The organism is Arthrobacter sp. 05T444 (assembly GCF_056395905.1).
Map to the genome: position 1 here is coordinate 55,194 of NZ_JBFTKK010000005.1, position 55,978 is coordinate 111,171.

Below are 55,978 nucleotides of genomic sequence, written 5' to 3' on the forward strand. Positions count from 1 at the left end.
CCCGGTGCAGGGGGTCGCCGGACCCGGCATTGACGAGGGGGGAGTGCATTGCCGGGTCCGGCGGACTGATCGGTTGGAGGACACCTAACGACCAGATACCCAGATCGTGGCGGCCCGACCTTCAGGAAAGCCTGCGGGACCCTATGAAATCTCAGACCCCCTCCCCATATGCCACCCCCTCCACGGTCGGTTACAGGAACAAGGCCCCCTATCGGGGGCCTCTCCGCGCGTGACAACCCCTGCAGGCACCGGGTGTTCACCATGGTGCCGGGGCAGGATGCTGGCATGAGACAAGGAGCGTGGTCACTATGGTGAAGCGGGAAATGCCGGCAACGTCGCCGGGGATCTGCACGGGCCCTCAGAGGCATTCGGCACCGGGTCGAGGCATCCGGTGACTGCCGTGGAGCCGTATCCGGCGGCCGAGGACTACCGAAAAGAATCGGGGCCGCTCACTCCGCCGGTACCCAGCGGGCGTCGTCCTCCCGCTTGGCCAGCCCCAGTGCTGCGGCGGCAGGTTCTGGGCATCATCTGTGACGTCATCGACGACCCGGATACCGACCTGCAAGTGCGGCAGGGTCTGCAACAGCATCTGGACGATAACCCTGGCCGCCCCGAACGGGCGTTGCTGGCCCACCTCAATGACTGGCAGGCGCGGGAGGGCCGGTCATAGGAAGGGAGGCCGGTCATAGGAACGACGCCGGGCGGCAGCACCCGCCGCCTCGCAGGGGCGTACGCTGAGACACAGGCCGGCGGCGGTCGGTCCACTGGATTCCCCCAATGCCGGATGGACACCCAGCCCGTCGCCGGTCCCAATACCCACCGGCCCGGCGGCCGTAACCGCGCCGGGCACGCCGGGACCCCGCACCGCGGGTACCGGCGCGCCCCCGTGTCAGCTCGCAGACCGGACGCTTACGTTCCCAATCACCAACGTGCCCAACCGCGCTGCTGCGACGATGTCCACAGAGGAATCGCTGATGAGAAGGTTGTCCCCGCCGATGACCAGGACGCTGCCGTTCCCTGCCGCCTGAAGCCACCCGGCATCATCCGGGCTCTCTGGGTCAAGCTGCTCGCGGTACATTGTTTCACCGCCGACATCCAGGGCGATCAGCCCCCCGCGCGACACACTGAAGCTGCAGGCCTGCCCGGTTTGGCGGGCCTGGTCCAGAATGTCTGAGTAGTCACCGCTCATCGCCAGCTGGAAGCCGTGGGAAAGCAGAATCGCGACCAACGCGGAGGTCAGCTCGCCGCCGTTTTCCCGGAAGCTCACCACGGGGACCACGGTGTATGCCAGCACCGGAACGATTCGTGAAGCTCCCGAATCCGTCCCGTGCGTGAGCATCACCCGAGCTGCCAGAGGCGCCAGCCCTTCCGGCCTGTAGGGGGACTCATGGACAGTCACTGCCGGTTCTCCGCAGTGACGGTGGCAGACCCAGTCGCTGAATGTCCGGTATTCGGTCCCGTCTGGGGCCTTGCTTTCGGTGATATCCACTATCAGCGAGAGAGGCTCACCGGCCCGCAGCGGCCGTCGGCACTCGGCACACCTCGTAGCGACGGCGGCCGCGGTAGCCACGTAGCGCGTCGTGTCCCTGCCCTTATAGGGCTCCAAACGTCCATCCCAGGCAACATTGAGTGTGACCGGCATAACATCAATTCTACCCGCCGGTAACCGTGGGGGGCGGGCTTTGCGCACCGGTTCTGCTAGAGGACGACGGCGAGGGGTTGCGGACGCCGGTCCCGAGATTTGACCGCGGGGCCGGCGCCGCCGTCGGCTTAGCCCGGCTGTTTGGGCCGCCACACGCCAAAGCGGTTGCCCTGCGGGTCAAGGAGGTGCGCGAACTCGATGGCGCCGTTGTCAACGAACGGGACGGCGACGCTCGCACCGAGCGACTCGGCTTGGGCGATCGCGGCTTTCACATCGTCCACCTGCACGTAGAAGATCGCCCAAGCGTTTCCGCCCAGCGAGGTGGTGTCCCACAGACCGCCCTTGTCGCCGTCGACCGTCCGGTATCCGGCCGGCGAGAGCTCACCGAAGGTCCAGTCGAACAGTGAGCCGTAAAAGCTCCGTGCGGCATCCGGGTCGCCCGAGCCGATCTCGAAGTAGTTCACTATGGCGGACATCGCCTTCTCCTTTCCGTATCAACACAAGCGCTTGGGCGGCCGCCCTCCGGCACCCTCGGCAGCGTCCCCCGAATCGCTAGGGCAGGACCTTGTAGAGATCGACGACGGTCTCTTCCGGCGGCGACGTGAATCCGCCCTCGATGCCCTGCTGCATCCGGGGAAGGAGGATGCCGTCGCGGAATTTCTCCCAACTCTCCTTCGACTCATGGACGGCCATGATCGTCCAACCACCCGCAGAACGGCCTGCAGCATGATAGATCTGACCGTCGGGCAGGCGCCCTTCGCCTGGGTGGACAGCGGCAATCGAGGCCTCGTACTGGTCCTTGGTGCCTCCTGCAAAGAAGTGCACGATTCCGTAAGGCGCGGCGTCCATTTCTGCTCCTTGAATAGTCTGGTTTGTGTTGGACATGCCAAGCAATAGACCCCGCCATGCGGGTTGTCAATGGTGCCCGGTCCGGTGGTGCCCATTCACCGCCAGGGGACCGACCGAACAGGCGGGCGGGACGAGTGCGGCATCAATCTTGGCTAACTCTTGGATTTGTCCTGCACCTATCCTTTCCATCGGATTCCTACTGTTGAAACATGAAAACAAAAGCAGCCCTCGCACTGACCCTCACCGGCATCCTCCTCTCCGGATCCGCCGCTCTCGCCGCCAACGCCCAGACGCTCAACAGCTCCCACACGGGTACCAGCGACGACGCCAAGAACGTCCTCATCACGGACGATTCGGCCACCAGAACCGCCACTCCTGCCACAGCCAAAGTCGTGGCCAAGGCAGCGCCAAAGGCGGCAACCAAGGCCAGCGACGACAAGAAAGCCGACGACAAGAAAGCATCAGCAGCCAAGAAAGCCGCCCGTCCCGCCGAAGCAGGCGATGACAACGGCGGGACCCGGACCACGCCTGAACCCGGAGACGATAACGGTGGGCTGGCCACCGCTCAAACATCCACCGGCAGCGGCTCCGCCGTCACGGCAGAACCGGGCGATGACAAGGGCGGACTGAGGACAACGCCGGAGCCGGGTGATGACAACGGCGGACTGCGGTCAGCCCAGACGTCCCGGGCGGCCCAGGCTGGCGATGACAAGGGCGGAGCCAGCAAGGCGACAGAACCCGGAGATGACAGCGGCGGCCATGGCGGCCACGGCAGCGACGACTGAACCCTGACCCGACTCATCCAGCAACTTCCTGGAACGCAAAGGGTGGCCCTCCCAATAAAGGAGGACCGCCTTTTGGTTCGCCAAAGTCCTGCGCAGCATCGAAGCGGAACCAGTCTTGGACAAGTCTTGGATTTCCCCTGCACCTATCTTTTCCAAAGCCGTCCTACAGTTGGATCATGAAGAGCAGGGCAGCACTCGCACTTTCAATTACCGGCATCCTCGTCACTGGCTCCGCCGCCCTGGCCGCGAACACCTACACGCTCAACAGCTCGCAGACGTCGACCCTCGGCAACGCCGGCAACGTCCTGCTGCCGGACACTTCGGTCACGGCGAGCCCCGCTCCGGGCCGGGCGCCGACCAGCACGGTGGCCAGCCCCAAGGCAACACCGCAGGCGACGAGCAAACCGGGCAGCGGCAAGAAGGTGGACGACAGCAAAACGGCGCCGTCCAAGAAGCCTTCCCCCGCTCCTGCTCCGGGGAGCAACCAGGGCGGTCCCGTCACGGCGCAACCGGGTGCGGGCAGTGGCGGAACCATCGCCACCCAACCGCCGTCGGGCGGTGGCCAGATCGTCATCCCGCCAGGTGACGACAAGGGCGGTCTCCGCGGCGGAGGCAGCGGCGGCCACGGCAGCGACGACTGAGCCGCTTCACCCGGTTCGCTGCGGTGTTCTTCCGGGCCTGCGCTTACGGTCCAGCATGAGGGCCACGGCGATGCCGAACATCCAGACATCCTTTGCCAGCGGTGTTCCCTTCTGGGTGGGGCGGATGCCGTCCGGCTCGGTCATGCCGGGGGTCTTCCGATACATGGCCAGCATGGACCCGGAGAAGATCCCGAGACCCACTCCCACCAGGCGGCTGGGAAGGAAAGGTGCCAGCAGTGCCGCGCCCAGCGTCATTTCCGAATAGCTGAGCAGCTTGCCGAACGTTTCGGGCTTGATCCGGCTGACCGGCGGAATGACCCTGGCCGCCATGGCCTGGAGCCCGGCTGCGCTGTCCTTATCCAGGTTCCGCTTGCCGTAGCCGGCATTCAGGATGAACGCCCCGGTGGTCACGCGTAGAGGGATATGACTCATTGTTCTCATGTTCGTTCCCTTCATAAGGCCCCTGCACCGAGCGTAGTTTCACAGCCCCCACCCCGCCAGCCCACCGCTGGCAGGCAGTCGGCCACGCCAATGAGGAGCCTTACCCGCCCCAAACCGAGGACGAGCCGGAGTGCCCGGTGATAATGCTCTGGTAGATGAGGAACAGCCCGGCCAGCACGCCCACTGCAAGCAGGGCAATCCGGACGGGACGGGACTCCTGAAGGCCTGCCAGCGCGGGCACCCGCCGGGCCAGCGGCGCGTACGTGGCTGCGAGCATCAGCGCCACCACCACAAGGAAAACCACCGAGGTGTATTTGAAGATGTCACCCTGCCGGGCGTGCGCTTGGATGGCGTCGGTGGCGCCCCGGATTGCCTGCAGCTGTTCCCCGGCCTGGGCGGTGATCAGGGCCAGGGGAGCGAGCATCAGGGTCAGGACTCCGAGCGGCCACGCCAGATAGTTGCGGGTCCGGGCGGCAAGGCCGTAGACCACGGCGCCGAGCCCGGCGAGCGGCCCGAAGACCACCACGGCGTGGACAAGAAGAATGTGGGCCGGAAGGCCGGCAATCATGAACACAGGTTGCTCCTTGCAGGACGGTTACCGCATGTCAGGACGGGTACTGCGTGCTGTCACGCTAGCACTACCCACAGGCCAAGGACGCCAAGAGCCACGCGTTCTCAGTCGAGGGGTGTTACGAAGGTGCGGAAGTCCGTGCGGTCGGTGTGGGTGTGCCAGAGGGCATCGGCGAGGGCTGCGGGTTCGTGTGAGGGGTCGCCGCAGCCGATGCCGAGCGGGATGATCAGCTGGCCGACGTGGATTCCCTCCGGGGCGAGTGCGTCGTGAAGCATCTGTGCGTAGGCGCTCTCGCCGGCGAAGGCGATGGAGGTGCCGGTGACACTCCCGTTGGGCCTGACCGCGCTGGAGCCGTTGACGAAGAGGATCGTGCCACGGCCGAGTGTTCGCATGCCGGGAATGACCTGATTCGCGGCGGTCACGGGGCCGTAGATGGAGAATTCGACCGGGCCTGCGAGGTCTGCAGCTGTGGTCTCGAGGACCGGGCGCATGAATTCCCTCGCGGGGACGGGGCTGTACTGCAGCACTTCGATCGGCCCGAGGTTCTTGGCCGCTTGTTCGAGGGCAGTCTCCAGGGACACAGTGTCCCGGACGTCCGCGGTGAAACCTTGGGCAGTGATTCCCTCCTTGCGCAGCGCCGCGGTGAGCTCGTCCAGGCTGGTGCGGTTCCGGGCGATGAGGGCGACGGCGTGGCCTTCGCGTCCGAAGCGACGGGCGGCTGCGAGGCCCAGGCCAGTGCCGGCGCCGATGACTGCGATGGTCGTCATGAGAGGGTGGCTCCTTCAGATTGTGGGTGCCGGGGAGATGTCCCCGGTCGTGAGTCGCTCGGACGGGCCAGGATGAGGAGTCCGAACAGGGAGAGCAGTGCACCGGCGATCATGAGCACCGCCATGGGGACGGCGGTGCTGGAACCGCCGAGGCCGGCGATCGGTGCGACGATGCCGGCAGTGGTCCATTGCACGAGGCCGAGAACCGCTGAACTGGTACCCGGGTGCCCGGGTACTTCCGCGGAAGCGAGGGCGCCCCCGTTGGTGTTGATGAGACCCTGCGCGACCATGAGGGCGAAGAAGCCGCCCATGGCCACCAAGAGGGGAGTGGCCCACCACAGGGCACCGGCCAGCATGGCAACACCGGCGGCCAGGGCGATGACCTGTCCGGTGAGGATGACCCGGCGGGTGGGCACGCGGCCGGCCAGTCGCGCCGAGACGAGGGCGGCGATGGTCATGCCGCCTGCGTTGGCGGCGAAGACGATTGAGTACGCCACCGGTGACAGACCGTTCATGTTTTGCAGGATGAACGCGGACGTGGCGACGTAAGCGAAGAGTGCGATGAACGCAGAGGACGCCACCACGACGTACCCAACGAACCGGCGGTTTGACAGCACGGTGCGTGCGGCGTGCCCGAATTCACGCAGCCCGCCCGCTTGCCGTTTCGCAGGCGGCAGCGACTCGGGAACCACGAACAGGGCGCACAGCGTCATGAGGATGCCCAGAGCGGCGAGTACCCAGAACGTCATCCGCCAGCCGGTCAGCTGCAGGATGACCGCCCCGAGCAGGGGGCTGATGATCGGGGCCACGCCGCCAATACCCATGACGAGGTTGAGCACCCGGACCAGCTGCGAACCGTGGGCGAGGTCGACGATGACGGCACGGCCGATCACCATCGCCCACCCACCCCCGAAACCCTGCAACAACCGGGCGACCATCAGGATGCCGACGTCCGGGGCCAGGGCGCAGGCGACCGACGCGACTGCCATCACAATCGTGCCCGCGACCAGGGGCATGCGCCGGCCGCGCTGGTCGCTGAACGGGCCGCCGACGAGTTGCCCCAGCCCCATCCCGGCGAAGAACGTCGTCAGGGTCAACTGCACCGCGGACGCCGTCGTGCCAAATTCCTGCGACACGCGCGGGAACGCCGGGACGTACATATCGGTGGCCAGGGGCGCGACGGCGGTGAGGAAGATGACCGTGGCGACGAGTGCCGCCGGGACGGCTCCTGACGGCCGCGATCGTGTTGTGGTCGACGACGTGCTCATGGCCGCAGGAGTACCTTGATGGCTCGGCGTTCGTCCATGGCCTTATAGCCTTCGGCTGCCTCATCGAGGGGCAGTTCCAGGTCAAAGACCTTCCCCGGGTTGATCTCCCCGCGGAGGATGAGGTCGATCAATTCGGGCAGATAGTCCCGGACAGGCGCGGGTCCGCCGTGCAGGTGGACGTGGGAGAAGAACATCTCCAGGCCCGGGAGTTCAACGTCGTGCGCGACGCCGACGTAGCCAACGTGGCCGCCGCGGCGAGTCGCGCGGATGGCCTGCATCATCGATTCCTGGGTGCCGACGGCCTCGATGACCGAGTGCGCGCCCAAGCCATTGGTGAGCTCCTTGATTTTTGCCACCCCCTCGTCGCCGCGTTCCTCGACGATGTCGGTCGCGCCGAACTCGCGGGCGAGAGCCTGCCGGTCGGCGTGGCGGGACATGGCGATGATCCGTTCGGCGCCCATCTGCTTCGCCGCGAGGATCGCGAGAAGTCCCACCGCGCCGTCGCCGACGACGGCGACCGTCTTGCCCGGTCCTGCCTCGGCAGCTTTGGCACCGAACCATCCGGTCCCCAGGACGTCTGAGGCGGCCAGCAACGAGGGGACCTTGTCGGCGTCGGGCATTACCGGGGTGGCCACCAGGGTGCCGTCGGCGAGTGGAACCCGCATGTACTCCGCCTGGGCGCCGCCGACACCTTCGCGGTGAACACATCCTGACTGATAGCCGGACATGCAAATCTCGCAGGTGTTGTCCGAGGCGAAGAAGGACCCGACGACGAACTGGCCGACCCGGACATTCTTCACGTCGGCGCCGACCTCCTCGACGATGCCTACATACTCGTGTCCCATGGCCGCAGGTTCATTGATGCTGTCGGCGCCACGGTAGGGCCAGAGGTCCGACCCGCACACGCATGCCGCGACCAGCTTGATGATCGCGTCGGTCGGCTTTTGGATGGCGGGGTTTTCCCGGTCCTCGACGCGGACGTCTCCGGGGGCGTGCAGGATGGTTGCGCGCATGGCTGGTGCTCCAATTCGTTGAATGCTGAGGGGCTGATTTCCATCAAACCCGCAACGGGCGCGTGTAGCGAGGGCCCTGCTGAAACGGGTTATGGCAGACCCTCCCAACCGTTCCCGGTTACGTCGTAACGTTGCGGTATGGATAACCGAGCCGAGACACGAGAGTTTCTGGCCTCCCGGCGCGGACGCATCACCCCCGAGCAGGCAGGCATCGAACCGATCGGAGGGCGGCGCCGCGTGACAGGTCTCCGGCGGGAAGAAGTCGCCCGCCTCGCCGGCGTCAGCGTCGACTACTACACCCGCCTCGAACGCGGAAACCTCACCGGCGTATCGGACAGCGTCCTCGACTCCATCGCGCGGGCACTGGAACTCGACCGCGCCGAACACGACCACCTCTACGACCTCGCACGCGCAGCAAACAGCTCAACCCGGAAGCGTCCCACCACCGCGGCGCCGTCAAGCGTGCGCCCCGTGATGCAAAACCTTCTCGACGCGATCACCGGAGCGCCCGCCTTCATCGGGAACAACCGGATGGACATCGTCGCGGCCAATCTCCTCGGCTACGCCCTCTACTCCGAGATGTACCGCGGAACTGCCCGCCCCGCGAACCACTCAAGGTTCATCTTCCTCGACCCGGGCGCCCACGACTTCTACCCCGACTGGGACCGGGCAGCCAACGTCAACGTCGCGATCCTGCGCCGCGACGCCGGCCGCAACCCGCACGACAAGGGAATCGCCGCACTCGTCGGCGAACTTTCGATGCGCAGCGATGAATTCCGCACGCGGTGGGCAGCGCACAACGTCCGCCGCCACTACTCAGGTACGAAATCCTTCCAGCACCCGGTGGTTGGGCTCCTCGAACTGAACTATCAGGCCATGGAACTCGAAGACGACCCGGGACACACCCTTACGGTGTATCCCGCCGTCCCCGGCAGCCCCTCCGACGAATCCCTCCGGCTCCTCGCATCCTGGGCCGCGACCGAAAACGTCGTCGAATCCGCCCGAGCCAACGCCGTCGGCTAAACAGGTACTGCGTGCTGTCACGCCAGCACCACCCAGAGGCCAAGGCCGCCAAGCACCACGCATGAACTGGCCGTCCACAGAACCGCGGCGATGTCCGGTGCCAGGTGCCCCGCCGTGATGCCTTGGACGCCGCGGCGGTAGCGCACCCGCTGGGTGAAGTAGATGGCCGCTGCGGCTGCTGCCGAAACGGCAAAAAGCGGCAGGACCAGCGGCCCGTGTTCAGGGATCCAGCGGAGGAAGAGGGCGCTGGCGGTCACCAACGTCAGCATCGTCCGGCCCCACGCCAGCACCGTCCGCTCGGGCTGCAGCCCCGGATCGCCGTGGCCCGGAACACCGTGGCCCGGATCACCGTGCAGTGGACCGTCCGGCGGGTTTCGGGTCATGTTTTCAGGCCAGGACGACGACGGCGATCACCACCGCCGCTGCGACGGCGCAGCCGGCGGCGAGCAGCGGGGCAATGAGCGGCAGAGGCAACGGCCGGTTGGTGCGCAGGCTGCCTTCGACCCGGAGCCAGCGTACGGCGGCTCCGGCGCTGAGGATCATGCCGAGCAGGAGCAGCAGGACGGAAAGTCCCCGGCGGACCGGTTCCAGGAAGACGTCCGAGGTGAAGGCTTCCACGGCGATGCCGCCGGCCAGGAGTGCGAGCGAAGTGCGGATCCAGGCCAGGAACGTCCGTTCATTGGCCAAGGTGAAGCGCGGGTCGGGCTCGGTCCCGCCGGGGAGGAGCCGTTGGGCGATCCTGCTTCTGCGGGCCGGGTCTGGACCGGAGGTTGGTCCGGGGCTTGGGTCGAGCGGGTTCGCGGGCACGGTCACAGTCTAGACAGTCGAATCGGCCGGCCGTTGAATTGGTCGCCACGGCGCCGCTCAGGGTGTGATTTCCCAGGCGAACATCATGGAGTGGTCCTCGTGTGCCAGGTTGTGGCAGTGCCCCACGTAGGGTCCGGTGAAGTCCCGGAATCCCCGGTAGACGATGACTGACTCGCCAGGGTCGAGCGCTACCGTATCGTCTTTCGCGACGTCATCGGGGTGCCCGGGGGCGGGTGTGCGGGTCACGTCCTTGCCGTTGCGCATGACCACCCGGTGTTCTTCCTGATGCAGGTGCATCGGGTGCACCCAGCCGCCGCCACCGTTGCGCAGCTCCCAGAGGTTGAAGCTTCCCTTTTTTTGCTGGGCCAGGGGCGTGCGGCCTGCAGGGTTTTTCAGGCTTGCCAGTGCATGGTTCGGGTCGAAGGGTTTGCCGTTGACGAGCCACTCGGTCTCCCCGCCGGCGCTGCCGCGCTCCACCTCGAAGATCAGGCGGTTGTCCAGCAGGCTCTGCCAGTTGCTGGGCAGCGGCGGAAGTGGACGGAGGGGGAAGGTGGCGGCGGGGATTTGGCTGTCGTCCGGCGCGGTGTCGCCGATCACGATCTTCAGCACCGGCACCTTGTAATTAGGGTCGGGCGAGAATCGGGAGGACTTGGACCACATCCGGCCGTCGGGCATCTTCATGACGTTGGTGAGGTACATGACGTCGCCCTTGGTGGTGGGTGTGCCGTCCTGGTACTTGGTGAAATCAACGATCACCTCGCGGCGCTTCGCGGGCCACAGTTCAAACGAGTCCCGTGTGAGCGGGAACGGCAGGAGGCCGCCGTCGGCAGTGATCTGCGTGAACTGCATGCACTGCTGTCCGTCCTCGATCCGGTACTGGCCCTGGAGTTCGTCCCCGTTGTACCCGAGCGACGCCGATGACCTGGGTCCCTTGGTGGAGCTCATCAGCTTGAACTCGTAGATGCGGGCCACGGAGCAATCCAGGAACCGGAAGCGGTATTTGCGCCGCTTCACTTCAAGCACCGGAAAGGCCGTCCCGTTGACGGTGAAGAGGTCGCCGACGAACCCGTGGTTGGGGAAGTGCTTGTAGAACGTCTTGCCCCACCATTCGGGATGGGTTGCCGGGTTCCTGGCGGCCGGGTACTCGCCCAGCCCGTCGTGGAAGTCCTGATGCGTGGTTACGCCGTCGTCGAGACGGCAGTCGAAGAACGCCAGCGGAATGTCGTATTTGACGTCGAAAGATCCGTCCGGGTTGTTGGTGCGGACCCCTGGCAGCCGCAGTCCCTGCCGCTCGTCGCCGATGTCAATGCCGTTCTTTGGGTCATAGAGCGGGTACACGCCCACCATGCCCTTGTACACGTTCGCGCCGGTGTGGTCCATCGCGTGGTCGTGGAACCAGTAGAAGCTTTGCTTCTCGCGGTCGTCCCCGCCTGAGGGCAGGTTCAGGTACAGGTTGTCCACGAACATACCCGGCCTGTAGCCCCGGTGCCTGGGCCCGGCGATCATCGAGTAGTGCGGGTTGCCGTCACTTTCGGGCGCGGTGTGGCCGTTGTGCAGGTGGGTCAGGAAGGACAGGTCCGGGGCGCCGAAGTCCTGGCGGTCCAGGTTCAGCGGGTTCTCATCGAGGTGGTTCTCGAACCGGACCAGGACAGGCTTGCCGTACTCCGCGTTGATCCTCGCCCCCGGAAAGCCGCCGTTGAAGCCGTAGATCGCGCTGGGAGGCAAGGTCCGTTTCGTGCCGGCGGGGTACGTCTTGCGCTTCGCGTCAAAAGAGATCGCCGGCCGGCCGTGCACATCGATCGGAAGCACCTGGGACGTGGTGAACGCGTGGGTCCGGAGCAGCAGGTCGATCTTGTAGACGATCGGGTCCGGATAACCGACCTGGCTCGGCCAGACCTGGTGCCGCGCGTTGCGCAGCGAGTTCTGCTGGCCCGGTCCCGGCCCAGGCGGGTTCGGCCAGGCGCTGTACACCGATTTCGGCACCGGGGCCAGTGCCTTCAGGATGGGCAGGGGGTCGTTGAACGGTGAGATGATCAGCGGGCTCGTGGGGAACTTTTCAATGTAGAACAACCCGTCACTAAGTGCTGTGGATGTGGCGGCGAAGGCGCCGTCGGGGGAGAGCAGTCCTCGCTGGGCCAATAGCGGAGCGGCCCAGGTCTGTGCGGCCGCGAGCGCGGCGGCGGCTCCTCCTGCCGCCCCCAGGCGCAGCAGCGCACGGCGCGGCAGCGCCCTCGTGTTTGCAGATTCCTCAGACATGCTCTGGCCTCCTTGGCGTGGGGCGCAAGCCAACTAGACCGCCCCGGTCGTCACCCTTATGTGTGATTCCGAGACCGAACATGACCACGAGGTACTCCTTCGCCTCGTGGGGTGAGCATTTTTGCAACGGTTGCCCCTGGCAACAACTGTGGGTTTCGGACCTTGGGAAAAAGCTGTGGTGCCGGCGCGCTCGCTCGGGCTGCGGGCCCGGATCACCGTGGCCCGGAACACCGTGCGGTGGACCGTCCGGCGGGTTGGGGTCATGTTTTCAGGCCAGGACGACGACGGCGATCACCACGGCCGCTGCGACGGCGCAGCCGGCGGCGAGCAGCGGGGCGATGAGCGGCAACGGCCGGTTGGTGCGCAGGCTGCCTTCGACGCGGAGCCAGAGTACCGCAGCTCCGGCGCTGAGGATCATGCCGAGCAGGAGCAGCAGGACCGAGAGTCCCCGGCGGACCAGTTCGAGGAAGACGTCCGAGGTGCAGGCTTCCACGGCGATGCCGCCGGCCAGGAGAACCAGCGAGGTGCGGATCCAGGCCAGGAACGTCCGCTCGTTGGCCAGTGTGAAGCGCGGGTAGGGCTCGGTCCCACCGGGGAGGAGTCTCTCGGCGATCCTGCTTCGACGGGCCGGGCCCGGACCGGGGGTTGGCCCAGGGCTTGAGTCCTGCGGGTTCGCGGGCACGGTCACAGTCTAGACAGTTAGGGCTGGCCCTCGTCCCAAGTGGGTGTCGCGCAGAACCGGCATCCGGTTAGCTGAGGGACAGTTCCAGGCGCTCTGGATTCTCAGCTGCATCCTCCGCGAGAAGATCCAGCAGGTAACGGCCGTAGCCGCTCTTGGCCAAGGGCGCGGCCCGCTCCTGCAGATCATCGTCGCTGAGGAAGCCGAGTCGCCAGGCGATCTCCTCGGGGCAGCCAATGGAGAGGCCTTGTCGCTTCTGGACCGTCCGGACGAATTCGGACGCCTCGTTGAGGGAGTCGAATGTTCCGGTGTCCAGCCAAGCGGTACCGCGGGGGAGGATCTCCACCTGCAGTTTGCCGCGGTCGAGGTATTTGCGGTTCACATCCGTAATTTCGAGCTCGCCGCGGGGTGACGGCTTGAGGTTCCGGGCGATTTCCACAACGTCGTTGTCATAGAAATAGAGTCCCGGTACCGCGTAATGACTCTTGGGGTGTTCTGGCTTTTCCTCGAGTGATACGGCCCTGCCAGAGGCGTCGAACTCCACCACTCCGTAGGCAGTAGGGTCTGCTACCCGGTAACCGAAAATCGCTCCGCCATCGATGTTGGCGAACCGGCGGAGTTGGCTGCCCATGCCTTGGCCATAAAAAATGTTGTCCCCGAGCACCAGCGCAACCGGTCCGTCGCCAATGTGCTCCGCACCGAGGACAAAGGCCTGGGCCAACCCGTCAGGGGAGGGCTGCTGGGTGTATGTGATGTTGACGCCGAACTGACTGCCATCACCGAGAAGCCGCTGGAACTGGTCGGCGTCGTGGGGCGTCGTGATGATCAGGATGTCCTGTATGCCTGCGAGCATCAGCGTGGACAGGGGGTAGTAGATCATTGGCTTGTCGTACACCGGAACCAGCTGTTTGCTGATCCCCAATGTAATCGGATGAAGTCTTGAACCGGTCCCCCCGGCGAGGATAATTCCGCGCATATATGCAAGTTTCCGGGCAATCCGAAGTTCAACCAAATCAGTGGCGTTATGGAACTATGGAAATCATGCAGAAACTCCTCGTGACCGGTGGTGCAGGCTTCATTGGTTCCAACTTCGTCCATTATGTTCTGGGCCACACTGATAACCACGTCACTGTCCTGGATAAGCTTACTTACGCGGGAAATCGGGCTTCCTTGGCCGGGCTGCCGTCGGAGCGATTCCGGCTTGTCGAGGGGGACATCGCCGATGCAGCTCTCGTGGACGGCCTGGTTGCCGACTGCGACGTGGTGGTTCATTACGCCGCCGAGTCACATAACGACAACTCACTGCATGACCCTCGCCCGTTCCTGGACACGAACATCATCGGCACCTACACGCTCATCGAGGCCGCCCGGAAGCACAACAGGCGGTTCCATCACATCTCTACCGACGAGGTCTACGGTGACCTAGAACTGGATGATCCGCAACGCTTCACGGAAGAGACGCCGTACAACCCGTCCAGCCCGTACTCATCCACCAAGGCGGGCTCGGACCTGCTGGTGCGCGCCTGGGTGCGGTCCTTCGGCCTGCAGGCGACAATCAGCAACTGCTCGAACAACTACGGTCCATTCCAGCACGTGGAAAAGTTCATCCCGCGGCAGATCACCAACGTCATCGATGGCATCCGTCCGAAGCTTTACGGCAAGGGCGAAAACGTCAGGGATTGGATCCACGCCAACGATCACTCTTCCGCCGTCCTGGCGATCATCGCCAGGGGCCGGATCGGCGAAACCTACCTGATCGGTGCCGATGGTGAGAAGAACAACAAAGCCGTTGTAGAGCTAATCCTGAAGCACATGGGGGAGGCGCCGGATGCCTACGACCACGTTGTGGACCGCGCTGGTCATGATCTGCGCTATGCCATCGATTCCTCGAAGCTCCGCGACGAGTTGGGCTGGCAGGCGGAGTTCTCCGATTTCGATTCCGGGATCGAAGACACAATTGTCTGGTACCGGAACAACCAGGACTGGTGGCGCCCCCAGAAGGCCGCCACGGAAGCGAAGTACAAGGAACAGGGCCAGTAGCGCATGACAATTGAATTTTCGAAGCAGCTGATTGCCCGCGAAACGCCGATCCCAGGAGTGGTGCTCTATGACCTCGCTGTGCACGGCGACAACCGCGGCTGGTTCAAAGAGAACTGGCAGCGCGAAAAAATGGTCGCTCTGGGGCTGCCGGACTTCCGGCCGGTGCAGAACAATATCTCCTTCAACGAAACGGCCGGAACCACCCGCGGGATTCACGCCGAACCGTGGGACAAATTCATTTCCGTTGCCACAGGCAGGATCTTCGGCGCCTGGGTGGACCTGCGCGAAGGCCCCACTTTTGGCGCAGTGTTTACTGCCGAACTGGACGCCAGCCAGGCCATCTTCATTCCGCGGGGAGTGGGCAATGCGTTCCAGACCCTTGAAGACGACACGGCTTACACCTACCTTGTCAACGACCACTGGTCGGCCGACGCGCAGCGTCAGTACACATTCCTTAACCTCGCCGACGAAACCGCCGGGATCAGGTGGCCGATTCCCTTGGATCAGGCAGAGCTGTCGGACAAAGACAAAGCTCACCCCCGGCTCGGCGAAGTGGTACCGATGGCGGCCAAAAAGACCCTCGTGCTGGGTGCGAACGGCCAGCTTGGTAAGGCCCTGCGTGTAGCCTACGACGGCGACGAGTCGGTCGAATTTGCAGGTCGGGCGGAGTTTGACTTGTCTAGCGAGGTAGCGTTCAGCAGCCGAAACTGGAAAAACTACAGCACCGTTATTAACGCAGCGGCCTATACGGCTGTAGATGCAGCTGAGACCGCTGAGGGCCGGGCTGCCGCGTGGGAAGTCAACGTCGGAGCGGTAGCGCGTCTAGCCCGCACCGCGGTTGAGCATGGTCTCACTCTGGTGCATGTCTCTTCCGACTACGTATTTGACGGCACCCGCGACGCGCACGACGAAAGCGAACCGTTCACTCCTCTCGGTGTCTACGGACAGACCAAGGCGGCTGGAGACGCAGTCGTCAGTGTCGTTCCCAAGCACTACATCGTGCGGACCAGCTGGGTCATCGGTGAAGGCAGTAACTTTGTCCGCACCATGGCGTCATTGGCCCAGCGTGGGATCAAGCCTTCAGTGGTCAATGACCAGATCGGGAGGCTGAGCTTCACTGAGGACATCGCGGCGGGCATCCGGCATCTGCTCGATTCTCAGGCCGAATTTGGCACCTACAACCTCAGCAGTGACGGCGATTTGCAGTCATGGGCGGACGTCGCGGCTGACGTTTATGAATTATGCGGGGCCTCGCGTGACGACGTGACTGGAGTTGGAACCGCCGAATACTTCAAAGACAAAGCAGCAGCGTCGAGGCCGCTGAAGAGCGGCCTTGACCTGTCAAAAATTAAAGAAACAGGATTCGAAGTTCGCCAATCGCGGGCTGTTCTGAGGAATCGGTTCACCTGGCCGGAGTAGACCTCGGTAATGCTTACCGCTAATACTTAGCTGAAGTTTGTGGAGAGAGTGCCGAGCGCAGTCTGCCCGATCTGGGTGTTGGTGGCATCCCTAAGGACCAAAGCGGCCGTGTATGTATGAGGATCGGTGTAGGACTTCAAGCCCCCCGCGATTTCTATGCCGAAGGTAATGGGGACCGCCAAGTAGGAGGAACTGCCGATGCCCGCAGTTAGCGAGAAGGTGGTAACAATCGTATTGGCCATACCGGCATTAGCTGATGCCGTGTGAACGATGTTTAGACCATTCGTAATCGCTTTGACCCCCAGACCCTTAGCAATGGGGGCGGAAGGATTGTTGGGTGAAATGGTAATTGTTCCGGAGACGGGACCGGTGATGGCTCCTGCACCGTTTTGAATCGCGAAGTTTACGGGTCCTGCGCCTGCAACCGCCTTGCCGCCGCCGTTAAGCTGCGTCCAGGGGAGCCCGGTTGCGTTTGCGGAGAACGCCACAACTGCACTGGGCGCTGATGCTGATGCGGCGGGAGCAGCGATGGCAGCGGCGATGACCGGGAGCGACCATGCGGCGCCCTTGACAATGGACCGACGGCCCAGTCCAGCGGTGGGTTCGGTGATGTCCCTAGAATCTGCCATTTTGCTACCCCATACTCTGCGATGCCGACCCAGCAGGTCTGCGTCGGTTTTGTCCGCACTCTGCGACGGACTCCACTGACTCTGCCGAAGGAGACATAAGGTATTGGCAAGACTGCGGCAAGGTGCCGTCAAGACTTGCTCAAGGTTGGATCAAGGCCAGTCTTCTATTGGGTTCGCTGCTTCTCGCTGAGGACTTCCAACGCAGTCCCTTCAGCGCGCTGGTCATTCTAAGCGTGCTGGAAGGTAGGGAATGTGCCGATGCACGGCATGCCTGAGTATTCTCGAATCTGCGATTCTGCAAGAATGACCAGTTCCGATGAAGCGGACTGCCGTGCCGCTCGCGCGCGTGCTTGCCGTTCTGGTTGCCAGGGGAGTCGCGGCCTGGCAACCAGAAGGGCGGACGTCTCTCGGCGTGAGGTGCGAGTCAGCAAGCGAGGACAACAAGACACGTGTCGGGCCCTCGAATCTGCCCCAATTCTCAATGGTGGGATGCCGGCGTCCCGATGGATCTCACTTCGGCATTACCTTCCGTAGGAGACTGTTGACGCTGGAATGGCGGAGATGGTTCCAGGAGACGGTGCACCGCCGAGAGTCGCGGGCGTATAAATGAAACCGCCGCTAGCGCACTGCGGTTGTGCGCAGATTGTCTCGGGCGGGATGATGCCGTCTGTTCCCGCCCGAGCGAAATTCTCGCCGGAAAGGCTTGGCTCGGGGTGATGGATACTAGCAGGGCGACGTGTGGCAGTTCCTCATAGTTGCCCACGAATGAAGACGCGCTAGCAAAATTCGCATTCGCGCCGAAGATAGTATCGTCCGCTGTGGCGGTTCCAGCGAATACATGGAGACGCTGTGGTTCGGGGTCCACTGACCGTCCTGAACGCGCCGGTGCCCTGTCAGTTTCGTAGTGAGTCTGCGGCGCTAAGTCAGCTGGCGCTGGCCGTGAGGAGGGACGAAACAGTCGCCACGGCAATCTGGCCGATCTGCACGCCGTTGCCGTCTCGGAGCACCAACGTCACGTTGTATGTCTGCAGCAACGCTACTGAAAGGATCGATCCGCTGGCCGTGTAGCCAAAGGTGATCGGAAAGACGAGCATGCCCGAATCAGGAACGCCGCCGTTGTACGTAATAGTCGTTGTCGTCGTATCCGCTAGGGCGCCAACCCCAAGGACACCATTCGAACCACCGCTCGCAGTCCGCGCGTCGACCGTTGCCCCGGTGATCGACTGAACGCCAATACCCTTCGGCCGTCCACCAAGATTGACTAGGGTGGGGCTGCTGGGTGCGATGGTAATGCTGCCAGTCACCTTACCACTGACGGCACCGGCCGTGTTCTGCAGGCTGAAGTCCGTGGGCCCGGTTGCAGAGACCGAAGTCGTGCCGCTTCCGCCCGGAAGCGGCGTCAAGAGCAGGTTCCCAGAGTTCGCCGAGAAAGCCACGACAGCGCTTCTGGCGGAAGCTGCAGCCGCAGGTGCCGCGATAGCTGCCGCGATGGCCGGAGCAGACCAAGCTGCACCCTTTACAATCGAGCGTCGGCTATAACCGCGCTTTGTTGCCAGCTCATTTTTCACATTTGACATACCAAGGCCCCCCAATAGGCTCTCGAGATCTACACCAGACCCATCACGGGCCTACGGTGCCATTTAAGCCTCCAAAGTGCCTGCTGCAGGCGTGAATCAGAAGATGTGTCGCATTCACTAAAGTATGCTGTCGCGAATTGTGAGGACGAAAGCCTGTAGGTGGATTATGCTTTGCTCCCGTTCGAAGAAGTTGCAGCCCGCAAGTAGCTGGGCGCGCTATGTCCGGCAGCTTTTAGTGTTCTCCGAAGATGACCTAGGGAAGCAAAACCCGAGCGAACGGCAATCTCCTCCAACGAGAGCGCAGCCCCATTCCCTTCGCTCAACAACAACCGAAGCGCGAGGTCCACCCTAGCTTGGCGCAGTTCTTTCGCTACCGACGTCCCACGTTTCTCGAAGTCGCGCTGAAGATGCCTCAACGAAACGTTGAGCTCCCGGGCCACGACGTCTGGAGAGAGCGCCGCGTCGCTGACTCTCGAGGCGATAGTAGACATGGCTTGGTCATAAATCGAAGGTCGATTGGGTCCTTCGGTCAGCACCACTCCACTGTCCTCCAAGAGCATTCCGCCCACCATCTCGTGAATAAGATTTTTCATGTAGTGGGCTGCAATAGACGGAATCGGTGTCTCGCCGGTGGCAATGCCGGAGATGAACTGTTGCGTGGGTCCAATGAGGGAAGATCTTTCGCTCAGGTCTGTCAACGACGTACCTATCGCGAGCCCTAACTCGTTGAGCACTCGTCCTGGCAGCACTGCCCCCACTAGTACCCCCTCGCCAGGCCAACGAATCTCGACGCTGGAGGATCGCTTGTGAACCCATGCCGTTCCCGGCTTTGCCGAGTGGACGGTCTCAGCGCAGGTCGCCACGGGATGACCGCTGACAATGAACGTACATATGATGCTGTCCTGGGCATCCGGCTGGCCCGGAAGGCTCGCCACTCCTGCCGACGCCGCCGTCCGGAATACGGCAGTTTGACCAAAATCGACGCCCACGACGTGCAAGTGCTGCGTGGGGCCAGGCTCAAGAGGGATGTCAGCCAACGTCGCTGGGCGCCCCTTCACGGGGTTTCCACCAAGCCTATGACGTTGCGTAGATATGCTGAATCTGGTTGCACCCACAAATCCGTCCAATCAATAATCAGACCGTAACAGGCCCTCTGCAGAACTTCACGTACTCCGGCCTTTGGACGCAAGCAGCTCCGGATTCGGATAATCTAACGGTACGGCGCCCGCTTGAGCGGCTTTGACCGTCAAGTGCCGAAATATGATTGCCTTGAGTGTCGAAATACCATTATTGGAACAGAAATGGCGCCGTCAGATTTAGCGTCAGTCCTCTACAAGTATCCCAAGGGGCAGTCATCTCAAACCAAACAGTCTGGAATCGTGGGTCACTAGTCGCCGAGGTGAGGTCAGAATCAGAGGACACCGTCGCTCTGCTGCACCTGGATAAAGACGAGCCGCGAGTGCTGAACGGCACCGCAGCATCCATTTGGAGGCTGGTGGACGGGAGCCGAAGCCAGGATGAAATCGTAGCTGTGCTTCGGGAGGAATTCGACGACCCAGACGGTCTATTGACTAACCATGTGGAGACCTTCTTTGGAAGGCTCCGGCTCGAAGAGCTGATCGAGCCGGCGTCGGATGGTCAGGCCTCTCTGGAGCCGGAATTCTTTGACGGATCCGAATGAGGGCCAATGCTGACCTGACAGTTCGAGTCCTGGAAACGGAATTTACTGTGCAGTGGGGTCCCAGAATTAGTGCGTCCCAAAGCGAAGCTATGCGGACTGCCTGGAGTCGCTGCGCCGTTCAGTCAGCGTCGCGCGTCGGAATGGAACAACACTGTCCGCCGCACGGGGAGGCTTACACAGCTTCTCTCTACTTCAATTCAAAAATGCCTGACGGCGGCACCAAGCACCTCCGTTCAGTCACCTTTGAAGGACTAGCGGAAACGATCACTTCCGAGATTACGCTCGCCGCCATTCTGGAACGGGCAGGTGAAATGATAATGATGCATGCCTGCGCAGTGGCTGACCCCGAAACTGGGGCTGTTGTCGCGCTGGTGGCGAAGTCAGGCACAGGGAAGACCACCGCCTCCTCGGTGCTGGGGCGTGAGCTTGCCTACATAACTGATGAAACTGTTGCTATCCGCCTGGATGGGACGATACTCCCGTATCCAAAACCGCTCTCGCTCAAGCAGCCGGAAGGGGGAGCGAAACTTCAGGTTGGTCCGGATGAGCTGCAATTGTTGCCAGCGCCCCGCCAGTCGTTTATCTCTGCAATCGTGCTTCTCAACCGAGTCACTGGAGGGGGGCGCCTGGAACCTCTCCTTGAACCGGTTGGCCTGGCCGACGCGGTCTTGGCCCTTGTTCCCGACACATCTTCACAGTCCGCCATGGACGAGCCGTTGCAGTCCCTGTGCCGAGTCATTGACCGTGCGGGCGGTGTCTGGAAGGTGACATACTCGGAAGCAAAGGACTTGGCCGCGGCGCTGTGGCCGTTGCTGAGGAGCGGCAGCGGCCATCCTGCAGCTACGCCAGCCGAATGGTCGGTGCCAGCGAGCCAGGGCAGCGCCGGTCCCGTACCGAGCGGTTGGCTGCGTCGGGTCAGTCCGGTCGACGCCATCGAAGTGGACGGAGACCTGCTGGTGCTCATGGCCTCTGAAATCACACGACTGAGCGGGATCGCGCCGGTCATGTGGCATGCTTCCGCGTGCCCTGTTTCCAAGGAAGACCTCATTCTGCGAATTGGGGAACACCACGGCCTGCCGGACGGCTATGAGGCGGTTGTGGACGCCGCTGTGGCGGAACTCATCGGCAGGGGAATCCTCGAGGAGGGCACAGTTTTGAAATAGGACTACATGCGTACCTCGATGGCGTAAAATGGGTTCTCGTGTGCACCGCTGGGGTCGCACGGGGGAAGGGACCAAGGCGTGAATAGTGTGGACGCGGCCGAAACTGCGCCGATTCCGGCAGGGCTTACGCTCGGAGATTACCTCCGCATCGCCCGTGTGCACTGGAAAGGCATTCTGGCTTTCACCCTGGCCCTGACAATTGCGGCTTTTGCTTGGGCTATGCTGCAGCCGAAAATGTATGCGTCCCAGTCGAGCGGCATCGTGGTCGCCGGCGGTTCGGACAACCTGAGTCTGTCCCTTATGAGTGATAGCTTGGCCAAATCGAAGGCCGCGAACTATCAATCCGTGGCCACGTCGAGGCTGGTGGCGGAACGGGTCGTTCAGACTTTGGGCATCAACTCATCGCCGGAAGCGCTTCTTGGTTCGATCACGGCGAAAGTGAATCCGGGCACGGCCGAACTCATAGTGACTGCCCAGGCGGTTGATCCAGCCACTGCTCAGCATGTGGCTGATACCTGGGTTCGGGCGCTTGCTGACCAGGTTAAAGAGATCGAAAGCATCACAGCGGCTGAAAATGCAACCAAGGATGTCACTCCTGTGGTCCGCGTCGTTCCACTGGGACAAGCCGTCCTACCCACGGCGCCCGTGTCACCCAACGTGAAGCTCATTCTTGGGATCGGCGCCTTGGGCGGCCTGATTATGGGACTTGCGTATGCGCTCCTCCGTAATCATCTGGACCGTCGTCTGCGTGATCCGGACGCAATTGAGCGTCGGTTCGGCGTGCCGGTGATCGGCACGCTTCCAGTGGACTCTCGTCTGGAGGGCAAAAGTACCGTCCTCGAGGATGGCATCACGGGTTCAAGCCGAGCAGGCAAGGGTTCGCACGCAATAACTGAGGCGCTCCGCGAACTGCGGACCAATCTTCAATTCATCGACGTCGACAACCCGCCCCGAATTATCGTCGTCACCAGTTCAGTGCCCTCTGAGGGAAAATCGACGGTCACGGCCAACCTGGCCGTCGCCATGGCTGCCGCCGGAGACAACATCGTTGTGGTCGACGGAGACTTGCGCCGGCCGACGGTCGTCGATGTTTTCGGGCTCATTCCCGGTGTTGGCGTTACGGACGTGTTGACCGGGAATGCAGACCTGGGCGATGTCCTGCAGCAGTGGGGGCCCATGGAAAACCTTCATGTCCTAGGCTCCGGCCGGATTCCTCCGAACCCCAGCGAACTTCTGGGATCACGTGCGATGAAGAGCCTATTGACTACGCTTTCGCAGGATGCCATCGTACTGATCGATGCGCCCCCGCTGTTGCCGGTGACCGACGCCGCGGTGCTCACTCGCGTATCCGACGGAGCCATTGTGGTTATCCGAGCAGGGAAAACCACCGAAGACGAACTGGGCAAATCGCTCGGCAACCTTGAACGTGCAAAGGGTCATGTCCTGGGAACGATCCTGAACTGTGTTCCGACGTCCGGTTCAGGCTTGTACGGCTACTACTCCTCGTATGCGTCCTCGGAGAATGCACCGACACAAGTTAGCGCATATGCAGACTACGACTTTGGCAAGTTGGACATTCCGTCAGCGAATGACGACGACCTTCAGTCCAACGCACGCGCCCGCAGTCGCCGTTCTCGGTAGCTCAGAACTATCCCCCGGAGCCAGCGGCCCCGGGGGATTTTTTGTTCCGCAGCGGTCTCATTGGATGTATTCAGCCGAGCCCACCCAATCGGTCTAGAGGCCACAGCCTCCCGATGACAGTACCAATCACTGCCTCGGTGCTAACTGTTTTGACGCACTCAGCGTCAACCCTCCGAGCCTGGCTCCGACACGCGGCGACCGAATCGGACGATTGCGACCGGTGGTCGCCCAACACGAACAACTCATCCTCGGGAACAGTGAATTCGGGGAAGCATCGGGCGGAGCGCGGCGAGGAATCGCAATTGACTCGACCTGCTACGAACGGGACGTCTTCGAACACATAAGGCTCGTCGATGGGCTTGCCGTCAACGAGGAGTCTGCCGTCAGCGCCGCAGCAGCTTATTTTCTGTCCTCCGACGGCTATAATCCGCTTCACCAGGTACTCCTCATTGGAGGGGCCGATTCCCGTCAGATCGCCAAATACTCGGGCGGCGGCAGCCACCCCGGCGCTGCGGGACGCAGCTTCCTCCGCCCGCCACGACTCAGGTCGCGCAAACACGACCACGTCTCCTGGGGTTGGCCGACCGCTGAGCTGGGACAGCCGATTTACTAAGATCCTGTCGCCGCCAGCTTGTGAGCCTTGAAGGGTACGTTCCATGGAGCCGGAAGGCACACGGTAAACCTTGACGAGAAACGATTGTGTCAGTGAGACCACCAGGAGCCCAGCGGTCATGTTGATAAGTACGGAGGCCCAAAGGGGGGGGCTTTTTCCTCTGCGCTCGGTCACAATCTCAAGCTACCATCGGCATCCGCAGCCGCAGCGGTTGTCGCACCATGCTTGACGCCCTCCAAACCTTCCGCATATCCTGAACGAACGGTCGGTAATTATTTCCGAGGACGCACGTGAATGCATAGGAGCAACCATGGCAGCGCAGAATCTGCAGTCAGTGCCTGAGGCACTGTCCCCAGAGGACCAGGAGCGGGCACAGCAGCTCGAGGCGGAAGGGCAGGCGTACTTCGACCACGTCATGGCCCAGGACTCCCGGATCGAGCCGAAGGACTGGATGCCTGCCGCCTACCGCAAGACCCTCCTGCGCCAGATCTCGCAGCACGCGCACTCGGAGATCATCGGCATGCAGCCGGAGGCCAACTGGATCTCCCGCGCGCCGAGCCTGAAGCGCAAGGCCATCCTCATGGCCAAGGTCCAGGACGAGGCCGGCCACGGGCTGTACCTTTACTCCGCCGCCGAGACCCTCGGCCAGCCGCGCGACAAGATGATGGACGACCTCATCGCTGGCAAGGCCCGCTACTCCTCAATCTTCAACTACCCGGCCCTGACCTGGGCAGACATGGGCGCGATCGGCTGGCTGGTTGATGGCGCCGCCATTTGCAACCAGGTGCCGCTCTGCCGCGCCTCCTACGGGCCCTACGGCCGGGCCATGGTCCGCATCTGCAAGGAAGAGTCCTTCCACCAGCGCCAGGGCTTCGAGATCCTGCTGGAACTCTCCAACGGCACCCCCGCGCAGAAGCAGATGGCCCAGGACGCCGTGAACCGCTGGTACGCCCCGGCCCTGATGATGTTCGGCCCGCCGGATGACGATTCGCCCAACTCCAAGCAGTCCATGGCCTGGAACATCAAGCGCTTCAGCAACGACGAGCTGCGCAGCCGCTTCGTCGGCATGATGGTGGAGCAGGTGCGGGTCCTGGGCCTCACCCTCCCGGACAGCGAAGTCCGCTTCAACGAGGAAACCAGGAAGTGGGAGCACGGCCCGCTGGACTGGGAAGAGTTCAAGGAAGTTCTGGCCGGCCGCGGCCCCTGCAACGCGCAGCGGCTTGAGCGCCGCCGCGAAGCGCACGACGACGGCGCTTGGGTCCGCGAAGCAGCCGCAGCTTACGCGGCGAAACAGGCCCGCAAGCACGCAGAAAAGGAATACGCAGCATGAGCCCCCACGGCAACCCGGAAGTACCGGCAAGCTCCGCCGGAGCAGTAGAAAGCTCGGCTGCCAAGGTCCCGGCAGGTCCGGCTGCCCCGGTGATTGAGCCTTCAGCTTCCCCGGTGATTGAGCCTGTCGAAATCCCGGCTTCGACAAGCTCGGTTTCGACATGCTCAACCAGCGGTGCACCGACACGCTCAACCAGCGCGGTTTCGACAACCTCGGTTTCGACAAGCTCAACCGGCAACGTCTGGCCGCTCTGGGAGGTCTTTGTCCGGTCCAGCCGCGGGCTCAGCCACGTCCATGCCGGCAGCCTGCACGCGCCCGATGCCGCCATGGCCCTGCGCAACGCCCGCGACCTCTACACCCGCCGCAACGAGGGCGTGTCCATCTGGGTGGTCCCGGCCGACGCCATCGCCGCCAGCGACCCGGACGCGAAGGGTTCGTTCTTCGAGTCCCCGCAGGGCAAGGACTATCGGCACGCCACGTATTACACCAAGAGTGAAGGAGTGAAGCACCTGTGAATTCTGAAAGCGTGACCACTCCCGAAACGCACAGCGAAACGCACACCGAAACGCACACCGCAGAGTCCACCGGCCACGGCGACATCTCGGTCGGCGTCGCAGGCAGCGGCGACTCGTCCGCCAGCGCCACCCGCATCACGCCGGGCAACGCGCTCCGCCCGGAGGACATCGCGCTCGAGGTCCGCACCGGCCTGGTGAAGCCCTCCGAGGACGCGGCCGAATATGCACTCCGCCTCGGCGACGACGCCCTCATCGTCGCCCAGCGCCTGGGCCACTGGATCTCCCGCGCCCCCGAACTGGAGGAGGACGTGGCCCTCGGCAACATCGCCCTGGACCAGCTGGGCCACGCCCGCTCCTTCCTCAGCTACGCCGGCGGCCTGAACGAGAAGAGCGAGGACGATCTCGCCTACTTCCGCCGCGAACACGAGTACCGTTCCGCCCACCTGTTTGAGCAGCCCAACGGCGACTTCGCGGTCACCATCGCCCGCCAGTTCGTGGTGAGCTACTACCAGTTCGAGCTGTACAGCCGGCTGACGCAGTCCACGGACGCCACGCTCGCCGCCATCGCCGCCAAGGCCGTGAAGGAAGTGGACTACCACCGCGACCACAGCGCCCAGTGGATCCTCCGCCTGGCCCTCGGCACCGAGGAGTCCCGGGCCAGGATCATCCACGGTCTGAAGCTGGTCTGGCCGTACGTGGGCGAGCTCTTCGTGGATGACGAGCTGACCCACCGCCTGGCTGAAGCCGGCACCGCCGTCGAGCCTTCCAGCCTGAAGGCGGACTTTGACCGTCTCACCGACGAGATCCTCGCCGAGGCGGAGCTGGAGGTCCCGCAGGTGCCGTTCGCGCCGGGCGGCGGCCGCCGCGGCAAGCACTCCGAACACCTCGGCTACATCCTCGCGGAGATGCAGGTGCTGGCCCGGGAGCATCCCGGAGCGAGCTGGTGACTGCCGTGTACATTCAGGAACCGGGCACCCGCATCGCGGAGGTCAGCGCCGAGGAGAAGGCGTGGGCCGTCGCCGCCACGGTGTGCGACCCGGAAATCCCTGTCCTCAGCATCGAGGACCTCGGCATCCTGCGCAGCGTCCGGCTGTTCGACGACGGCGGGCTGGTGCCCGCTGTCCAGGTCACCATCACGCCCACCTACTCGGGCTGCCCCGCGATGGACGCCATCCGCGACGACCTCAAGGCCGCCTTCCGCAAGGAGGGCTACCCCAGCGTCCACGTGGAACTGGTGCTCGCCCCGGCGTGGACCACGGACTGGATGACGGACGCCGGCAAGGCCAAGCTGCAGGAGTACGGCATCGCCCCGCCCAGCGGCAGCGCCGCCGCCGGGGGACACTCCGGCCCCGTAAGGCTGAGCCTGGCCGTGAAATGCCCGCAGTGCTCGTCGCTGAACACCAAGGAACTCACCCGCTTCGGTTCCACCTCCTGCAAGGCGCTGTACGTCTGTCAGGACTGCAAGGAACCGTTCGACTACTTCAAAGTCCTGTAAGGAATCTCCCATGCCTGTTGTCCGCCAGACCGCCGCCGAATCGGCGCAGGCCACCGGCCGCCGTCGTCCGTCCTTCCACACCCTCACCGTCGCGGAGGTGCGCCGGCTCACCGAGGACGCCATCGAGGTGACCTTCGCGGTGCCGGCCGGACTGGCCGGCCAGTTCGACTACCTGCCGGGCCAGTACGTGGCCCTGCGCACCACGCTGCCGGATGAGAACGGCGAGCCGAAGGAAATCCGGCGCAGCTACTCCATCTGCGCCGAGCCGCGGAGCTTCGCGGACGGCACCAGCGAGATCCGGGTGGCCGTCAAGAAGGACCTGGGCGGGCTGTTCTCCACGTGGGCCAACGCCGAGCTGAAGGCCGGGGACACCCTGGACGTGATGAGCCCCATGGGCGCGTTTGTCTCCAAGCACGGCCGGGACGGCCAGGCCGTGGACCAGAACGTCATGAACTCCATGAACCGCCCCCAGCAGATGGCAAGCGAGCTGGCGGGGGAACCGGGCAGCTTCGTGGCGATTGCCGCGGGCTCGGGCATCACCCCGGTGATCGCGATCGCCCGCACGCTGCTGGCCGCGAACCCGGAGACCCGCTTCGACCTGATCTACGCCAACAAGGCGGCCATGGACGTGATGTTCCTGGAGGAGCTCGCGGACCTGAAGGACAGGTACCCGTCGCGCCTGGCGCTGCACCACGTGCTGTCCCGCGAGCAGCGGATCGCGCCGCTGCTGAGCGGCAGGATCGACGCCGAGAAGCTCCGGGCGCTGCTGGGCACCGCCATCCACGCGGACGATGTGGACGAATGGTTCCTGTGCGGGCCGTTCGAGCTGGTGCAGCTGTGCCGGGACACCCTGGCCGAGCGCGGCGTGAAGCCCGAGCATGTCCGCTTCGAGCTGTTCACCTCCGGCAAGCCGGACCGGCCCGAGGGCAACGCCGGCCGTCCCGTCATCGAGGACGAGTCCAAGGAGACGTACAAGATCACGTTCAAGCTGGACGGCCTGCAGGGCGACGTGGCCAGCCCCACCCATGCCCGCGAGTCCATCCTCAACGCGGCGCTGCGCGTCCGCCCGGACGTGCCGTTCGCGTGCGCCGGGGGAGTGTGCGGCACGTGCCGCGCCAAGGTGGTCACCGGCACCGTGACCATGGACGAGAACTACGCCCTGGAGCAGGATGAACTGGACAAGGGCTACGTGCTGACCTGCCAGTCCCACCCGACGAGCAAGGAAGTCACCGTCGACTTCGACGTGTAGTCACCGCCGGTCGAGTCTGTCGAGACCAAAGGACCCGCCGGTCGAGCTTGTCGAGACCATGACCCGCTGGTTGAGCTTGTCGAAACCGAGCCCGCCGAGACCAAGACCCGCTGGTTGAGCTTGTCGAAACCAATCAGAATCGAGAAATGATGATCTCCCTCTCCATCGCCGACGGCATCGCCGAAGTGGTCCTCAACGCACCGTACAAGCTGAATTCCCTTGACGAGCAGGCCCTCCGGGATTTAACACGGGCGTACGATGACGCCGCTGCCGCCGCCTCGCGCGGTGAGGTGCGGGCGCTGCTGCTCAGGGGTGAGGGGCGCGCCTTCTGCGCGGGCCGTGACATTGCCGGCGTAACGCCGGAGAGCGACGACGCCGAGGCGTACCTGGGCGGACTGGTGCAGCCGCTGCTGCAGAAGATGAGCTCGTTCCCGGCTCCGACGTTCGCGGCCGCCCAGGGGGCGTGCCTGGGCGTGGGGCTGGGGCTGCTGCTGGCGACGGACGTGGTGTACGTGGCGGAGAACGCGAAGTTCGGCTCGCCGTTTGCCAAGCTGGGGGCCACGCTGGATTCGGGCGGGCACTGGTACTTCACCGAGCGGCTGGGCATGCACCGCACGCTGGACCTGATTTACACGGCGGAGCTCATGACCGGCGCCGAGGCGGTGGCCAAGGGAATGTTCAGCCGGGCAATGCCGGCTGATGAGTTGTTGGAATCCACGCGCGCGATCGTGGCCAAGGTGGCTACCGGGGCGACGGGCGCGTTCAAGGCGAGCAAGGAGCTGGTGGCGCACATCCGCGACCAGCGTCTGGGGCTGTGGGCCTCGATGCAGGAGGAGAATTCGGAGCAGGCGAGGCTATGCAAGAGCGTCGACTATGCCGAGGGCTTTAGGGCCTTTCAGGAGAAGCGCGAGCCTAAGTTCGCTGGTTGAGCTTGTCGAAACCAGCCCGTCGAAACCAACCTGTCGAAACCAACCTGTCGAAACCTACCGCTGATTGAGCCTGTCGAAATCAAGAACCCTACCGCTGGTTGAACTTGTCGAAACCGGTCTGCCGCAGCCACTCCTCTAGCACACCCAAAACCCAAAGTCCCAACATCGCGCCCGCCGTATTGGCAACGATATCCATCGCGCTCGGGAACCTGTCGTGCAGGAATAGCTGCTGCCCCAACTCGATGCAACAGGACGCCGCGAATCCGGCCAGGACAATGCGGCCGCGGTGGATAGTCGGAAATGCCAATGCGGCGAGGACTCCGATCGGCGCGAACATGAGGATGTTGGACGAGAATTCCACGAAGTTGTAGTTGATCAACTCCGGTAGCCCGGCCGTGTGAAGGGCAAACAGTACCATCTGCAGGCTGCCCGCGACCGGCCGGTCAACAGGGGTTGGCCAGAACGCCACGACAGCGAGTCCGGCCAGGTACAGGGCCAGCAGCGCTCGTGCCGGAAGCACCGCTCCCGCCTGACTCCATTTGCCCATGCATACGAACTTACGCGAGCCTCGAATCGGGCCGAAATCTGCGCCCCAAAATTTCGCATTGTCCAAGTCAATTTGTAGGGTTCAGTCATGACAACGTTGGGGAAATCAGTCCGTAAAGCCGTTATTCCGGCAGCAGGTTTGGGCACGCGCTTCCTGCCGGCTACCAAGGCGATGCCGAAGGAAATGCTGCCGGTCGTAGATGCGCCGGCCATTCAGTACGTCGTTGAGGAAGCTGTCGCAGCTGGCCTGACGGACGTCCTGATGATCACCGGCCGCAGCAAGCGTGCGCTGGAGGATCATTTCGACAGCGCGCCGGACCTGGAGCGCACACTCGAGCTCAAGGGCGATCAGCCCCGTTTGGACGCCGTCCGGCACGCCTCGGGCCTAGGTCCCATCCACTATGTGCGGCAGGGCGAGCCCAAGGGCTTGGGGCACGCCGTTCTGTGCGGCCGTCAGCACGTCGGAGACGAGCCGTTCGCAGTCCTGCTGGGTGATGACCTGATCGACGAGCGGGATGAGCTTCTCACGACGATGATGGAGGTCCAGGCGAAGACGGGCGGTTCGGTGATCGCGTTGATCGAGGTGGAGCCCTCCCAGATCAGTGCTTACGGCTGCGCTGACATCTCGGCAATTGATGGCGAAGACTACGTCCGCGTCAACAGCCTGGTGGAAAAGCCATCCGTAGAAGAGGCGCCGTCCAACTTAGCCGTGATCGGCCGCTACGTCCTGCACCCGGCTGTGTTTGACGTTCTGGAAGAGACGGAACCCGGCCGTGGCGGGGAGGTCCAGCTGACTGATGCACTTCAGACGCTTGCGGCTGGGGCTGGGGACGGCAGTGGTGTTTACGGCGTTGTCTTCCGCGGCCGGCGGTACGACACTGGCGATAAGTTGAGCTACCTGAAAGCCGTGATTACTTTGGCCTCTGAACGAGCGGAGTTCGGCGAGGATCTGAAGTCCTGGATGAAGGAATTCAACGGCTAATAGGACGTAAACCGATCTGAAAATGCCCGACGCGAGGCTCGCGTCGGGCATTTTTGCATGTTGGTCCATACGCCAATGGAATGAAAAGCGAGAGGCGGTTGGGTCTCCGGAATTCCGGAGACCCAACCGCCTTTTGCGGAGCCTTGTGGCTTAGTGCTTAGGCAGAAGCCTCAGCGTTTGCGCGGCGGCGAACTACAACTACCGAAGCGGCGCCAGCTACGAGTGCGCCGCCACCGACCAGCGACCACAGGATGAGGCTGGAGTCAGCGCCGGTATTGGCCAGACCGGCACCAGTGTTTGCGAGACCAGAGCCGTTGCCCGCAGTGTTGACGACGCCCCTGTCCGCTCCTGCGACCACGGTCACGCTCTGCGTCACCTTGTGGCCGGAAGTATTGCCAACTGCGGTCAGGGTGTACGTCCCCGGCTTGCCCAAGCGGAGCTGGAACGCGAAGGACCCATCCGCTGCTGCAGTGGTGGTGAACGTCTGCGGAGCTGCCAGGACATTGATCTTGGACGGAACGGACATGCTGGCACCGCCCGAGAAACCGCCACCCAGTGCCTGCGGAGTGCTGGTCAAAGTTACGGTGATGGTGATGGTTTCGCCGGCCAGAAACCCGGTTCCGGAGAACGTGAATACTTCACCCGGGGCGACGGTGCCGTCGGACACCGTTCCGGTTCCGGTTCCGGGTGCCGGGTAGGTTGCCAATGCCGGTGCGGCACCGGTAAGTGCGATGGTTCCTGCAAGCGCAAGCGCAGCAACAGACTTCTTCATTTGTCCCCCTGAGACCTTTTACACGGATGTCACATAATTGTGGAGATTCCCCATCCCCATGTGACCGTGGGGTGAATCTCGTTGTCCTGCCCAAAGTAGATTAGCACCCAGTTGGCCCTGCTTCCAAAGTCAATCAAGACACTTTACATACTGTTAATCTGGCCGCTTTGCGGTGACGCTGCAGCCGCTTGCACTGGTGGGAAGGATCGTGCTGGCGGTGGGCTGCACACCCGGAGTGACAAAAACTCTGGGCTCCTCGGCAACCTGTCTAACTTTGCTGAATGCAACTTCCAGTGTCGTACTCTGTCCCGGCGCCACTCTTATGGTGACCCCGCCGACAGGCCGGTCCTGGTGGTGTTGGGAATTGAAGGAGACCTTTTTGCCATCCCGAACTACTGCTTCGACATCTGACTGTGCAGGGCCATATACGTTGACGTTCGTTTGAACCGTGCCAGCCGGGACGCCGAACACTCCTCCACCTGTTACGTATGCCGGGAGGGATGTCCCGGCATCTGGGGGCGCGGTGTTCGAGCTCGTGACTCGTACCTTAGTCTGCGGCTGTCCCGCGGCCGTGCACTCCTCCACAAGCTGCACCGTTCGCTTTATGTAATAGTCCATTTTGGCGCCGGTTCCGTCGTTGAAGTACACCCCAAATTCGGGACCCAAGGTGCGGGACCCCGAGATCGCCCCCCCCAACGGATACCTGCTGATTGCCTCTTGTTCCTTCGCATCCGCCGACCAGACCTGCATCCGGCCTTCGTCCGAGCCGCGGCTGATCCCCGCTACGAGCTTCTTCGTGTCGGCGGACCCAGTCGACAGTGCCCGGAAGATCTCGCTCGCCACCCCGCCAAAATACAGATCCTGTACCGCCGGCAGTGGGATCTGGGCATAGACGTCCGAAAGAAGAGTCGTCACAACGTTCTTGCTGTTGAGCTGGGCTGGCAATCTTCCGGTGGGCAAGTTCTCAAGCGTGGGATCGGCCAACGCTATAGGACCGGTGGCGTCCAGAATGTAGGACAGAGCCACAGGATCTACTGAGACCACGCCGTCCAGCCGTTCGCCCGTTTTCTTCTCCCACATCATTTGGGCTGTCTTGGCTGCAGTAGGGAAATCAGGCGTCAGATTGACGTCCTGCATGAATGTCCCCATGCGGTTGGAGTAGATCAGCTCCTGATTCGGGTCAACTGCGACCGGAGGCGAGAATTTGCCGAGGGCTCCGGCACTTGTCTGGGAGCCGAGCGTCAGCCTGCCTTTGTCAACGGTAAGTTTGGCCAGTGCGCCGGGGATACCGCCTGTCGAACGTGCTTCGGCGTTGTTCTGAATCATCAAAAGGTAGTCTCGGCTGCCATTGCCTCCCAGCATGTCAGGGGCGAGACCTACGAAATCTGCCGCTGCGCTTAGGCCACGGCTCACGGTGGAAAGTTCATCCCTGGCACGAATCAGGGGATCCGACACCTGAGGGAGGAGGCCGGCGGCGTCGATTCGGTCCAGCCGCTCTGCTGCGTCTCGGACAGAGGCAGCGGCCCGTGCCACGGCGGGCTGTACTTTGGTCAGCGGAGCCAGATCCACGCCTTTGCGGTTCGGCAACAGCGACTCCCAATCGAGCGACTGATAAATGCCAACCAGCGGACGGGCACCAAGCTGCGCCATCTCGTCTGCTGAAACAGCAACGTCGTTGACGGCTCGGAAATTACCGCCGATCCACGGCAGCGCGCCGGCCGTCGCCCACAGTGGATCTGCGGTCGCTTCCTTGGCGCCGGAAGTATGGACTGCAAGTTTGTCAATTATTTGCGCGGCTGCTTTTGGATCATCGTTCTGGATTGCCGTCTTTAGCTGAGGAATTAATTTTGTGGCGCCGTTGAGCTCGTCGCGAACTGAAACCGCCCTCATGCCGATCCAAGCTGTGGCTGCCACAGCTATCGCTGCCAAGACGGCCACGGTAAGGCTGGCCAGGAGAAACGGGCGACGCCGAATGCTCCGTCGACGCTTGCCCTGCGCCGGGCTGTGATTTTCCTCGTGTTCGCCGGAGCCTCCGGTGTTGGTGCCGTGAGTCATTGTCTGCTGTTGTCCTTCCGCGACGCAACAAAGTTTGTCGTTGGGGTGAGGTTTCAGTAGGCGCCAGTGCTGTGGAAGACCGCGCGAACGGTGCGGAGCATGATTACCAAGTCTCCCGCCAAGGACCAGTTCTCCACGTAGTACAAGTCAAGGCGCACGGAATCTTGCCACGAAAGGTTAGAACGACCGCTGACCTGCCAAAGGCCGGTTACGCCCGGCTTGACGAGGAGTCTGCGGCGCACGTGCTGCTCGTACGCGTCCACTTCTTGGGGCAAGGGAGGCCTAGGACCAACCAAGCTCATGGCACCCGAGAAAACGTTGAACAGCTGGGGCAGTTCGTCCAGGCTGTATTTCCTCAGGAACTTCCCAATTCGTGTGACCCGGGGGTCGTTCTTGATCTTGAAGAGAACGCCGTTGCCCTCATTGCGGCCCGCGAGTTCAGTGAGGCGCTCCTCCGCGTCCGTCACCATTGACCGAAACTTAAGCATCGAGAACGGGATTCCTTGGATGCCGACGCGTTCCTGCCGGAACAGGACCGGTCCCCGGCTGTCGGCCTTGATCATGATGCAAATGAGCGCCATTATGGGCGACGCCGTCACAATTAGTAACGCCGACATCAACACATCGAAAAGGCGCTTGGCGACCCGTTGTCCGCCTTCAAGTGTCGGCGTCGTTACGTGGATAAGGGGTAAGCCTGCGATCTGCTGCGTATGTATACGCGGGCCAGCAATATCGGTGAGGGCGGGCGCCATGATCAGCCCCACGTTGCGGGCCGCCAGTTCCCATCCCAAGTGTCGGAGAATCTGCGGGTGCAGCTGAACGCCAGCCGACACCGCCACGACGTCAGCGCCGCACCGTTCAATGGCCTCCAGTATTGACAGAGTGTCCGGGGAGTTCCCAAGGATGGGAAGCCCGGACTCGGGTTCGATGTCGGTCCCGCCCGAAGCGCTGGGAGTGTAGGCAGCGACGGGCAGGTACCCAGCTTCCCGGGACCTTGTTAGGGACGAGGCGAGGTGCGCCACGGCGCTGGGGCCGCCCAAAATCAGTAGGCGGGACATGCTCTTGCCCGTCTGGCGATTAATGCTGAGGTGCTGTCGTAGAAGCCAACGCGACAGTATCAACCCGGCCAAGCCGACGGGAAGGGCTACACCCACGTAACCTCTCGCAGTCTCGATCCTCAGCACGTAAGAGACGATTGCGACTAATCCAAAAAGCCATAGAGACGCTGCTGCGACCCGTTTGTATTCATCGGCCCCGGACCCTAGGATCCGGCTTTGACGGCTGTTCCAGGCCTCAAGCATCAGCCACCAGGCAATAATGAGTCCGAGGGAGAAAATCGCGTACGCGGCCTCGTTGTTCATCGACTCCAGGTCCGGTGCGAAGCCGAACCGGACAATGTACGCGCCGGTGACGGCCCAAGCCACAACGAACGCATCCACGGCGCGCAGGACGCGGGACGTGCGCACGCGCCAGTCGTAGCTGGATTCCATCTCTGTTCCCCCCTTTTCCCGATTTAGGAGAATCTCTTCAGTCAGGCACTCCCGGATGATCTTAACGCAAGTTGACTAACACTCCGGCGCAATGGGCCCAGCGCAAGCAGAAGCAAGTACCGCCTGTAGGTTCGAGTGAGCGCCGGCACTCCCAGAACCGCGTAAGCGGAATGGGCCAAGTCGAGGCGAATGTGGAGACCGGACGTAGCGGAATTTCTCATATTACGGCCTTGCGAGATACGATTCAGCCGCAGTAGCAAACGATATTGGGGGATAAAGCTGTGACTCGTTCTCCTGTGCCTTTAAGCGAAACGCGCAGCCTTGGGCGTTCGGCCGCGAGAAACGCGGCGCTCACACTAGGTGGGCAGGGCGGACGATTCCTTCTTCAGTTAGCCTCCGTCGTCCTCCTCTCCCGGCTGTTGACCGAATCTGATTACGGTCTTGTTGGCATGGTGTGGGCCATCATCGGCTTTGGGCACATCCTGAAAGACTTCGGGCTCGGCAGTGCCGCAATCCAGGCCCGCACTCTCTCGGCCGGTCAGCGGGACAATCTTTTTTGGCTGAACGCCGGCGCCGGTCTACTCTTGGGCGGTCTCACGGTGGCATGCGCTCCTGCCATTGCGGCCTTCTATGGCCGAAACGAACTTGTACAACTTGTGTGGGGGCTGGCGCCCACGCTCTTGTTATCGGGAATGACAACACAGTACCGCTCCGATCTCACCAGACGTTTAAGGCTGGGACGTGTCGCTTTGGCCGAGATCTTGTCTACCGTCCTGGGTCTGGGCGCCGGTGTGGCGGGCGCTGCCATCGGTCTTGGCCCAAACGCCTTGGTGGCCCAGCAGTTGGTGGGCGGCGTTGCAGCGCTGCTGTTTTTCGTGATCTTTGCCGGCTGGTTGCCAGGCCTGTACGCACGATCGGAACGAATGCGGGCACTTTTCGGCTTCGGACTTCCCATGTTTGGGTCGCAGATGCTCACTTATGCCGTCAACAATGCCGATTCGGTCCTAATTGGACGGCTGTTTGGGCCGGTTCCAGTTGGTCTCTACAGCCGTGGCCTTCAGATTGTCAGAGTTCCCATGAACCAGCTGCGCGGACCGTTAGACACGCTGTCTTTGTCTGTGCTTTCACGCCTACACGACGACGACGCCAGATTCATGCAGTTCGTCCAGCGTGGACAGTTGGTCATGATTTACCCTCTATTGGCAGCCGCCGGCGGGCTGATTGCCGCAGCCCCGGCGGTCGTCGATCTAGCTTTGGGAGCGCGTTGGTCGGACACTGCCGTTTTTATTCAGTTCCTGGCTTTGGGCGAGGGCATGACGTCTGTAGCTGCAGTGGGTGGATGGATCTACGCCAGCCGAGGATTGGCTACCCAGCTAATGAAATTTACCGCCTTCACCGCCGCGGTGCGCGTAACCCTGATGCTGGCTGGTTCGGCGTTTGGTCCTGTCGGGGTCGCCGGCGGCTTTGCTCTCGGGCACATGCTGCTATGGCCCGTTTCGCTGTGGTGGATCGGACGGTTGTCACATCTCAACACACTCCCTCTGATCGTTTCTGCGCTCCGCGTCATGGCCGTATGTGCCGTCCCGTCCCTGACGACGTGGGCCGCTGTCACGGTTTTCGCTGGTCTTCCCTCCATTTTTCTAGTGCCATTGGCCGTGGCCGTTCACTGTGCTGGGTTCTTCGCTCTGATGGTGGTGAAGCCGGTGCGGAATGATTACCGGGAAATCCTCACAACAGTCCGGATGGCCAGGAGTAAGCGATGACTACTCAAAGGTTTGTCCGATCCTTTTCTTCCGAAATGTTCAAGCCCGTAACGAAGGACGTGCACGCCGCGATGACTTGCTCCACTGTTTCGGTCGTCATTCCTCACTATGGCGACCCCGCGCCCACCATTGCCCTAGTCGATTCGCTGAAACGCCAGAAAGATGCCTCAGGCGCGTCTTCGAGCGCCGTCTCACAGATCACGGTCGCCGACGACTGCTCACCTGAAGCGTTTCCACAGCTTGACGGCATCACCCTGGTCCGGCGGGATGTTAATGGTGGATTCGGTTCAGCCGTTAACTCGGGCGTAGCAGCTTCACGTGGCGACCTTGCACTTGTTCTCAACAGTGATTTGGAGATCGGTGACACCTTCGTGGAGGAATTGCTGGCAGCAGCGAGGCCCTGGCAGCCGGCCGTATTTAGTCCTCAGGTAGTGGGTCACACGGGAGCACCGCAGTGGGTGGGCCGTCACTTCCCCACTGTGAAGCACCAAGTAACTGAGTGGTTAACTCCCTTGGCCAGGTTCAGGCACCTGCCGTGGCTTCACGAGAATGTAGGCCATGACACGCGTTGCGTTAGCGGAACTATCGTCCCGGTGGACTGGGTGGTCGGCGCAGCGATGCTGATACCAGTGGCTCAATTTAGGCAGGTGGGGGGATTTGACGAGCGTTTCTTCATGAACAGCGAGGAAGTGGACTTGCAGCGACGACTCAGAGGCGTAGGTGTCATTTCTGTCTTCTTGGGCACCGTCTGTGTCACGCATGAGGGAGGAGGCTCATCCGATCCGGAACGCCGTCGCCACTGGCTTGTTTCATCCCGGTTTGAGTACGCTCGAAAGTGGGGCAGCAGTAGAAGCCTCGTTTTTGCACTCAGGGCTGCTTCATGGGTGAACTTCGGAGTGAATTCGCTGCGCCAGTGCCTTAAGGGCAACGTAAATGCTCGAGATGTACTCAGGACAGAGCTTGGGTATCTGGAGAAACAAAAGTGAACGCGGCGAAATTTCTGTGTGAACTCGCTCCCTCGTTGAGATGGAAGCTGGGGCAAGTTGCCACCGCGTTGGTCTACAGGCGGGCGTTCAAGTCAATGGGATCCGGATCCACAATCATCAAACCAAAAATTCTTCGAGGTGTTGAGCGCATTTCCCTAGGCAGAGACTGCGCTGTGCATGACGGAGCATGGCTGGCTGCAGAACCTGGAGGAAGCCTCACTATCGGTGACGGGGTTTATGTAGGCCACAACGTGCACCTCCATGCCGTAGACGATGTTGTCATCGGCACTGGCACAATGATTGCCGATGGAGTCCTAATCAACTCTGGGACGCATATTCCGGAAGATGACATGGCCGTGCGTGGAACCGGTCGAATCTACGTTGGTGAACGATGCTTTATTGGCCAGCACGTCGTCATCCTAGGTGGGGTGTCCATTGGGAGGGGCGCCACGATTGGTGCGGGTGCTGTGGTGACGCGAGATGTCCCCGCCGGTGCCACAGCGGCAGGTGTCCCGGCTCGGGTCATCTCCAGTGTCAGCTCAGCGATGCAATGAATGATTTCGCAGCGGAAGAACAAGGAAACAGCATGAAGTTACTTATCACCGGCGGAGCCGGCTTCATCGGTCAGCACGTTGCCAAAAAACTGGTTCTGCGGGGACACGCCGTCACGGCCCTCGACAGCTTGGAGGCTCAGGTGCACCAAGACCCTCGCGCGTCGTCGGAGCGTTTCCCGGGGGTTGTTTTCAAGGGGGATGTCGCGGACGCTGCTTCATGGCAGGCTTTCGGTCCTTTCGACGCAATCGTTCATCTCGCTGCCGAAACCGGCACGGCCCAGTCCATGTACGAAGGTGATCACTACAGGCGAGTCAATGTCGAGGGAACGCGGCTCGCGGCAGAGGCTGCGGTTGAATGGAATTGCCCCATTGTGTCTTTGAGCTCCCGAGCCGTTTATGGGGAAGGCTTGGTGGCTGACAGTCCCGCCGAACTAACTGAGGCACAGGATGGCGGAGCGGAAGGCATCCTGCTCCCCTCTCACGAGGACGACCCGCATAATCCGGTTTCCGTCTACGGTGAAACTAAATCTGAAGCAGAAGCTGTGCTTAAGTCCGTGACCCATGCGAACGTTGGCGCCACTATTATCCGTCCACAGAACGTGATTGGACGCGGACAAGCACTTCACAACCCGTACACCGGTGTTTTGGCTGCATTCCTGGCCCGGTTGAAGGAAGGCCGTGAGCTGTCAATCTATGGTGACGGCACGCAGACTCGCGATTTCGTCCATGTTGAAGACTTGGCTGACCTCATCGAATGGTGTCTAATCAACCCTCCAGCTACGGATGCCGGCGCCCGGGTCCTGAACTGCGGAAGCGGTGTCCGCACGACGTTGGACCAGCTTGCGCAGTACTCGATGGACGCGGCCCCAGGGGTTGATGTGCGTCTGGTTCACGTTGACGTCAAGCGGGCCGGCGATATCGACCATGCCTGCGCCGACCTGCGTCGTCTGGTTTCCTTGGGTGCACCACTACCTAGGTGGACGACGCGGGCCGCCATCGCCGACTTCATAGTGGCCTCATGGGATGCGCCCGGTGCGGCGTCGGACACTTGGGACAAGGCCCTGGACGAATTGTCGGCACAGGGGCTTATTGAATGAAGCCACGCCGAATTCTGCTGGTCAGCCCGTGTTTTCACGGCTACTGGCAGTCAATAAGCTCTGCATTGGAGGCCGCTGGTCACCAAGTAGTGGTCCACTGCTACGACCAGCCGCAAGGCCTAAAGGGTCGCTTTGAGAACAAATTGCTGCATGAACTACCTGAGCGGCTCCGATGGTCAACCGCCGCTTCAGCGATTACTCAAAACGCCGTCGCCGCCCTCAAGACGACGAAGCCTGACATCGTCGTCGTCGTCAAAGGGGATCAGCTTGAGCAAGACTGGTGGGACTCTCTGCATCGTTCCGGTGCGGCCAAGGTTACTTGGCTATATGACGAACTTCGTCGGATGCGCTACTCAATAGACACCTTGGCGGCGATTGGACCAATAGCCAGCTACAGTCCGCTGGATACTGCAGTCTTACAAGCAGCGGGTATCCACGCAGCGCACGTTCCCTTGGCTTACGATCACCGGGTTCAGTTCGACGTAACCCCACAAGAGGCTGTCAGCTTTGTTGGTGCACGGTACCCGTCGCGGGAGCAGACTCTGCGAAAGTTGAGCGCAAGTGGAGTTCCTGTCAAGGCGTTCGGCAGATCCTGGTCGCGGCAACTGTGGGACATTGCGCGCACCAAACAATGGAAAAGCGCGGGAATAGAGTCCGGTCCTGACCTTGCTCGAAGTGATGCCTATGGGGTTATGGCAGGTTCACCCGCGACGCTGAATCTGCACGGCGATCAAGACGGCTTTACCATGCGCACATTTGAGGCGCCTGGAGTCGGCGCACTGCAAATCACTGATCGTTTGGACGTAGCGCAACTTTTCGAGGTCGGCACCGAGTGCTTGGCTTTCGTCGATGAAGCGGAGCTGGTCGATCTAGCCAATCGGGCCATTTCAGACGTCGCCTGGGCGCGCAACATCAGAGAAGCCGGCAGGAAACGAGCCCTAGCCGAGCACACCTTTGACCATCGAGTTCAAGCATTGGAGTCACTGTGGGCCTGAATCACCCTACGGATTTGGAAGCTTGGCACAGGTGGCAGCAGTCGCGATCACAGGTGCGTCGCGCCAGGCTGCTGCTACGCCGGCAAACACCTCCGAAAGCATACTTGTTAGTTCGCGGCGAAAATCCACGAATCCTGGTCGTTCTGGATTCAACAAAGCCGACATCCGTGGCGTCGTATATGGCACCTCTCAAGTTCCTTGCCGAGACAGATGTCGCTGTTCTGGCTCCGGGCGATATTGCGTCCCTGCTTCCGGGTGAGGGCTGGCGAGCGCAGGAAGTTAGTGGTATTGACGAAGTTCCGTTGATTTTGAAGGACCTCAAGGTGGCGCTCGCGGCTGGTAATTATCTGCCTCTCAGCTCAGCCGCCCACAAGTGGTCACAAAAGCTCGGGGTAAGATTCGTGGTCGTGCAGCACGGTCTCATCACGCCGCACGCACCGCCTCTGCCGCAGAACGCCCATCTGTTGGCGTTCTCAGAAGCCGACTCCGCGTACTGGTCCGCAGGGCGTTCTGATGTCACCCATGAGGTAGTTGGATCGCAATTGCTATGGGACTCAGCCAACAAGCCATTTTCTCCTGTTTCCCCGGACGGCATCGGTGCACCGGTGTTTCTGGGACAGCTGCATGGTGCGGAGCTTCCACGGGCTGGGTTTGCTGGTGCGGCGAAGAGCTTCTGTTTGGAGACGGGGGCTGTCTATCGGCCACATCCCTCCGAAACAGACAAGTTGTCCCGCCTGCAGCACTCCCTGTGGACCCGCCGTGGGATCAGCATCGATCGGTCCGGTACGCCTCTTTCGCAAAGTAAGGCGCCAGTGGTCTCCGTATTCTCTACCGGCGTCTTGGAAGCTGCCGCCCGCGGTTTGCCTTCTTGGGTGACCTACCGGCGGCCACCGCTCTGGCTGGAGGAGTTCTGGGAACGCTACGGAATGTCCCGCTGGGGAAACAGTCCCACGTCAGCACCACAACGTCCAGACGTGGAACCGGCGAAGGTCATTGCCGGACTACTTAAAGCCGAGATTGGATATACGTCATGAACATCCTCTGCATTATTCCCGTCAGGGGCGGCTCCAAGGGCGTCCCCCGCAAGAACCTGCGGGACGTTGATGGCAAGCCCCTGGTGGTCTGGACTATCGAACAGGCACTTGCGGCCTCCAGCGGCCTGGACGTCATGGTGTCCACCGACGATCAGGAGATCGCCGACGTGGCCCGGGCGGCAGGGGCGGATGTACCTTTCTTGCGGCCCGCTGAGCTTGCCCAGGACCAGACGGCGACAGAGCCTGTGGTGGAGCACGCCATAGACTTCAGAACGACCCAAGGGCGCAGACCGGATGCGGTCATGTTGTTGCAGGCAACGTCCCCCATCCGGTTTAAAGGCACCCTGGACCGCGCCGTGAAGCAATTCAGCGAGTCAAAGGTGGATTCTTTGGTCGGCGTGGTGCCGCAGACTCCTTTCCTATGGACGATGGGGAAGCAGCCCTCGGCCGATTACGCCGTGGAGAGCCGGCCGCGCCGCCAGGATCTCGCAGAAAAGGACTTCCGCTATCGCGAAACCGGGTCGCTCTATGTAACCCGAACTGACATCTACGAGCAATACCATAACCGCCTGGGCGGACGCATTGGCTTGTTCGTCATGGCCGAGGGGGAGGGCGTCGACGTTGATACCGAACTGGACCTTTCAATTGCACAACAGCAAATGGTCCGCTTCCGACAGGAAATGGGCACCGAAGAGGAAGCATCACAATGATCGTTGAACGCAACATCAAGCCCTACATCGTCTTCTCAGAGGATCCCATCCTCACCGGGCTGCAAAAAATCTCTGACAACCAGGAACGGATCGTATTCTGCGTTGACGAACACGGCGTCCTGCAGGGATCGCTGTCTGATGGCGATTTCCGCAGGTGGATTGTGGAAAACTCTTCTGCGGACCTGACAACCTCCTGCTTGACCGTGGCCAACAGAAATGTCCGCACTGCTCGCCACACCACACTCCCCGCTGAGCTCAGCACGTACATGCACCGGGGAGTGAGCCACCTCCCGCTGGTCGACCAGCGCGGGCACTTAATGGCAATTGCCATTGACCGGGCCGACGTCCTCCGGATTGGCAAGCACGAAATCGGAGCCGGCAACCCGGCGTTCATCATTGCTGAGATCGGCAATAACCACAACGGATCGATCGATCTCGCCAAGAAGCTGGTCGATCTAGCTGCTGAGGCAGGTGCCGATGCCGTCAAGTTCCAGCTCCGCGACATGGAAGCTCTCTACCGTCAGTCCGGTGGCTCGAGTGCGGGTGAGGACCTTGGCGCCCAGTACACTCTGGACCTGCTTTCCCGGGTGTCTCTGGGCGCCGACGGCCTTGTTGAAGTATTCGACCACTGCAAGCAGCATGACATCGATGTGATGTGCACCCCCTGGGATTCACCCAGTGTCGAGGTGCTCGTGGACTACGGAATTCCTGGCCTGAAAATCGCATCCGCTGACCTCACCAACCATGAGCTCCTGAGCGACGCCGGCAGCCGCGGACTGCCACTGATCCTCAGCACGGGCATGTCTCGCGAGGACGAGATCCGACAGACTGCCGCATTGATGCAGGGTCTCGGCTCTAGCTACGCCATGCTGCACTGCCAGTCCACCTACCCGGCGCCATTCAAGGACGTAAACCTTGCCTACATGGACCGCTTAGCCGAAATTGGCCAGTGCATCGTGGGCTACTCCGGACACGAACGTGGTTTTCACGTTCCCGTGTCGGCCGTGGCACGCGGAGCCCGGATCATAGAAAAGCACTTCACCATCGACACCTCCATGGAAGGCAACGACCACAAGGTTTCGCTCCTCCCGGATGAGTTCGCCCAGATGGTGCAGCAGATCCGCGAGGTGGAGGAGTCCATAGGCGAAAGCACTCCTCGCCAGGTATCCACCGGGGAAATGATGAATCGCGTGACCTTGGCAAAATCCCTCGTCGCCGCCCGGCCAGTCAAATCGGGACAAGTTCTGATGGCCGCAGATGTTGCGGTCAAGAGCCCAGGGCGTGGGCTCCAGCCGAACGCCCTGCCGCTGCTTCTGGGGCGCACCATGCGCCGCTCCTTTGCGGAGGGGGACTTTTTCTTCGCCGGTGACTTGACGGACGAAGTACCAACCGGCCGCGACTTCGAATTCTCCCGACCTTGGGGCCTCCCGGTCAGATACCACGATCACGCAGCGCTGATCGAGGACTGCACTCCGGATTTCCTCGAGTTCCACTTTTCCTACAAAGACCTGGAAATCGACGTCGATTCGGTCTTCGAGCGCCCCCTCGACATGGGCTTCACCACTCACCTGCCGGACCTATTCGCCGGTGACTTCCTTGTGGACCTCGCCTCGCAGGACGAAGAGACCTGGGAGCGTTCCATCTCCGAGGTTCAGCGCACCATTGACATCACCCGATCGTTGACGAAGTGGTTCACCAAAGAAGACGAACCCATCATGGTCGTCACTATGGGTGGCTTCACAGCGGACAAGCACGTCGCCCCCTCCGAACGCCCCGCCATGTACGCGAGGATCCACGACGCCCTCAAACGTCTGGATACCGCGGGGGTGCGCATTGCGGCGCAGACCTTGCCTCCCTACCCGTGGCTGATGGGCGGGCAGCAGTTCCACAACCTCTTCCTAGATCCCAAGGACACGGCAGAGTTTGCGGCCGCCACCGGCACCAAATTATGCCTCGACGTCTCGCACTCCAAGCTGGCGGCGAACTTCTTGGGAATGTCGTTCACTGAAGCAGTTGAGCTGATGGCACCGCACACCATCCACCTGCACCTCGTGGACGCTACTGGCGTCGACGGCGAGGGAGTGCAGGTCGCAGAGGGTGAAGTCGACTGGGCAGCACTCGCGGAGCAACTGGGCCGAATGACTCCGGATGCGCCGTTCATTCCCGAAATCTGGCAGGGGCACGTCAACAGCGGCGAGGGCTTCTGGACGGCCCTGGACCGGTTGGAAAAATGGTTCTGAGGCGAGATTGCGCAGAATCTTGGCGCAGCACCGCCCTCTGGGTGGTGCCAGTGTCAGATCTTGGCGGTGTGGCGAGGCACGTCATGGACGCCGCCCAGGCAGGCGTGCCCGGATGGCGGATTGTAGTTCTCTGCCCCGAGGGCATGCTGGCTCAGCGGCTACGGGACATGGATATCGCCATCATCACCGGGGAGTTCGGCCCAAGTGCCGGATTCCGGAAGTCGTACATGACGTTGAGAAGGCATCTACGGCACCTGCAGCCTGAGGTTGTTCATTCCCACCTTGCCTACGCGGACGTCGTGGCCGCGGCGGCGGCGCTGGGAACTAAGGTACGGTTGGTCACCACGGAACACGGTATTGCCGGTGATGATTCGGTGTACCACGGCGCAGCGTGGAAGTCCCGAGCCAAGGCCACTATGCACCGAGTTCGGCTTCTTCGTGCCGACGCCGTGATAGCAGTCTCCGGGGCGACCAAAAACGCCATGCTGGCCAAATGGAAGCCGCGACAGTCGATCGCAGTCATCCCCAATTGCGTGAATCGTCAGGAAATTCGCCGGCGAGTGGAAGCTTTCAAAGGGGATACCGAGAGGACATCCAATCTGCATGTTCTTTCACTGTCCAGGCTGGCGCCAGAAAAGGGCTTGGACACCCTTCTCAACGCCTTCGCTCTTGTGTTGAACGAGAACCCAGAAGCCCGCTTAACCGTTGCAGGGGAGGGGCCGGAGCGAGCGACATTGGAGTGTCTTGCTGATTCGCTGGGCATTGGCGGGGCAGTAGACTTCCCAGGCTTTGTTGACCCTTTGGCGGCTATGGCCAAGGCCGATGTGTTGGTGCAGCTTTCGGTGTGGGAAAACTGCTCGTACACTCTTTTGGACGCGGTCGGCGCCGGGATCGGCATAGTTGCAACAGCAGTCGGCGGCAACCCCGAGATCGTCGGTCCGCAGTCCTTGGTGGCAGGGACCGATCCCGGTGAAGTTGCCTCACACATCTTCGCCCAACTTGTCCGGTCAACAACAGAGCCCAAAGATTTGCCGCTCGGTAACAGCGTCCGCACTATGACCGATCAGATAGCGCTCATCTACGCAGGGCTGCAACTGTGACACGGTCCAGCATGCGGCTTCCAAAACCGGTCGAATCCCGTGACAAACCGTCCTTCGTTATCTTGGTGCTATTTGCCGCCATGTTTCTCGATGCTGTGGCGGTTCCGGGGTTCGGGGTCCCGGTTAGCTCCGCTGCGGCAGGGCTCGCGGTCATCTATGCGTTCATAGCGCCTCAGCGCGTTATGGCCGCCGAGCTGGCTGGGCGGCCGAGGTGGCTATTTCTAACCGTCATGGCCATACCCATATGGCTTGCAGCCACTAGCGTTCTCAACGGGGATCCTGACTTCAGAAGACTGCTGAACATCGGTGTCTTTGCCGCCGTCATTCTGGTGTTGGGTGGCCTTCGCCTTGACGCGCGAACCGTGTGCGTTGGTCTCGGAGTTGCAGTTGTATTTGGTGTAGCTGCTGGGATACTCCTGCTTCCCCGGTCCTCCTATGCCGGCCGCATGACTGGCCCGATGGGGGACCCCAATTCCGCGGGACTGCTGATTGTGGTTTTGTCTGCCCTCGCGTTGCCCGGCTTCCGTCGCCGAAAATCTAAAGTGGGCCTTCTTCTCGTGGCCGCTCTTGGTATATTTTCGACGCAATCACGAACATCGATGCTGGCGGTTCTCATCATGGTTTTATGGGTGCTGCTCAACCGGTTCTTTAGCGCCTGGTTTAGCATTCCCTTCGTGGCGGGCGCGCTCATCTGGGTTAGTTCGATCGCCGACGCTCTTGCGGGAGATGCCTTCCAAGAGCGGGCGGGCAGCGACGCATTGAGGGACCGTATTTTTCAGGTGGAGCTACAGCAAGTGGAGATAAGACCGTGGGTGGGACAGGGGGCAGGAACAGCTGCCGTCAGTTTGGATGGCCAACATTTCTTCTTCCACAATTCTTATCTAGCCCTTCGAGCGGAGGCCGGTTGGATCGGCTTGGGCCTCGTAATCCTGCTCTTCGTTGCGGTCTTCATATCGCTGCTGCGTATTCCGCGAGATCAGAGAAATTTATACTTCGAAGCATCCCTGATCGGGGTAACTGTTTGCGCGCTTAACCTTGGAGAGGTCCTGCTGGCCCTGCCAGCTGCGTTCGCGCTCGGGCTGTCCGCCCATCACGTGCTCAAAGCACAGGCTGCGGCCAAGCGGCCAACGCGAAAGCCCAAATTGGTGGTAGCTCGCCGCGCAGAGCGGCCCTGAAGATGACCACCGCAGACTTGCCCGAGATTGCGATCGCCGCCAATAATGGAGACATCGGCGGCGGAGAGGTCATGCTCCTCGCTATAGCCGAAGCCCTAACCGTATTGGGCGCGACGGTGTCCGTCGTGGGCCCGGCTCACCCATCCGGGTTAGTTGAGGAGGCCAGGCGGCGGGGATTTACTGTCATCGCGCTCGAGTCCCAATCGCGGGCCGCATACATGATGGCACTGCGGAGGTGGGACCGTAAGAGCCGACGCGGAATCCTGTGGTGCAACGGTCTTCTTCCAGCCGTCGCCACTTCCTTGCACCGGCAAAGAATCGTTCACCTGCATCAGCGACCCCATGGTGCCCAGCGTGCACTGGCTGTCTTGGCCCGGTTTTTGACCTTGGTGACCTTAGTACCTTCCGAGGACATGGCAACGGTAGTCCGAGGAGCGCGAGTCCTGTCGAACTGGGTAGATAAAGTTGCTGTCGCTCCACGAGCGGCAGAGGGACCCTTCACGAACTCGCCTGTCCGGCTGGGGTTCTTGGGACGTCCCTCCACTGACAAGGGCATCGAACTTTTGGTGAACGCGGTTCGTGCGCTGAATGAACGATCGCCGGGACAATATCGATTGGTCGTAGGCGGGGAATCGCGTTTCGTCAGTGGAGAATCGCGCGATTCTGTCGAACGTTCTCTGGAAGGTCTGGGTGGTCTGGTTGAACGGACCGGTTGGATTGCTCCCGAGGACTTTTTTGAAAAAGTGGATGTCTTGGTATGCCCCTCGATTTGGCCTGAGCCATTCGGCCTTGTCGTCGCGGAAGCAATGTCTGCCCGAGTCCCCGTCGTGGTCAGTGATGCCGGGGCGCTGCCCGAAGTTGTTGGTCCCGAGCACCCGTGGATATCTAGAGCACGAGACGCCGCAGATTTGGCAAGAGTCATCGAACTGGCGGCCGCGGGAGATATAGGAGTTGTCGATGAGTCGTTCAGCAGATGGCAACAGAAATGGTCGCCGCAAGCTGGCCATTCGAATGTTGCGGCTCTAATTTCCGTGCTCGTGCGTAATATTGGATCCGAATCTTGAGTGTCACAGGCGAGCGGCCCAAGTCCGGACCCCCTGCCGCGAAGCGACAAGGTTTCCTCGATGCTGCACGCGGACTAGCAATCGTAGCAATTGTGCTCGGCCACGTAATGGTTGGTGTGTCCGCCAGCGCCGGAGGCCTGAATCTTGGCGGCGTGACAGTAGGGCTCTACCTCGTTCACGTGCCGCTGTTTGCATTCGTCTCGGGTCTGCTGCTTGCCGGTTCCGCTGAGTCACGGGCAAGATGGCCGTACTTCTTCGATCGTGTCGGCACTTTCTTGTGGCTCTACGTCGTGTGGACGGCGATCCAAGGAGGCTTCGAACTCGGCGCCAACTCCATACGCAACAACAACACGTCCCTTGTGTCCGTTTTGGATCTTTGGACACCCATAAGTCACTTGTGGTTCCTGACTTGGCTTGCAGTCAGCACTGCCGTGGCACTATTGCTCCGCCCTTGGCGAGGTGGGATCTGGCGGTTAGCCGCAGTAGCCGTCATCACGATCGCCGGGCTCAGCGTTTGGGGGTATGAAGGGACCACCGTCCCCGAGCGTGGAATGGCCCTCGTGGGCATCTTCCTTTGTGGTGCGGCTATCTCTCACGCCAGGTTCTTAGAGGTATGCTCCCGAATCTCTACATGGTGGATGGTGGCGGTAGGCCTCGGCAGCGCTCTACTCTTTGCCACTATCGTCACGAAGTTTCATGTTTCTCCGCCAACCGCAATGGACGCGCATCGGTCCTTGGAAAGTATCTTGCTGGGTTTATCTGGAACCGCTGCTGGAACACTATCTACTATCATCATGTGCCTCGCCTTTGAGCGGATGGGTCGGCAAACGAAACTACTGCAATTCATTGGCCGGAATACATTACCCATTTTTCTCATGCACATCATTTTTTCTGCTGGCACCCGGGTGGTCCTTCTAAAGACTGGCGTCGAGGAGACATGGGTTCACATTCTGGTTGGAGTCCTGATGGGTGTTGGCATTCCTTTGCTGTTGGTTCGTTGGCTTAAGCGACTGCCTGGCCTTTTGGCAGCCCCATGGCCCGCGGTGCGGCTCCGTCATAATGGCTCTGGAAGACATAGGGCAAAGGAAGGCAAAGTTGGCTAATACACCCGCTGCAAGCATCGTAGTGCCGTCACGCGGAGGGCGCATGCGTCTGCCGACTCTGGTTGCCGCGCTGTCGTCCCAGTCGACTGACGACTTCGAAGTGATCGTCGCGGTCGACGGCGACACTGACAATACTGAGGACTACCTCAAAGAAGCAGCAAAGAAAGTCCCCTTCATCCTACGGACTGTCGTATTCTCTGAAAATCGTGGCCGTTCGGCGGCATTGAACGCTGGCTTTGGGGAGGCCGGCGGAAAAGTGTTGATTCGTTGTGACGACGATCTGGAGCCTGATCAACACTTCGTCGCCGGCCACGTCAAACGGCATGAAGGCTCCCCGACGGGAGTCGTGGGGCTCACGACGAACCGATTTCCGGATACCGCCTACGCGCGGATCTATGGCAACAAAGTGGATGTGCAGCACCGGCGTGATGCCCTTGATTCGCCTCCGGATCTTCATTGGCGTCATTGGGCTGCGAACGTTTCGGTCACCCGAAATCTTCATGAGGTGGTGGGAGGATACGACGAGCGATACCGGGCCTACGGGTGGGAGGACGTTGATTACGGATACCGGGTTCAGCGGGCCGGCTTTCCTGTGCTGATTGCTCCGGAACTGACAGCCGTACATCATGCAGCGTCAACGACTACTGCCATTCGCGCTTCTCGAGCACTGCACTCCGGTGCAGCTCGCGAAACCTTCCTCCGACTGCACGGAACTAACGCTCTGGGCGGGCCACCGACCCGCTCCGGCCTGTGGGGTTACCTAGTCTGGGCGGCCAGCACGGTTGCTACCGAAGGAAGCATCAGGCGTTGGTCAACAGCGGTCGACCTCACTGCTGACGGGCTGCCCCATCAGGTCGCGGAGAAGTTGATTGCTTTAACTGTAGAGTCTGCAGGCCTGGCTGGGATCCGCTATCCTGAGAGGGCTAGGAGCAGATTCTAATAGGTCTCTGAGTCGGCATCATTTCATCTCCTGGGGGGCATTGCCGTGGTTCGACGCGATCCTGTTGTTGCGATTGCGCACGACTATCTGACACAGAAGGGCGGGGCCGAACGGGTTGTTCTGGCCATGCATCGCGCGTTTCCGGAAGCGAAAATCTACACCACTCTCTATCACCCTGAGGGAACCTTCCCGGAGTTTGCAGCGGCCAATATTGTGACGTCACCGCTTAACAGGATTCCTTTGTTCCGGAGGAATCACCGAGCGGCACTCCCGTTCCTAGCTGCAGCGTCTGGGGCGCTCAAAATTCCTGCGGACATAGTGATTTCCTCGTCGAGCGGCTGGGCTCATGGGTTTGCAACGACCGGCAGCACGTTCGTCTACTGCCACTCGCCAGCGCGTTGGCTGTACCTCACCGACCAGTATATTGGAAGGTCAAAAAAGCACTCTCCAGGGGCGTGGGCTGTCAGGATGCTTGGACCGGCCCTTCGCCGATGGGATCGCCGTGCTGCGGCACGCGCTGACGTGTACGTGGCAAACTCGACAGTTGTCCAGGAACGCATCAAGGATGTCTATGGGATGGACGTAGACATCTTCCACCCGCCCCACAGCGTAGACACGTCCGGCGAGTTGGAAAGCATAAGCGGCTTGGAGGAATTCGTCGGCACCGGAGACCACTTCTTAGTCGTTTCTCGTTTGTTGCCGTATAAGAACGTCGACCAGGCCATAGCGGCCTTCCGTGGCCTCGACCAACGACTGCTAATTGTTGGAGCTGGCCCCTTGTCGGGACAGCTTAGGGCTGCAGCTCCGGCCAACGTTCGATTTGCCTCTGACCTCACCGACGCGCAAATGCGCTGGGTCTACTCATCCGCTAAAGCAGTGATCGCTCCATCACATGAGGACTTCGGCATCACTCCGCTTGAAGGAGGAGCATGGGGCAAGCCCACGATTGCCCTCCGTGCTGGCGGCTACTTGGACACCATCGTTGAGGGCGTCACAGGCCTGTTTATCGATGAGCCTACCGCTGCGTGCATTCGTGAGGCGGTCCGTGAATTCCAGGTGGACGACTGGCATTCGTCAGCGATCAAGCGCCATGTGGAGAACTTCTCCGAAAGCCGGTTTCGCGACCGTCTGCGCGCGGACGTCTGCGAGATGGCCCGGCACAAGGCTGCCGTCAACCACTAGCCCGGCCGTGGCCGGGTCAGCGGGTATCAAGATCTTCAAACACGAGAAACGTTTGCGTATCTAGCACACCCGGCATGGACTGCAGTTGGTCGAAGATCACGCGTCGCAGGTCCACGTTGTCCACGGCCCGCACCAGCAGGATGACGTCGAAGTCCCCGCCCACCAAGGCAATGTGGTGCACCTCGGGGATCGCCCGAAGCAGTTCCCGGAGCTCGCGCCAGGAATGTTGCCGCACCTTCAAAGTCACATAGGCGGATGATTTCAAGCCGGCCTTAATAGGGTCCACCAAGGCCGTGAACTTGGTCAGCACACCCTCGCCCGTGAGCCGGGCAATCCGCGTGTAGGCATGTGCCCGGGAGATGTGGACGTTTTCGGCCACCTGCGTTACGGACATCCGCCCGTCTCTGGTCAGCTCCGCGACGATGTTGCGGTCTACGTCGTCCAGCGGCACCGCAGCCTGCTCCGACTCGACTCCTGCCATTTGTCTACAACCCCTGTCGGTTATCCAGCTCACAGTTACGATTTGTCTTTCAGAATAGGGGAACGGCCCGTACTTCTCCACGATTCGCACCGGGGCTGGATACGAAACATCGCCCGGGACCATACTGAAAGCGAATAGTGGCTACAGAAGGACGGACCAATGACGATCTCCGCAGACCACACTGCGGCCGGTCACACGGCGCAGGGCCGGCAGTCGCCGGACCACATCGAGGGCTCCCGCAGCGGCGGCCCCGTCGCCGAGGCTGTGCGCAAATTCGGCATCACGGTTGAGGACTACATGCTGCCGGCCCGCCACCAGATCCAGATGGTGGACCAGGACGGCAACCTGAATCCCCACTCCGAACAGGGCGCCGAGCCCGGCCACGAGTACCCGCTGCCCGGCGACGCGGAACTCCTTGCTGCCTATGAGCAGCTTGTCGTCGGCCGGCGCGTTAACGACCAGAACTCTGCCTTGGTCCGCCAGGGCCGCATGGCCGTCTACCCGTCCAGCCACGGTCAGGAGGCCTGCCAGGTTGCGGCTGCCCTCTGCCTGTCGGAGGGCGACTGGATGTTCCCTACCTACCGGGACTCCGTGGCCGTTATGACGCGCGGCGTGGATCCGGTGCAGACCATGACCCTCTTCCGCGGCGACTGGCACAGCGGCTATGACCCCGCCAGGCACAAGGTCGGCATCCAGTGCACTCCGCTCACCACCCAGCTGCTCCACGCCGTTGGCGTCGCCCACGCTGCCAAACTTCGCGGCGAAGACACGGTGGTGCTGGCCATGTGCGGTGACGGCGCCACCAGCGAAGGCGATTTCCACGAGGCCCTGAACTTCGCCGCCGTCTTCCACCTGCCCGTCGTCTTCTTTGTGCAGAACAACCAGTACGCCATCTCGGTCCCGCTGGCTCACCAGTCCGTGGCGCCGTCGCTCGCCCACAAGGCCGTGGGCTACGGCATGGCCGGCGAACGCGTGGACGGCAACGACGTTGTCGCGCTGCTCGCTGTGCTGGACCGTGCCGTCAAGCTCGCTCGCGAAGGCTCCGGACCGCTTCTGGTGGAGGCGCATACCTACCGCATGCAGGCCCACACCAACGCGGACGACGCCAGCCGCTACCGTCAGGACAGCGAGGTGGCCCAGTGGGTGGCCCGGGATCCGCTGACGCGGATGCGCACCTACCTTACGGGCAAAGGGCTGCTGGATCACGACGGCGAGTTCCGGATCGCGGAAAAGGCGGAGGCAGTTGCCACGCAGCTGAGGGACGGCCTCAGCGAGGACGTCCCAGTGGACCCGCAGGACCTCTTCAAGTACGTCTTCTCGACGCCGACCCCGCAGCTCAAGGAACAGTCCGCCCTGCTCGCCGACGAACTCGCTCGCGACGCCGGCGCGGGCACGTCAACCGACACGGAGGCCGCAAAATGAGCCCCACCATCACCACATCCTCCGAGGCCAACGGCAATGTCAGCTCCGCTACCGCCCGCGCAGCTGCTTCGGCTGCGGCGACCGCGGAAGCAACCGGACCGCAGCTCGTCACAATGGCTAAAGCACTGAACACCGCGATGGCCGATGCCATGCACGCCGACGAGTCCGTCTTGGTCTTTGGCGAGGACGTCGGCATGCTGGGCGGCGTCTTCCGCATCACCGACGGCCTCACGAAGACATTCGGCGAGCACCGCTGCTTCGACACCCCGCTGGCAGAATCGGGGATCGTGGGCATGGCCGTGGGTATGGCCATCAACGGCATGCGCCCGGTCATTGAAATGCAGTTCGACGCCTTCGCCTACCCGGCGTTCGAACAGATCGTCAGCCACGTTGCGAAGATGCACAACCGCACCAAGGGAGCCCTCACGCTGCCCATGGTCATCCGCGTACCGTACGCCGGCGGCATCGGGGGAGTGGAGCACCACTGCGACTCCTCCGAGTCCTATTACGCCCACACTGCGGGTCTGAAGGTCTTCGCTCCGGCCACGGTGGCCGACGCCTACCGCATGCTGCGTGAAGCCATCGACTCGGACGACCCCGTCATGTTCATGGAGCCCAAGAAGCTCTACTGGTCCAAGGACATGGTGGACCTGGAAGCCCTCCGGGACCAGCACGCCACGAACACTGCGGCCGGGAAGTCCACCGAAGGCCGTGCCGCCGTAGCCCGCCCGGGCACCGACGCCACGCTGATCGCCTACGGCCCGTCCGTACCAACGGCACTCGCCGCGGCGGCCGCGGCGGCGGAGGAAGGACGTTCGCTCGAGGTGATCGATGTCCGTTCAATCGTGCCGTTCGACGACGAGACCGTCTGCGCCTCGGTCCGTAAGACTGGCCGCGCCGTGGTCATCGCTGAAGCTCATGGATTTGCCTCCGTGTCCTCTGAAATCGTGGCCCGGGTCCAGGAGCGCTGCTTCCACTACCTTGCCGCGCCGGTCCGCCGCGTCACGGGCTTCGACGTCCCGTACCCGGCTCCGAAACTCGAGCACTACTACCTGCCCGGCGTGGACCGCATCCTCGACGCCGTAGACGACCTCCAGTGGGAAGACTGATCAGATGAGCGAATCGAAAGTGTTCCTGCTGCCGGACCTCGGCGAAGGCCTCACAGAAGCCGAGCTTGTGAACTGGCTCGTAGCCGTGGGCGACGAAATCCACGTGGACCAGCCCATCGCTGAAGTCGAGACAGCCAAGTCCATGGTCGAAGTCCCGTCCCCGTATGCCGGCACTGTAGCTGTCCTCCACGGCGAACCTGGTCAGACGCTGGACGTGGGCAAGCCCTTGATCTCGGTGACCCCGGTCGGTTCGCCGGTCGAACAGGAGCCGGTGTTTGAGCCTGTCGAAACCAAGGCGCTCCCGGTCGAGCCTGTCGAGACCAATCCCGCCGAAACCAAGGCAGCCGAGACCTATCGCACGGAGGAAAAAGCCGGCTCCGGCAACGTCCTGATCGGCTACGGAACACTAGGCGGCGGTGCTGCCACTCGCCGAACCCGGCCCCGACGCATTCCGCCGGTCGAGACCAAGGGCATCGAACCCAAAACCGCCGAAGCCAAACTGACCACCTCCGCCGACGACCTACTCCTGCGGCGCACTCGTGTACCCGGCAAACTAGGAGCAGTCGTCTCACCCCTCGTCCGCCGCATGGCTAAGGAACACGGCGTGGACCTCGGTTACCTTCAAGGGTCCGGCGACAGCGGTCTGATCATGCGCCGCGATGTCGAGGCTGCGATCACCAAGCCGTTTGTTGGGCCTGTTGAAACCTCGTCCCCACCGTTGGCTGAGCCCGTCGAAACCATGGCCTCGGCAAGTTCGACCGAAGGCGCCATCGACCCCCGCACGGGACTCGGCATCGCAAGCCGCACTCCTGTCCGGGGCGTGCGCAAAGCCGTCGCCACTAACATGTCGCGAAGTCGCTCCGAAATCCCGGAAGCAACGGTGTGGGTGGATGTTGACGCGACCGCACTGGTGGAGCTCCGTGCTGAGCTCAAGAAGACAAACGCTCACACCACGCCGGGAATCTTGGCATTCCTAGCGCGTTTTGTCACAGCCGGGCTAAAAAAGCACCCGGAATTGAATACACGGATCGTCACCACCGAGGACACTGTGGGCGGGGAGAGTCAGGAGATAGTCGCCTTCGAGGGCGTCAACCTCGGGTTTGCCGCCCAAACCGACCGGGGGCTGATGGTTCCGTCGGTCCGCAACGCGGACAAACTCAGCGCCCGGGAGCTGGACGCGGAGATCCGGCGGCTCACCGCCGCCGTACGCGAGGGCAAGGCGACGCCAGCAGAACTGGGCAGCGGCACCTTCACGCTGAACAACTACGGCGTGTTCGGTGTCGACGGTTCGGCGGCGATCATCAATTATCCAGAGGTCGCTATCTTAGGAGTAGGCCGGATCATGGACAAGCCCTGGGTGGTGAACGGCGAACTCGTAGTCCGCAAGGTCACCGAGCTGACGCTCACTTTCGACCACCGCGTCTGCGATGGCGCGACCGCGGGCGGCTTCCTTCGTTACGTCGCGGACGCCATCGAGAGGCCGGGTTCCGTGCTTGCGGACATATGACCGAATTTTGGTTTGCAGACGAGCGCTAAGCATTTCGGGTGCAGGTCCCACTCGGGAGCACACAATTGCTCAGTTTCGCCCGTGCGTGGCCGCCGCGTTGCCGCCCGCCGAGTTCGAGAGCGAGTAGCAGTCATGGTCTGCGGCGCTGTCGACGGGCGAGCTCGCCTGCGACTTCCTCAGCTTTCTGCTCCGTGTAGGACGAAAGATTGGTATCACCATGGGAGCGTCCTGATAGTCCAGCGGCCTCGACTAGCACGGAGACCAGTTTCGCGGCAAGGGGACGAGGGAGGCGACCTACTAGGGCGTCCACCGCTTGCCCGGCGCGGACATATCCTTGACGGGTGCGTATGCAGTATGCGATGCAGCACACCGCTCCGTTCCAGATCCCCCCTTTTATTCCGTTCAGAGTCGGGGGTGTCGCCGGTGCACCTGGATGGACGGAATTGAATAGTCGTTTCGACGCGCCTGAAACGAAGGCACGGGGTATCCGATTCCCCGCACTGGTCGCCGGTCCGCGATGAATAGTCTCCAGGTCGGCGTCGACCAAGATTTTGACTCCCAACTGAGTGATGCGATACCCCAGCTCAGAGTCCTGGCCGTATACAAAGTCGGAGTCGTAGCCGCCTAGACGCTGAAGGACCGACCGGG

At 62.1% G+C, this 55,978-nt stretch carries 55 protein-coding genes (1 of these 55 running past the window's edge); 32 read left to right on the plus strand and 23 right to left on the minus strand.

Annotation, left to right across the window (positions count from 1 at the left end; genetic code table 11):
* Positions 1-889: 889 nt before the first annotated feature.
* From AC1DD3_RS06685 to AC1DD3_RS06695, 3 genes are all read right to left on the minus strand, one after another.
* On the minus strand, positions 890-1,642 hold the full coding sequence (locus tag AC1DD3_RS06685; protein ID WP_230118838.1) for a hypothetical protein: 753 nt from the start codon (positions 1,640-1,642) through the stop codon (positions 890-892).
* Between the two features lie 128 nt (positions 1,643-1,770).
* Positions 1,771-2,118: a VOC family protein gene (locus tag AC1DD3_RS06690; RefSeq protein WP_230118837.1), complete on the minus strand. Its 348-nt coding sequence runs from the start codon at positions 2,116-2,118 to the stop codon at positions 1,771-1,773.
* A gap of 76 nt (positions 2,119-2,194) precedes the next feature.
* On the minus strand, positions 2,195-2,491 hold the full coding sequence (locus AC1DD3_RS06695; RefSeq protein WP_476881243.1) for a hypothetical protein: 297 nt from the start codon (positions 2,489-2,491) through the stop codon (positions 2,195-2,197).
* Between the two features lie 209 nt (positions 2,492-2,700).
* Between AC1DD3_RS06695 and AC1DD3_RS06700 the strand changes: the two genes are divergently transcribed.
* Together AC1DD3_RS06700 and AC1DD3_RS06705 are read left to right on the plus strand one after the other, a co-directional pair.
* Positions 2,701-3,276: a hypothetical protein gene (locus AC1DD3_RS06700; RefSeq protein WP_476881244.1), complete on the plus strand. Its 576-nt coding sequence runs from the start codon at positions 2,701-2,703 to the stop codon at positions 3,274-3,276.
* Between the two features lie 176 nt (positions 3,277-3,452).
* Positions 3,453-3,917 (plus strand): hypothetical protein, encoded by a 465-nt coding sequence (locus tag AC1DD3_RS06705; RefSeq protein WP_476881245.1) that lies wholly within the window; start codon positions 3,453-3,455, stop codon positions 3,915-3,917.
* Between the two features lie 6 nt (positions 3,918-3,923).
* On the opposite strand, the gene AC1DD3_RS06710 is transcribed toward AC1DD3_RS06705, so the two are convergent.
* The 5 genes from AC1DD3_RS06710 to AC1DD3_RS06730 all read right to left on the minus strand — a co-directional run bounded on the left by AC1DD3_RS06710 (position 3,924) and on the right by AC1DD3_RS06730 (position 7,977).
* Positions 3,924-4,349, minus strand: coding sequence for a hypothetical protein (locus tag AC1DD3_RS06710; RefSeq protein WP_476881246.1), 426 nt, complete (start codon positions 4,347-4,349; stop codon positions 3,924-3,926).
* A 109-nt stretch (positions 4,350-4,458) separates the two neighbouring features.
* A complete protein-coding gene (locus AC1DD3_RS06715) occupies positions 4,459-4,926 on the minus strand; it encodes a hypothetical protein (protein ID WP_354962144.1) in 468 nt (155 codons plus the stop codon).
* Positions 4,927-5,033: 107 nt separating this feature from the next.
* Positions 5,034-5,696, minus strand: a complete 663-nt coding sequence (locus tag AC1DD3_RS06720; protein ID WP_476881247.1) for an SDR family NAD(P)-dependent oxidoreductase — start codon at positions 5,694-5,696, stop codon at positions 5,034-5,036.
* Entirely contained in the window at positions 5,693-6,964 is a 1,272-nt protein-coding gene (locus AC1DD3_RS06725) for a multidrug effflux MFS transporter (protein ID WP_476881248.1), read from the minus strand. The genes AC1DD3_RS06720 and AC1DD3_RS06725 overlap by 4 nt, the downstream gene beginning before the upstream one ends.
* Complete coding sequence (locus AC1DD3_RS06730; protein ID WP_476881249.1) at positions 6,961-7,977, minus strand: zinc-dependent alcohol dehydrogenase family protein; 1,017 nt, start codon at positions 7,975-7,977, stop codon at positions 6,961-6,963. Before AC1DD3_RS06730 ends, AC1DD3_RS06725 begins: the two co-directional genes overlap by 4 nt.
* Positions 7,978-8,115: 138 nt before the next feature.
* Between AC1DD3_RS06730 and AC1DD3_RS06735 the strand changes: the two genes are divergently transcribed.
* Positions 8,116-9,000 carry a helix-turn-helix transcriptional regulator gene (locus tag AC1DD3_RS06735; protein WP_476881250.1) on the plus strand — a complete coding sequence of 295 codons (885 nt, stop codon included), beginning with the start codon at positions 8,116-8,118 and terminating at the stop codon, positions 8,998-9,000.
* A 17-nt stretch (positions 9,001-9,017) separates the two neighbouring features.
* On the opposite strand, the gene AC1DD3_RS06740 is transcribed toward AC1DD3_RS06735, so the two are convergent.
* The 5 genes from AC1DD3_RS06740 to rfbA all read right to left on the minus strand — a co-directional run bounded on the left by AC1DD3_RS06740 (position 9,018) and on the right by rfbA (position 13,718).
* Positions 9,018-9,383, minus strand: a complete 366-nt coding sequence (locus tag AC1DD3_RS06740) for a DUF202 domain-containing protein (protein ID WP_476881251.1) — start codon at positions 9,381-9,383, stop codon at positions 9,018-9,020.
* A 4-nt stretch (positions 9,384-9,387) separates the two neighbouring features.
* The gene (locus AC1DD3_RS06745; RefSeq protein WP_476881252.1) at positions 9,388-9,807 is read right to left on the minus strand and encodes a YidH family protein; all 420 of its coding nucleotides are present in this window, start codon (positions 9,805-9,807) and stop codon (positions 9,388-9,390) included.
* A 57-nt stretch (positions 9,808-9,864) separates the two neighbouring features.
* Positions 9,865-12,063: a multicopper oxidase family protein gene (locus tag AC1DD3_RS06750; protein ID WP_476881253.1), complete on the minus strand. Its 2,199-nt coding sequence runs from the start codon at positions 12,061-12,063 to the stop codon at positions 9,865-9,867.
* A gap of 268 nt (positions 12,064-12,331) precedes the next feature.
* A complete protein-coding gene (locus AC1DD3_RS06755; protein WP_476881254.1) occupies positions 12,332-12,745 on the minus strand; it encodes a YidH family protein in 414 nt (137 codons plus the stop codon).
* A 67-nt stretch (positions 12,746-12,812) separates the two neighbouring features.
* Complete coding sequence (gene rfbA / locus AC1DD3_RS06760; protein WP_476881255.1) at positions 12,813-13,718, minus strand: glucose-1-phosphate thymidylyltransferase RfbA; 906 nt, start codon at positions 13,716-13,718, stop codon at positions 12,813-12,815.
* Between the two features lie 65 nt (positions 13,719-13,783).
* Between rfbA and rfbB the strand changes: the two genes are divergently transcribed.
* The gene (rfbB, locus tag AC1DD3_RS06765) at positions 13,784-14,782 is read left to right on the plus strand and encodes a dTDP-glucose 4,6-dehydratase (protein ID WP_476881347.1); all 999 of its coding nucleotides are present in this window, start codon (positions 13,784-13,786) and stop codon (positions 14,780-14,782) included.
* A gap of 3 nt (positions 14,783-14,785) precedes the next feature.
* A complete protein-coding gene (locus tag AC1DD3_RS06770; RefSeq protein WP_476881256.1) occupies positions 14,786-16,201 on the plus strand; it encodes a sugar nucleotide-binding protein in 1,416 nt (471 codons plus the stop codon).
* Positions 16,202-16,227: 26 nt separating this feature from the next.
* Here AC1DD3_RS06770 and AC1DD3_RS06775 read toward each other — a convergent pair whose 3' ends face one another.
* The 3 genes from AC1DD3_RS06775 to AC1DD3_RS06785 all read right to left on the minus strand — a co-directional run bounded on the left by AC1DD3_RS06775 (position 16,228) and on the right by AC1DD3_RS06785 (position 19,105).
* A complete protein-coding gene (locus tag AC1DD3_RS06775; RefSeq protein ID WP_476881257.1) occupies positions 16,228-16,830 on the minus strand; it encodes a hypothetical protein in 603 nt (200 codons plus the stop codon).
* Positions 16,831-17,753: 923 nt separating this feature from the next.
* Positions 17,754-18,407 carry a hypothetical protein gene (locus AC1DD3_RS06780; RefSeq protein ID WP_476881258.1) on the minus strand — a complete coding sequence of 218 codons (654 nt, stop codon included), beginning with the start codon at positions 18,405-18,407 and terminating at the stop codon, positions 17,754-17,756.
* Positions 18,408-18,571: 164 nt separating this feature from the next.
* Positions 18,572-19,105 carry a helix-turn-helix domain-containing protein gene (locus tag AC1DD3_RS06785; RefSeq protein ID WP_476881259.1) on the minus strand — a complete coding sequence of 178 codons (534 nt, stop codon included), beginning with the start codon at positions 19,103-19,105 and terminating at the stop codon, positions 18,572-18,574.
* A 701-nt stretch (positions 19,106-19,806) separates the two neighbouring features.
* On the opposite strand from AC1DD3_RS06785, the gene AC1DD3_RS06790 reads away from it, so the two are divergent.
* The 3 genes from AC1DD3_RS06790 (at position 19,807) to AC1DD3_RS06800 (ending at position 22,892) form a co-directional block, all read left to right on the plus strand.
* The gene (locus AC1DD3_RS06790) at positions 19,807-20,088 is read left to right on the plus strand and encodes a PqqD family protein (RefSeq protein WP_476881260.1); all 282 of its coding nucleotides are present in this window, start codon (positions 19,807-19,809) and stop codon (positions 20,086-20,088) included.
* A gap of 203 nt (positions 20,089-20,291) precedes the next feature.
* Entirely contained in the window at positions 20,292-21,251 is a 960-nt protein-coding gene (locus AC1DD3_RS06795) for a hypothetical protein (protein WP_476881261.1), read from the plus strand.
* An 87-nt stretch (positions 21,252-21,338) separates the two neighbouring features.
* Positions 21,339-22,892 carry a tyrosine-protein kinase domain-containing protein gene (locus AC1DD3_RS06800; protein WP_476881262.1) on the plus strand — a complete coding sequence of 518 codons (1,554 nt, stop codon included), beginning with the start codon at positions 21,339-21,341 and terminating at the stop codon, positions 22,890-22,892.
* A 70-nt stretch (positions 22,893-22,962) separates the two neighbouring features.
* On the opposite strand, the gene lepB is transcribed toward AC1DD3_RS06800, so the two are convergent.
* Positions 22,963-23,625 (minus strand): signal peptidase I, encoded by a 663-nt coding sequence (gene lepB / locus AC1DD3_RS06805; RefSeq protein WP_476881348.1) that lies wholly within the window; start codon positions 23,623-23,625, stop codon positions 22,963-22,965.
* Between the two features lie 190 nt (positions 23,626-23,815).
* On the opposite strand from lepB, the gene paaA reads away from it, so the two are divergent.
* The 6 genes from paaA (at position 23,816) to AC1DD3_RS06835 (ending at position 29,023) form a co-directional block, all read left to right on the plus strand.
* Positions 23,816-24,835: a 1,2-phenylacetyl-CoA epoxidase subunit PaaA gene (gene paaA, locus AC1DD3_RS06810; RefSeq protein WP_476881263.1), complete on the plus strand. Its 1,020-nt coding sequence runs from the start codon at positions 23,816-23,818 to the stop codon at positions 24,833-24,835.
* Entirely contained in the window at positions 24,832-25,350 is a 519-nt protein-coding gene (gene paaB / locus AC1DD3_RS06815) for a 1,2-phenylacetyl-CoA epoxidase subunit PaaB (protein WP_476881264.1), read from the plus strand. Before paaA ends, paaB begins: the two co-directional genes overlap by 4 nt.
* Before the next feature lie 11 nt (positions 25,351-25,361).
* Positions 25,362-26,297 (plus strand): 1,2-phenylacetyl-CoA epoxidase subunit PaaC, encoded by a 936-nt coding sequence (paaC, locus tag AC1DD3_RS06820; protein WP_476881265.1) that lies wholly within the window; start codon positions 25,362-25,364, stop codon positions 26,295-26,297.
* A 5-nt stretch (positions 26,298-26,302) separates the two neighbouring features.
* A complete protein-coding gene (gene paaD / locus AC1DD3_RS06825) occupies positions 26,303-26,845 on the plus strand; it encodes a 1,2-phenylacetyl-CoA epoxidase subunit PaaD (RefSeq protein ID WP_476881349.1) in 543 nt (180 codons plus the stop codon).
* A gap of 10 nt (positions 26,846-26,855) precedes the next feature.
* Complete coding sequence (gene paaE, locus AC1DD3_RS06830; RefSeq protein ID WP_476881266.1) at positions 26,856-28,094, plus strand: 1,2-phenylacetyl-CoA epoxidase subunit PaaE; 1,239 nt, start codon at positions 26,856-26,858, stop codon at positions 28,092-28,094.
* Positions 28,095-28,243: 149 nt separating this feature from the next.
* On the plus strand, positions 28,244-29,023 hold the full coding sequence (locus AC1DD3_RS06835; RefSeq protein WP_476881350.1) for an enoyl-CoA hydratase/isomerase family protein: 780 nt from the start codon (positions 28,244-28,246) through the stop codon (positions 29,021-29,023).
* Positions 29,024-29,111: 88 nt separating this feature from the next.
* Here the strand turns inward: AC1DD3_RS06835 and AC1DD3_RS06840 are convergent, their stop codons facing one another.
* Positions 29,112-29,570: a VanZ family protein gene (locus AC1DD3_RS06840; protein ID WP_476881267.1), complete on the minus strand. Its 459-nt coding sequence runs from the start codon at positions 29,568-29,570 to the stop codon at positions 29,112-29,114.
* Positions 29,571-29,657: 87 nt separating this feature from the next.
* Between AC1DD3_RS06840 and galU the strand changes: the two genes are divergently transcribed.
* Positions 29,658-30,551 (plus strand): UTP--glucose-1-phosphate uridylyltransferase GalU, encoded by an 894-nt coding sequence (galU, locus tag AC1DD3_RS06845; protein ID WP_476881268.1) that lies wholly within the window; start codon positions 29,658-29,660, stop codon positions 30,549-30,551.
* A gap of 157 nt (positions 30,552-30,708) precedes the next feature.
* On the opposite strand, the gene AC1DD3_RS06850 is transcribed toward galU, so the two are convergent.
* The 3 genes from AC1DD3_RS06850 to AC1DD3_RS06860 form a co-directional block, all read right to left on the minus strand.
* Positions 30,709-31,323, minus strand: a complete 615-nt coding sequence (locus AC1DD3_RS06850; RefSeq protein ID WP_476881269.1) for an LPXTG cell wall anchor domain-containing protein — start codon at positions 31,321-31,323, stop codon at positions 30,709-30,711.
* A 153-nt stretch (positions 31,324-31,476) separates the two neighbouring features.
* Entirely contained in the window at positions 31,477-33,378 is a 1,902-nt protein-coding gene (locus AC1DD3_RS06855) for a DUF4012 domain-containing protein (protein ID WP_476881270.1), read from the minus strand.
* 53 nt (positions 33,379-33,431) lie between these two features.
* Positions 33,432-34,868 carry a sugar transferase gene (locus AC1DD3_RS06860; protein WP_476881271.1) on the minus strand — a complete coding sequence of 479 codons (1,437 nt, stop codon included), beginning with the start codon at positions 34,866-34,868 and terminating at the stop codon, positions 33,432-33,434.
* 296 nt (positions 34,869-35,164) lie between these two features.
* On the opposite strand from AC1DD3_RS06860, the gene AC1DD3_RS06865 reads away from it, so the two are divergent.
* The 14 genes from AC1DD3_RS06865 to AC1DD3_RS06930 all read left to right on the plus strand — a co-directional run bounded on the left by AC1DD3_RS06865 (position 35,165) and on the right by AC1DD3_RS06930 (position 50,811).
* Positions 35,165-36,631 (plus strand): lipopolysaccharide biosynthesis protein, encoded by a 1,467-nt coding sequence (locus tag AC1DD3_RS06865; protein ID WP_476881351.1) that lies wholly within the window; start codon positions 35,165-35,167, stop codon positions 36,629-36,631.
* Positions 36,632-36,666: 35 nt separating this feature from the next.
* Positions 36,667-37,617, plus strand: coding sequence for a glycosyltransferase family 2 protein (locus AC1DD3_RS06870; RefSeq protein WP_476881272.1), 951 nt, complete (start codon positions 36,667-36,669; stop codon positions 37,615-37,617).
* Positions 37,618-37,967: 350 nt separating this feature from the next.
* Entirely contained in the window at positions 37,968-38,171 is a 204-nt protein-coding gene (locus AC1DD3_RS06875; protein ID WP_476881352.1) for a DapH/DapD/GlmU-related protein, read from the plus strand.
* Positions 38,172-38,203: 32 nt separating this feature from the next.
* Complete coding sequence (locus tag AC1DD3_RS06880; RefSeq protein ID WP_476881273.1) at positions 38,204-39,268, plus strand: NAD-dependent epimerase/dehydratase family protein; 1,065 nt, start codon at positions 38,204-38,206, stop codon at positions 39,266-39,268.
* Positions 39,265-40,263 carry a CgeB family protein gene (locus AC1DD3_RS06885; RefSeq protein WP_476881274.1) on the plus strand — a complete coding sequence of 333 codons (999 nt, stop codon included), beginning with the start codon at positions 39,265-39,267 and terminating at the stop codon, positions 40,261-40,263. Before AC1DD3_RS06880 ends, AC1DD3_RS06885 begins: the two co-directional genes overlap by 4 nt.
* A 179-nt stretch (positions 40,264-40,442) precedes the next feature.
* Positions 40,443-41,297, plus strand: coding sequence for an RNA-binding protein (locus AC1DD3_RS06890; RefSeq protein WP_476881275.1), 855 nt, complete (start codon positions 40,443-40,445; stop codon positions 41,295-41,297).
* Positions 41,294-42,007 carry an acylneuraminate cytidylyltransferase family protein gene (locus tag AC1DD3_RS06895; protein WP_476881276.1) on the plus strand — a complete coding sequence of 238 codons (714 nt, stop codon included), beginning with the start codon at positions 41,294-41,296 and terminating at the stop codon, positions 42,005-42,007. The genes AC1DD3_RS06890 and AC1DD3_RS06895 overlap by 4 nt, the downstream gene beginning before the upstream one ends.
* Complete coding sequence (locus AC1DD3_RS06900; RefSeq protein WP_476881277.1) at positions 42,004-44,247, plus strand: N-acetylneuraminate synthase family protein; 2,244 nt, start codon at positions 42,004-42,006, stop codon at positions 44,245-44,247. The genes AC1DD3_RS06895 and AC1DD3_RS06900 overlap by 4 nt, the downstream gene beginning before the upstream one ends.
* On the plus strand, positions 44,238-45,347 hold the full coding sequence (locus tag AC1DD3_RS06905) for a glycosyltransferase (RefSeq protein WP_476881278.1): 1,110 nt from the start codon (positions 44,238-44,240) through the stop codon (positions 45,345-45,347). Before AC1DD3_RS06900 ends, AC1DD3_RS06905 begins: the two co-directional genes overlap by 10 nt.
* Positions 45,348-45,793: 446 nt before the next feature.
* Entirely contained in the window at positions 45,794-46,522 is a 729-nt protein-coding gene (locus AC1DD3_RS06910) for an O-antigen ligase family protein (RefSeq protein WP_476881279.1), read from the plus strand.
* A 413-nt stretch (positions 46,523-46,935) separates the two neighbouring features.
* Positions 46,936-47,586 (plus strand): glycosyltransferase, encoded by a 651-nt coding sequence (locus AC1DD3_RS06915; RefSeq protein ID WP_476881353.1) that lies wholly within the window; start codon positions 46,936-46,938, stop codon positions 47,584-47,586.
* Positions 47,583-48,689, plus strand: coding sequence for an acyltransferase family protein (locus AC1DD3_RS06920; RefSeq protein WP_476881280.1), 1,107 nt, complete (start codon positions 47,583-47,585; stop codon positions 48,687-48,689). Before AC1DD3_RS06915 ends, AC1DD3_RS06920 begins: the two co-directional genes overlap by 4 nt.
* Complete coding sequence (locus tag AC1DD3_RS06925; RefSeq protein WP_476881281.1) at positions 48,646-49,629, plus strand: glycosyltransferase family 2 protein; 984 nt, start codon at positions 48,646-48,648, stop codon at positions 49,627-49,629. Before AC1DD3_RS06920 ends, AC1DD3_RS06925 begins: the two co-directional genes overlap by 44 nt.
* Before the next feature lie 45 nt (positions 49,630-49,674).
* Positions 49,675-50,811, plus strand: coding sequence for a glycosyltransferase (locus AC1DD3_RS06930; protein ID WP_476881282.1), 1,137 nt, complete (start codon positions 49,675-49,677; stop codon positions 50,809-50,811).
* 16 nt (positions 50,812-50,827) lie between these two features.
* Here the strand turns inward: AC1DD3_RS06930 and AC1DD3_RS06935 are convergent, their stop codons facing one another.
* Positions 50,828-51,292, minus strand: coding sequence for an Lrp/AsnC family transcriptional regulator (locus AC1DD3_RS06935; RefSeq protein WP_476881283.1), 465 nt, complete (start codon positions 51,290-51,292; stop codon positions 50,828-50,830).
* A 159-nt stretch (positions 51,293-51,451) separates the two neighbouring features.
* Here AC1DD3_RS06935 and pdhA point away from each other — a divergent pair, with 159 nt between their 5' ends.
* From pdhA to AC1DD3_RS06950, 3 genes are read left to right on the plus strand one after another with little or no spacing between them, the layout of a single operon-like run.
* Positions 51,452-52,714 carry a pyruvate dehydrogenase (acetyl-transferring) E1 component subunit alpha gene (gene pdhA, locus AC1DD3_RS06940; protein ID WP_476881284.1) on the plus strand — a complete coding sequence of 421 codons (1,263 nt, stop codon included), beginning with the start codon at positions 51,452-51,454 and terminating at the stop codon, positions 52,712-52,714.
* A complete protein-coding gene (locus AC1DD3_RS06945; protein WP_476881285.1) occupies positions 52,711-53,823 on the plus strand; it encodes an alpha-ketoacid dehydrogenase subunit beta in 1,113 nt (370 codons plus the stop codon). The genes pdhA and AC1DD3_RS06945 overlap by 4 nt, the downstream gene beginning before the upstream one ends.
* A 4-nt stretch (positions 53,824-53,827) precedes the next feature.
* A complete protein-coding gene (locus tag AC1DD3_RS06950) occupies positions 53,828-55,330 on the plus strand; it encodes a dihydrolipoamide acetyltransferase family protein (protein WP_476881286.1) in 1,503 nt (500 codons plus the stop codon).
* A 130-nt stretch (positions 55,331-55,460) separates the two neighbouring features.
* Here the strand turns inward: AC1DD3_RS06950 and AC1DD3_RS06955 are convergent, their stop codons facing one another.
* On the minus strand, positions 55,461-55,978 hold the 3' portion of the coding sequence (locus AC1DD3_RS06955) for a glycosyltransferase family 2 protein (RefSeq protein WP_476881287.1). The gene runs 472 nt beyond the window's last position; 518 of the gene's 990 nt are visible here — the last part of the coding sequence; its start codon lies beyond the right edge, outside the window; it ends in the stop codon at positions 55,461-55,463.

What these genes read in the sequence shown, in the direction of transcription:
- AC1DD3_RS06685 (WP_230118838.1), bottom strand. Translation starts at nt 1,642, where the DNA reads ATGCCGGTCACACTCAATGTTGCCTGGGATGGACGTTTGGAGCCCTAT.
- AC1DD3_RS06690 (WP_230118837.1), bottom strand. Translation starts at nt 2,118, where the DNA reads ATGTCCGCCATAGTGAACTACTTCGAGATCGGCTCGGGCGACCCGGAT.
- AC1DD3_RS06695 (WP_476881243.1), bottom strand. Translation starts at nt 2,491, where the DNA reads ATGGACGCCGCGCCTTACGGAATCGTGCACTTCTTTGCAGGAGGCACC.
- AC1DD3_RS06700 (WP_476881244.1), top strand. Translation starts at nt 2,701, where the DNA reads ATGAAAACAAAAGCAGCCCTCGCACTGACCCTCACCGGCATCCTCCTC.
- AC1DD3_RS06705 (WP_476881245.1), top strand. Translation starts at nt 3,453, where the DNA reads ATGAAGAGCAGGGCAGCACTCGCACTTTCAATTACCGGCATCCTCGTC.
- AC1DD3_RS06710 (WP_476881246.1), bottom strand. Translation starts at nt 4,349, where the DNA reads ATGAGTCATATCCCTCTACGCGTGACCACCGGGGCGTTCATCCTGAAT.
- AC1DD3_RS06715 (WP_354962144.1), bottom strand. Translation starts at nt 4,926, where the DNA reads ATGATTGCCGGCCTTCCGGCCCACATTCTTCTTGTCCACGCCGTGGTG.
- AC1DD3_RS06720 (WP_476881247.1), bottom strand. Translation starts at nt 5,696, where the DNA reads ATGACGACCATCGCAGTCATCGGCGCCGGCACTGGCCTGGGCCTCGCA.
- AC1DD3_RS06725 (WP_476881248.1), bottom strand. Translation starts at nt 6,964, where the DNA reads ATGAGCACGTCGTCGACCACAACACGATCGCGGCCGTCAGGAGCCGTC.
- AC1DD3_RS06730 (WP_476881249.1), bottom strand. Translation starts at nt 7,977, where the DNA reads ATGCGCGCAACCATCCTGCACGCCCCCGGAGACGTCCGCGTCGAGGAC.
- AC1DD3_RS06735 (WP_476881250.1), top strand. Translation starts at nt 8,116, where the DNA reads ATGGATAACCGAGCCGAGACACGAGAGTTTCTGGCCTCCCGGCGCGGA.
- AC1DD3_RS06740 (WP_476881251.1), bottom strand. Translation starts at nt 9,383, where the DNA reads ATGACCCGAAACCCGCCGGACGGTCCACTGCACGGTGATCCGGGCCAC.
- AC1DD3_RS06750 (WP_476881253.1), bottom strand. Translation starts at nt 12,063, where the DNA reads ATGTCTGAGGAATCTGCAAACACGAGGGCGCTGCCGCGCCGTGCGCTG.
- rfbA (WP_476881255.1), bottom strand. Translation starts at nt 13,718, where the DNA reads ATGCGCGGAATTATCCTCGCCGGGGGGACCGGTTCAAGACTTCATCCG.
- rfbB (WP_476881347.1), top strand. Translation starts at nt 13,784, where the DNA reads ATGCAGAAACTCCTCGTGACCGGTGGTGCAGGCTTCATTGGTTCCAAC.
- AC1DD3_RS06770 (WP_476881256.1), top strand. Translation starts at nt 14,786, where the DNA reads ATGACAATTGAATTTTCGAAGCAGCTGATTGCCCGCGAAACGCCGATC.
- AC1DD3_RS06775 (WP_476881257.1), bottom strand. Translation starts at nt 16,830, where the DNA reads ATGGCAGATTCTAGGGACATCACCGAACCCACCGCTGGACTGGGCCGT.
- AC1DD3_RS06780 (WP_476881258.1), bottom strand. Translation starts at nt 18,407, where the DNA reads ATGTCAAATGTGAAAAATGAGCTGGCAACAAAGCGCGGTTATAGCCGA.
- AC1DD3_RS06795 (WP_476881261.1), top strand. Translation starts at nt 20,292, where the DNA reads ATGCCTGACGGCGGCACCAAGCACCTCCGTTCAGTCACCTTTGAAGGA.
- lepB (WP_476881348.1), bottom strand. Translation starts at nt 23,625, where the DNA reads ATGACCGCTGGGCTCCTGGTGGTCTCACTGACACAATCGTTTCTCGTC.
- paaA (WP_476881263.1), top strand. Translation starts at nt 23,816, where the DNA reads ATGGCAGCGCAGAATCTGCAGTCAGTGCCTGAGGCACTGTCCCCAGAG.
- paaB (WP_476881264.1), top strand. Translation starts at nt 24,832, where the DNA reads ATGAGCCCCCACGGCAACCCGGAAGTACCGGCAAGCTCCGCCGGAGCA.
- paaE (WP_476881266.1), top strand. Translation starts at nt 26,856, where the DNA reads ATGCCTGTTGTCCGCCAGACCGCCGCCGAATCGGCGCAGGCCACCGGC.
- AC1DD3_RS06835 (WP_476881350.1), top strand. Translation starts at nt 28,244, where the DNA reads ATGATCTCCCTCTCCATCGCCGACGGCATCGCCGAAGTGGTCCTCAAC.
- AC1DD3_RS06840 (WP_476881267.1), bottom strand. Translation starts at nt 29,570, where the DNA reads ATGGGCAAATGGAGTCAGGCGGGAGCGGTGCTTCCGGCACGAGCGCTG.
- galU (WP_476881268.1), top strand. Translation starts at nt 29,658, where the DNA reads ATGACAACGTTGGGGAAATCAGTCCGTAAAGCCGTTATTCCGGCAGCA.
- AC1DD3_RS06850 (WP_476881269.1), bottom strand. Translation starts at nt 31,323, where the DNA reads ATGAAGAAGTCTGTTGCTGCGCTTGCGCTTGCAGGAACCATCGCACTT.
- AC1DD3_RS06855 (WP_476881270.1), bottom strand. Translation starts at nt 33,378, where the DNA reads ATGACTCACGGCACCAACACCGGAGGCTCCGGCGAACACGAGGAAAAT.
- AC1DD3_RS06860 (WP_476881271.1), bottom strand. Translation starts at nt 34,868, where the DNA reads ATGGAATCCAGCTACGACTGGCGCGTGCGCACGTCCCGCGTCCTGCGC.
- AC1DD3_RS06870 (WP_476881272.1), top strand. Translation starts at nt 36,667, where the DNA reads ATGTTCAAGCCCGTAACGAAGGACGTGCACGCCGCGATGACTTGCTCC.
- AC1DD3_RS06875 (WP_476881352.1), top strand. Translation starts at nt 37,968, where the DNA reads ATGGCCGTGCGTGGAACCGGTCGAATCTACGTTGGTGAACGATGCTTT.
- AC1DD3_RS06880 (WP_476881273.1), top strand. Translation starts at nt 38,204, where the DNA reads ATGAAGTTACTTATCACCGGCGGAGCCGGCTTCATCGGTCAGCACGTT.
- AC1DD3_RS06885 (WP_476881274.1), top strand. Translation starts at nt 39,265, where the DNA reads ATGAAGCCACGCCGAATTCTGCTGGTCAGCCCGTGTTTTCACGGCTAC.
- AC1DD3_RS06890 (WP_476881275.1), top strand. Translation starts at nt 40,443, where the DNA reads ATGGCACCTCTCAAGTTCCTTGCCGAGACAGATGTCGCTGTTCTGGCT.
- AC1DD3_RS06895 (WP_476881276.1), top strand. Translation starts at nt 41,294, where the DNA reads ATGAACATCCTCTGCATTATTCCCGTCAGGGGCGGCTCCAAGGGCGTC.
- AC1DD3_RS06900 (WP_476881277.1), top strand. Translation starts at nt 42,004, where the DNA reads ATGATCGTTGAACGCAACATCAAGCCCTACATCGTCTTCTCAGAGGAT.
- AC1DD3_RS06905 (WP_476881278.1), top strand. Translation starts at nt 44,238, where the DNA reads ATGGTTCTGAGGCGAGATTGCGCAGAATCTTGGCGCAGCACCGCCCTC.
- AC1DD3_RS06910 (WP_476881279.1), top strand. Translation starts at nt 45,794, where the DNA reads ATGACTGGCCCGATGGGGGACCCCAATTCCGCGGGACTGCTGATTGTG.
- AC1DD3_RS06915 (WP_476881353.1), top strand. Translation starts at nt 46,936, where the DNA reads ATGGCAACGGTAGTCCGAGGAGCGCGAGTCCTGTCGAACTGGGTAGAT.
- AC1DD3_RS06925 (WP_476881281.1), top strand. Translation starts at nt 48,646, where the DNA reads ATGGCTCTGGAAGACATAGGGCAAAGGAAGGCAAAGTTGGCTAATACA.
- AC1DD3_RS06935 (WP_476881283.1), bottom strand. Translation starts at nt 51,292, where the DNA reads ATGGCAGGAGTCGAGTCGGAGCAGGCTGCGGTGCCGCTGGACGACGTA.
- pdhA (WP_476881284.1), top strand. Translation starts at nt 51,452, where the DNA reads ATGACGATCTCCGCAGACCACACTGCGGCCGGTCACACGGCGCAGGGC.
- AC1DD3_RS06945 (WP_476881285.1), top strand. Translation starts at nt 52,711, where the DNA reads ATGAGCCCCACCATCACCACATCCTCCGAGGCCAACGGCAATGTCAGC.
- AC1DD3_RS06950 (WP_476881286.1), top strand. Translation starts at nt 53,828, where the DNA reads ATGAGCGAATCGAAAGTGTTCCTGCTGCCGGACCTCGGCGAAGGCCTC.